This window comes from Streptomyces sp. PU-14G, assembly GCF_041028275.1.
Taxonomy (GTDB): domain Bacteria; phylum Actinomycetota; class Actinomycetes; order Streptomycetales; family Streptomycetaceae; genus Streptomyces.
On sequence record NZ_JASKYT010000008.1, the window covers coordinates 1 to 54,217 of the forward strand.

At 72.5% G+C, this 54,217-nt stretch carries 56 protein-coding genes and 1 pseudogene (1 of these 57 cut by a window edge); 30 read left to right on the top strand and 27 right to left on the bottom strand.

Annotation, left to right across the window (positions count from 1 at the left end; translation table 11 throughout):
• The 3 genes and pseudogenes from AB8Z75_RS01985 to AB8Z75_RS01995 form a co-directional block, all read right to left on the bottom strand.
• A pseudogene (locus tag AB8Z75_RS01985) lies at positions 1-200 on the bottom strand (alkanal monooxygenase); the annotation flags it as partial.
• Positions 197-787 carry an N-acetylmuramoyl-L-alanine amidase gene (locus AB8Z75_RS01990; protein WP_369199574.1) on the bottom strand — a complete coding sequence of 197 codons (591 nt, stop codon included), beginning with the start codon at positions 785-787 and terminating at the stop codon, positions 197-199. The pseudogene AB8Z75_RS01985 and the gene AB8Z75_RS01990, both read right to left, overlap by 4 nt.
• Positions 788-901: 114 nt before the next feature.
• A complete protein-coding gene (locus AB8Z75_RS01995; protein ID WP_369199575.1) occupies positions 902-2,566 on the bottom strand; it encodes a tol-pal system YbgF family protein in 1,665 nt (554 codons plus the stop codon).
• Between the two features lie 278 nt (positions 2,567-2,844).
• On the opposite strand from AB8Z75_RS01995, the gene AB8Z75_RS02000 reads away from it, so the two are divergent.
• The gene (locus tag AB8Z75_RS02000) at positions 2,845-4,203 is read left to right on the top strand and encodes a transcriptional regulator (protein WP_369199576.1); all 1,359 of its coding nucleotides are present in this window, start codon (positions 2,845-2,847) and stop codon (positions 4,201-4,203) included.
• A gap of 86 nt (positions 4,204-4,289) precedes the next feature.
• Positions 4,290-4,820 (top strand): NUDIX hydrolase, encoded by a 531-nt coding sequence (locus AB8Z75_RS02005; RefSeq protein WP_369199577.1) that lies wholly within the window; start codon positions 4,290-4,292, stop codon positions 4,818-4,820.
• Between the two features lie 57 nt (positions 4,821-4,877).
• Here AB8Z75_RS02005 and AB8Z75_RS02010 read toward each other — a convergent pair whose 3' ends face one another.
• Positions 4,878-5,111, bottom strand: coding sequence for a hypothetical protein (locus AB8Z75_RS02010; protein WP_369199578.1), 234 nt, complete (start codon positions 5,109-5,111; stop codon positions 4,878-4,880).
• Between the two features lie 241 nt (positions 5,112-5,352).
• Between AB8Z75_RS02010 and AB8Z75_RS02015 the strand changes: the two genes are divergently transcribed.
• Complete coding sequence (locus AB8Z75_RS02015) at positions 5,353-6,717, top strand: methyltransferase (RefSeq protein WP_369199579.1); 1,365 nt, start codon at positions 5,353-5,355, stop codon at positions 6,715-6,717.
• Position 6,718: 1 nt separating this feature from the next.
• On the opposite strand, the gene AB8Z75_RS02020 is transcribed toward AB8Z75_RS02015, so the two are convergent.
• The gene (locus tag AB8Z75_RS02020) at positions 6,719-7,399 is read right to left on the bottom strand and encodes an N-acetyltransferase (RefSeq protein ID WP_369199628.1); all 681 of its coding nucleotides are present in this window, start codon (positions 7,397-7,399) and stop codon (positions 6,719-6,721) included.
• A gap of 269 nt (positions 7,400-7,668) precedes the next feature.
• Between AB8Z75_RS02020 and AB8Z75_RS02025 the strand changes: the two genes are divergently transcribed.
• Positions 7,669-8,721, top strand: a complete 1,053-nt coding sequence (locus tag AB8Z75_RS02025) for an aldo/keto reductase (RefSeq protein WP_369199580.1) — start codon at positions 7,669-7,671, stop codon at positions 8,719-8,721.
• 63 nt (positions 8,722-8,784) lie between these two features.
• Here AB8Z75_RS02025 and AB8Z75_RS02030 read toward each other — a convergent pair whose 3' ends face one another.
• Positions 8,785-9,891 carry a helix-turn-helix transcriptional regulator gene (locus AB8Z75_RS02030; protein ID WP_369199581.1) on the bottom strand — a complete coding sequence of 369 codons (1,107 nt, stop codon included), beginning with the start codon at positions 9,889-9,891 and terminating at the stop codon, positions 8,785-8,787.
• Complete coding sequence (locus AB8Z75_RS02035; protein ID WP_369199582.1) at positions 9,888-10,853, bottom strand: AraC family transcriptional regulator; 966 nt, start codon at positions 10,851-10,853, stop codon at positions 9,888-9,890. The genes AB8Z75_RS02030 and AB8Z75_RS02035 overlap by 4 nt, the downstream gene beginning before the upstream one ends.
• Positions 10,854-11,108: 255 nt before the next feature.
• Between AB8Z75_RS02035 and AB8Z75_RS02040 the strand changes: the two genes are divergently transcribed.
• Positions 11,109-12,200, top strand: a complete 1,092-nt coding sequence (locus tag AB8Z75_RS02040; RefSeq protein ID WP_369199583.1) for an ANTAR domain-containing protein — start codon at positions 11,109-11,111, stop codon at positions 12,198-12,200.
• A 589-nt stretch (positions 12,201-12,789) separates the two neighbouring features.
• Here the strand turns inward: AB8Z75_RS02040 and AB8Z75_RS02045 are convergent.
• From AB8Z75_RS02045 to sodN, 3 genes are all read right to left on the bottom strand, one after another.
• Entirely contained in the window at positions 12,790-13,170 is a 381-nt protein-coding gene (locus AB8Z75_RS02045) for a hypothetical protein (protein ID WP_369199584.1), read from the bottom strand.
• Positions 13,171-13,274: 104 nt separating this feature from the next.
• Positions 13,275-13,670 (bottom strand): Rid family hydrolase, encoded by a 396-nt coding sequence (locus AB8Z75_RS02050; RefSeq protein ID WP_369199585.1) that lies wholly within the window; start codon positions 13,668-13,670, stop codon positions 13,275-13,277.
• Positions 13,671-14,026: 356 nt separating this feature from the next.
• On the bottom strand, positions 14,027-14,422 hold the full coding sequence (gene sodN, locus AB8Z75_RS02055; protein WP_114023847.1) for a superoxide dismutase, Ni: 396 nt from the start codon (positions 14,420-14,422) through the stop codon (positions 14,027-14,029).
• Between the two features lie 172 nt (positions 14,423-14,594).
• Between sodN and sodX the strand changes: the two genes are divergently transcribed.
• Positions 14,595-15,041, top strand: coding sequence for a nickel-type superoxide dismutase maturation protease (sodX, locus tag AB8Z75_RS02060; protein WP_369199586.1), 447 nt, complete (start codon positions 14,595-14,597; stop codon positions 15,039-15,041).
• On the opposite strand, the gene AB8Z75_RS02065 is transcribed toward sodX, so the two are convergent.
• Positions 15,038-15,694 (bottom strand): ABATE domain-containing protein, encoded by a 657-nt coding sequence (locus AB8Z75_RS02065; RefSeq protein ID WP_369199587.1) that lies wholly within the window; start codon positions 15,692-15,694, stop codon positions 15,038-15,040. The two genes, sodX and AB8Z75_RS02065, sit on opposite strands and share 4 nt — an antisense overlap.
• 85 nt (positions 15,695-15,779) lie before the next feature.
• Between AB8Z75_RS02065 and AB8Z75_RS02070 the strand changes: the two genes are divergently transcribed.
• The gene (locus AB8Z75_RS02070; protein WP_369199588.1) at positions 15,780-16,568 is read left to right on the top strand and encodes a trans-aconitate 2-methyltransferase; all 789 of its coding nucleotides are present in this window, start codon (positions 15,780-15,782) and stop codon (positions 16,566-16,568) included.
• A gap of 257 nt (positions 16,569-16,825) precedes the next feature.
• Here the strand turns inward: AB8Z75_RS02070 and AB8Z75_RS02075 are convergent, their stop codons facing one another.
• Entirely contained in the window at positions 16,826-18,022 is a 1,197-nt protein-coding gene (locus AB8Z75_RS02075; protein ID WP_369199589.1) for an NADP-dependent malic enzyme, read from the bottom strand.
• A gap of 530 nt (positions 18,023-18,552) precedes the next feature.
• Here AB8Z75_RS02075 and AB8Z75_RS02080 point away from each other — a divergent pair.
• The 7 genes from AB8Z75_RS02080 to AB8Z75_RS02110 all read left to right on the top strand — a co-directional run bounded on the left by AB8Z75_RS02080 (position 18,553) and on the right by AB8Z75_RS02110 (position 24,741).
• Positions 18,553-19,512 carry an ABC transporter substrate-binding protein gene (locus tag AB8Z75_RS02080; RefSeq protein WP_369199590.1) on the top strand — a complete coding sequence of 320 codons (960 nt, stop codon included), beginning with the start codon at positions 18,553-18,555 and terminating at the stop codon, positions 19,510-19,512.
• Positions 19,513-19,583: 71 nt separating this feature from the next.
• The gene (locus AB8Z75_RS02085; RefSeq protein ID WP_369199591.1) at positions 19,584-20,537 is read left to right on the top strand and encodes an amino acid ABC transporter permease; all 954 of its coding nucleotides are present in this window, start codon (positions 19,584-19,586) and stop codon (positions 20,535-20,537) included.
• Positions 20,534-21,295: an amino acid ABC transporter ATP-binding protein gene (locus AB8Z75_RS02090; protein ID WP_369199592.1), complete on the top strand. Its 762-nt coding sequence runs from the start codon at positions 20,534-20,536 to the stop codon at positions 21,293-21,295. The genes AB8Z75_RS02085 and AB8Z75_RS02090 overlap by 4 nt, the downstream gene beginning before the upstream one ends.
• A gap of 108 nt (positions 21,296-21,403) precedes the next feature.
• The gene (locus AB8Z75_RS02095; protein WP_369199593.1) at positions 21,404-22,309 is read left to right on the top strand and encodes a TIGR03620 family F420-dependent LLM class oxidoreductase; all 906 of its coding nucleotides are present in this window, start codon (positions 21,404-21,406) and stop codon (positions 22,307-22,309) included.
• A gap of 99 nt (positions 22,310-22,408) precedes the next feature.
• Positions 22,409-23,002, top strand: a complete 594-nt coding sequence (locus AB8Z75_RS02100) for a Uma2 family endonuclease (protein WP_369199594.1) — start codon at positions 22,409-22,411, stop codon at positions 23,000-23,002.
• Between the two features lie 71 nt (positions 23,003-23,073).
• Entirely contained in the window at positions 23,074-24,036 is a 963-nt protein-coding gene (locus AB8Z75_RS02105) for a zinc-binding dehydrogenase (protein WP_369199595.1), read from the top strand.
• Positions 24,037-24,123: 87 nt separating this feature from the next.
• The gene (locus AB8Z75_RS02110; protein ID WP_369199596.1) at positions 24,124-24,741 is read left to right on the top strand and encodes a GNAT family N-acetyltransferase; all 618 of its coding nucleotides are present in this window, start codon (positions 24,124-24,126) and stop codon (positions 24,739-24,741) included.
• 31 nt (positions 24,742-24,772) lie between these two features.
• Here AB8Z75_RS02110 and AB8Z75_RS02115 read toward each other — a convergent pair whose 3' ends face one another.
• Positions 24,773-25,288, bottom strand: a complete 516-nt coding sequence (locus AB8Z75_RS02115) for a DUF6624 domain-containing protein (RefSeq protein ID WP_369199597.1) — start codon at positions 25,286-25,288, stop codon at positions 24,773-24,775.
• 281 nt (positions 25,289-25,569) lie between these two features.
• Between AB8Z75_RS02115 and AB8Z75_RS02120 the strand changes: the two genes are divergently transcribed.
• The 4 genes from AB8Z75_RS02120 to AB8Z75_RS02135 all read left to right on the top strand — a co-directional run bounded on the left by AB8Z75_RS02120 (position 25,570) and on the right by AB8Z75_RS02135 (position 28,989).
• Positions 25,570-26,361 (top strand): 2-keto-4-pentenoate hydratase, encoded by a 792-nt coding sequence (locus AB8Z75_RS02120; RefSeq protein ID WP_369199598.1) that lies wholly within the window; start codon positions 25,570-25,572, stop codon positions 26,359-26,361.
• Between the two features lie 115 nt (positions 26,362-26,476).
• Complete coding sequence (locus tag AB8Z75_RS02125) at positions 26,477-27,436, top strand: acetaldehyde dehydrogenase (acetylating) (protein WP_369199599.1); 960 nt, start codon at positions 26,477-26,479, stop codon at positions 27,434-27,436.
• A 23-nt stretch (positions 27,437-27,459) separates the two neighbouring features.
• The gene (gene dmpG / locus AB8Z75_RS02130; RefSeq protein WP_369199600.1) at positions 27,460-28,497 is read left to right on the top strand and encodes a 4-hydroxy-2-oxovalerate aldolase; all 1,038 of its coding nucleotides are present in this window, start codon (positions 27,460-27,462) and stop codon (positions 28,495-28,497) included.
• Positions 28,498-28,572: 75 nt separating this feature from the next.
• Complete coding sequence (locus tag AB8Z75_RS02135) at positions 28,573-28,989, top strand: YrdB family protein (RefSeq protein WP_369199601.1); 417 nt, start codon at positions 28,573-28,575, stop codon at positions 28,987-28,989.
• 242 nt (positions 28,990-29,231) lie between these two features.
• Here the strand turns inward: AB8Z75_RS02135 and AB8Z75_RS02140 are convergent, their stop codons facing one another.
• Positions 29,232-29,978, bottom strand: coding sequence for an IclR family transcriptional regulator (locus AB8Z75_RS02140; protein WP_369199602.1), 747 nt, complete (start codon positions 29,976-29,978; stop codon positions 29,232-29,234).
• A 220-nt stretch (positions 29,979-30,198) separates the two neighbouring features.
• On the opposite strand from AB8Z75_RS02140, the gene AB8Z75_RS02145 reads away from it, so the two are divergent.
• The gene (locus tag AB8Z75_RS02145) at positions 30,199-31,359 is read left to right on the top strand and encodes a Rieske 2Fe-2S domain-containing protein (protein ID WP_369199603.1); all 1,161 of its coding nucleotides are present in this window, start codon (positions 30,199-30,201) and stop codon (positions 31,357-31,359) included.
• Positions 31,356-31,586, top strand: a complete 231-nt coding sequence (locus AB8Z75_RS02150) for a hypothetical protein (RefSeq protein ID WP_369199604.1) — start codon at positions 31,356-31,358, stop codon at positions 31,584-31,586. The genes AB8Z75_RS02145 and AB8Z75_RS02150 overlap by 4 nt, the downstream gene beginning before the upstream one ends.
• Positions 31,587-31,649: 63 nt before the next feature.
• Here AB8Z75_RS02150 and AB8Z75_RS02155 read toward each other — a convergent pair whose 3' ends face one another.
• Positions 31,650-32,504, bottom strand: coding sequence for a class I SAM-dependent methyltransferase (locus AB8Z75_RS02155; RefSeq protein WP_369199605.1), 855 nt, complete (start codon positions 32,502-32,504; stop codon positions 31,650-31,652).
• Between the two features lie 150 nt (positions 32,505-32,654).
• The gene (locus AB8Z75_RS02160) at positions 32,655-33,257 is read right to left on the bottom strand and encodes a TetR/AcrR family transcriptional regulator (RefSeq protein ID WP_369199606.1); all 603 of its coding nucleotides are present in this window, start codon (positions 33,255-33,257) and stop codon (positions 32,655-32,657) included.
• A gap of 124 nt (positions 33,258-33,381) precedes the next feature.
• Here AB8Z75_RS02160 and AB8Z75_RS02165 point away from each other — a divergent pair, with 124 nt between their 5' ends.
• The gene (locus AB8Z75_RS02165; RefSeq protein WP_369199607.1) at positions 33,382-33,975 is read left to right on the top strand and encodes an NADAR family protein; all 594 of its coding nucleotides are present in this window, start codon (positions 33,382-33,384) and stop codon (positions 33,973-33,975) included.
• On the opposite strand, the gene AB8Z75_RS02170 is transcribed toward AB8Z75_RS02165, so the two are convergent.
• From AB8Z75_RS02170 to AB8Z75_RS02185, 4 genes are read right to left on the bottom strand one after another with little or no spacing between them, the layout of a single operon-like run.
• Positions 33,923-35,044, bottom strand: coding sequence for an NAD(P)H-dependent flavin oxidoreductase (locus AB8Z75_RS02170; protein WP_369199608.1), 1,122 nt, complete (start codon positions 35,042-35,044; stop codon positions 33,923-33,925). The genes AB8Z75_RS02165 and AB8Z75_RS02170 overlap by 53 nt on opposite strands.
• On the bottom strand, positions 35,041-35,796 hold the full coding sequence (locus tag AB8Z75_RS02175; RefSeq protein ID WP_369199609.1) for a CoA-transferase subunit beta: 756 nt from the start codon (positions 35,794-35,796) through the stop codon (positions 35,041-35,043). The genes AB8Z75_RS02170 and AB8Z75_RS02175 overlap by 4 nt, the downstream gene beginning before the upstream one ends.
• Entirely contained in the window at positions 35,793-36,674 is an 882-nt protein-coding gene (locus AB8Z75_RS02180; RefSeq protein WP_369199610.1) for a CoA transferase subunit A, read from the bottom strand. Before AB8Z75_RS02180 ends, AB8Z75_RS02175 begins: the two co-directional genes overlap by 4 nt.
• Entirely contained in the window at positions 36,671-37,441 is a 771-nt protein-coding gene (locus tag AB8Z75_RS02185) for an enoyl-CoA hydratase family protein (protein WP_369199611.1), read from the bottom strand. Before AB8Z75_RS02185 ends, AB8Z75_RS02180 begins: the two co-directional genes overlap by 4 nt.
• Positions 37,442-37,582: 141 nt before the next feature.
• On the opposite strand from AB8Z75_RS02185, the gene AB8Z75_RS02190 reads away from it, so the two are divergent.
• The 3 genes from AB8Z75_RS02190 to AB8Z75_RS02200 all read left to right on the top strand — a co-directional run bounded on the left by AB8Z75_RS02190 (position 37,583) and on the right by AB8Z75_RS02200 (position 40,082).
• On the top strand, positions 37,583-38,341 hold the full coding sequence (locus AB8Z75_RS02190) for an SDR family oxidoreductase (protein WP_369199612.1): 759 nt from the start codon (positions 37,583-37,585) through the stop codon (positions 38,339-38,341).
• 70 nt (positions 38,342-38,411) lie between these two features.
• Positions 38,412-39,344, top strand: coding sequence for an SDR family oxidoreductase (locus tag AB8Z75_RS02195; RefSeq protein WP_369199613.1), 933 nt, complete (start codon positions 38,412-38,414; stop codon positions 39,342-39,344).
• 105 nt (positions 39,345-39,449) lie between these two features.
• A complete protein-coding gene (locus tag AB8Z75_RS02200; RefSeq protein WP_369199614.1) occupies positions 39,450-40,082 on the top strand; it encodes a Uma2 family endonuclease in 633 nt (210 codons plus the stop codon).
• A 35-nt stretch (positions 40,083-40,117) separates the two neighbouring features.
• Here AB8Z75_RS02200 and AB8Z75_RS02205 read toward each other — a convergent pair whose 3' ends face one another.
• The 3 genes from AB8Z75_RS02205 to phnA form a co-directional block, all read right to left on the bottom strand.
• The gene (locus tag AB8Z75_RS02205) at positions 40,118-41,248 is read right to left on the bottom strand and encodes a TIGR03364 family FAD-dependent oxidoreductase (RefSeq protein ID WP_369199615.1); all 1,131 of its coding nucleotides are present in this window, start codon (positions 41,246-41,248) and stop codon (positions 40,118-40,120) included.
• Entirely contained in the window at positions 41,229-42,710 is a 1,482-nt protein-coding gene (locus AB8Z75_RS02210) for an MFS transporter (RefSeq protein WP_369199616.1), read from the bottom strand. The genes AB8Z75_RS02205 and AB8Z75_RS02210 overlap by 20 nt, the downstream gene beginning before the upstream one ends.
• A 74-nt stretch (positions 42,711-42,784) precedes the next feature.
• Positions 42,785-44,044, bottom strand: a complete 1,260-nt coding sequence (phnA, locus tag AB8Z75_RS02215) for a phosphonoacetate hydrolase (RefSeq protein WP_369199617.1) — start codon at positions 44,042-44,044, stop codon at positions 42,785-42,787.
• Positions 44,045-44,251: 207 nt separating this feature from the next.
• Here phnA and AB8Z75_RS02220 point away from each other — a divergent pair, with 207 nt between their 5' ends.
• The 3 genes from AB8Z75_RS02220 (at position 44,252) to AB8Z75_RS02230 (ending at position 47,638) form a co-directional block, all read left to right on the top strand.
• Complete coding sequence (locus tag AB8Z75_RS02220) at positions 44,252-45,202, top strand: LysR family transcriptional regulator (protein ID WP_369199618.1); 951 nt, start codon at positions 44,252-44,254, stop codon at positions 45,200-45,202.
• A gap of 214 nt (positions 45,203-45,416) precedes the next feature.
• Positions 45,417-46,853 (top strand): hypothetical protein, encoded by a 1,437-nt coding sequence (locus AB8Z75_RS02225; protein ID WP_369199619.1) that lies wholly within the window; start codon positions 45,417-45,419, stop codon positions 46,851-46,853.
• Positions 46,854-46,861: 8 nt separating this feature from the next.
• Positions 46,862-47,638, top strand: a complete 777-nt coding sequence (locus AB8Z75_RS02230; RefSeq protein WP_369199620.1) for a 2'-5' RNA ligase family protein — start codon at positions 46,862-46,864, stop codon at positions 47,636-47,638.
• A 186-nt stretch (positions 47,639-47,824) separates the two neighbouring features.
• On the opposite strand, the gene AB8Z75_RS02235 is transcribed toward AB8Z75_RS02230, so the two are convergent.
• From AB8Z75_RS02235 to AB8Z75_RS02250, 4 genes are all read right to left on the bottom strand, one after another.
• Positions 47,825-48,310, bottom strand: coding sequence for an ATP-binding protein (locus AB8Z75_RS02235; protein ID WP_369199621.1), 486 nt, complete (start codon positions 48,308-48,310; stop codon positions 47,825-47,827).
• An 849-nt stretch (positions 48,311-49,159) separates the two neighbouring features.
• On the bottom strand, positions 49,160-50,323 hold the full coding sequence (locus tag AB8Z75_RS02240) for an acetyl-CoA C-acetyltransferase (protein ID WP_369199622.1): 1,164 nt from the start codon (positions 50,321-50,323) through the stop codon (positions 49,160-49,162).
• Between the two features lie 46 nt (positions 50,324-50,369).
• The gene (locus tag AB8Z75_RS02245) at positions 50,370-50,969 is read right to left on the bottom strand and encodes a TetR/AcrR family transcriptional regulator (RefSeq protein WP_369199623.1); all 600 of its coding nucleotides are present in this window, start codon (positions 50,967-50,969) and stop codon (positions 50,370-50,372) included.
• 88 nt (positions 50,970-51,057) lie between these two features.
• Complete coding sequence (locus AB8Z75_RS02250; protein ID WP_369199624.1) at positions 51,058-51,858, bottom strand: SDR family oxidoreductase; 801 nt, start codon at positions 51,856-51,858, stop codon at positions 51,058-51,060.
• Positions 51,859-52,051: 193 nt separating this feature from the next.
• On the opposite strand from AB8Z75_RS02250, the gene AB8Z75_RS02255 reads away from it, so the two are divergent.
• The 3 genes in view from AB8Z75_RS02255 to AB8Z75_RS02265 are tightly spaced (at most 6 nt apart) and all read left to right on the top strand, a layout consistent with a single transcriptional unit that may run on beyond the window.
• Positions 52,052-52,957: an enoyl-CoA hydratase gene (locus AB8Z75_RS02255; protein WP_369199625.1), complete on the top strand. Its 906-nt coding sequence runs from the start codon at positions 52,052-52,054 to the stop codon at positions 52,955-52,957.
• Positions 52,958-52,959: 2 nt separating this feature from the next.
• Positions 52,960-54,120: an acyl-CoA dehydrogenase family protein gene (locus AB8Z75_RS02260; protein WP_369199626.1), complete on the top strand. Its 1,161-nt coding sequence runs from the start codon at positions 52,960-52,962 to the stop codon at positions 54,118-54,120.
• A gap of 6 nt (positions 54,121-54,126) precedes the next feature.
• Positions 54,127-54,217: the start of an acyl-CoA dehydrogenase family protein gene (locus AB8Z75_RS02265; RefSeq protein WP_369199627.1), read on the top strand. 950 nt of this gene lie beyond the right edge of the window; 91 of the gene's 1,041 nt are visible here — the first part of the coding sequence; the start codon lies at positions 54,127-54,129; the stop codon falls past the right edge of the window.

The following is a 54,217-nucleotide window of genomic DNA, read 5'->3' on the forward strand; positions in this document are numbered from 1 at the left end:
GGGGAACCCGCGTCCGCCTGCCTGGCGGGGGAACCCGCGTCCGCCTGCCCGGCGGGGGAACCCGCGTCCGCCCGCCCGGCGGGGGAACCCGCGTCCGCCTGCCCGGCGGGGGAACCCGCGTCCGCCCGCCCGGCGGGGGAACCCGCGTCCGCCTGCCCGGCCGGGGAACCCGCGTCCGCCCGCCCGGCGGCGCGCCTCACCTGAGCCGAGCGGCGATCCGCTCCCGCAGCTCGTCCATGGTGAAACCGCGCGGATCGACCTTCTGGTCCGTCCACTCCAGGTGGCCGATGACCGAGCGGGCGCCCCAGCCGTGGTGGCGGCACAGGGCCGCCGCCGCGCGCGCGATGGCGTCCAGCTGCTCGTCCGGCCAGGGGTCCTTGCCGTCGCCGAGGTTCTCGCACTCGAAACCGTAGAAGTACCGGTTCCCGTCGGTGTTCTGCTGGTTCGGCGCGGGGGTCGCCCGCTCGGCGATGACGGCGCGGAGCACGTCGTCATCGCCGGAGCCCGCGTGGTTGGCCCGGCCGTGGCCGGTCAGATGGACGGTGCCGTCCTTGGTGACGCAGCCGTGGGCGAGGGGCCCTGGCAGCTGCGGCCGTCCGTCGTAGATCAGATCGACCGTCTCGTCGGCACCGCTGGTGACGGTGTGGTGGATCATGATGCCGTGCACCGGGCCCCACGGCCCCTGCCGGTTGCGGTTGTGGTTGCGCCAGTCGCGTACCTCTTCGACCGTCACGCCCTCCTTTTCGAGGGCCTGGACGAAAGCGGCTGCGGTGAGGGGTGTGGCCATCTCGCCCCCGTCTGCTCTCTCACGTCACGGGTGGTGCCGCCGTGCGCCGGTGCGGTGCCGGGCACCGCGGCGCCGACTGTGTCCCTCGGGCTCATACCCCGTATCGGGCCGCTTCTAGCCCGAGCATCCGGTACCGGTCGGTGGGCTCGCCTGTGCGAGGAGCGCGCGCACCCCGGCATCGCGCCCGTACGGACGCAGCAGCCCGGGGATACGCGCCCGCGCGGCCCGCACCCGGCCCGAGCTGACCTGCGCCGACTCCGCCAGGAAGCTGCTCCAGGCGGTGCAGGCCTCCTCCAGGCGGCCTCGCGACAGCAGCAGCTCGGCCAGCTCCGCCTGGCACAGGGCGCGGGAGCGCAGCTCGTCCGCGGGGCGGGCGCGCAGCGAGGCGCGCAGGTCCCGGATCGCGCCGTCGCGGTCGCCCAGCGCGGCCCGCATCTGGCTGGACTGGTAGAGCAGCGCCGCGTGTCGGTACGTGCCCACCGGTTCGCCGCTGGGGCTCTCCAGTCCGGTCGTCAGGTCGGCGGGGGCGCGGGCGAGCTGGCGTTCCGCCCGTCCCATCGCCTCCAGCGCCCGGCGCCGGTCGCCGTCGGCCGCGCCGGCGACGGCCAGCCCCGCGTACAGGAACGCACGCGTCGCCGGGTCGGCGTCGGCAGGCGCCGCCGCGAGCGCCGCTTCGGCGAGCGCGAGGCTGATGCGGGGGTGGCCCAACTGGTGCGCCTGGGAGCTGAGGGCGCGCCGGGCCAGCGCGACGCCGTCCGGGTCGGCGGCCTCCTCGGCGAGCTCGGCCGCGGTGAGGAAGGCGCGTTGGGCCAGTCCGTGCCGCTGCTCGTCGGCGTAGACGCGGGCCAGCAGGAAGCTGAGCCGCGCCGCGCCCGCCTGCATGCCCCGCTGGTGGACCCCTTCTTCCCCGGTGCGCAGCGTGCTCACCAGTCCGGAGAGGAACGCGGCCAGTGAGGTCCTGATGTGGCCGCCGCCGTGCCGGTCGGCCTGGCGGGCGAAGAACCTGGCGTGCTCGTGGACGGAGGCCACCTCGCCCGGCCCGGTGCGGCTCGTGGCGCGGGAGCCGCGTGCGGTGCAGGTGTTGCGTGCGCCGGGCAGCGGGGCGGGAACGGGCGCCCCCGGGGCGTCCTCGGGCACCTCGCCGTGCCGGGGCGAGGGCGAGCGCACCGTTTCGGTCAGCAGCCGCAGTGTGTACGGCGCGGGGGGAGGGCTGTCCGCGCGGGGCGGCGGCACCACAGGTGCCGTCAGCGCGGTGAGTTGGTCGGCGAGGTGGGAGGGCCTGGCGAGGCCGAAGAGGCGGACGTCCACGGGGTGCGCTCTGGCGCTGTCCGGATGCCCGGCGTCACCGGCGCCGCTGGGCGCGAAGGCGTGTGCGGGCGCCGCCGAGTTCCCGGTGGCGGGAGGCCGGCAGGCCGCCCCGGAGGGTGCGGACGCCTCGTCGTCGCCGTCCGCACCGCCGCCCGCGCGCGCTCCCCCTGCCGTGCGCCCGCCCCGCGCGCCGGCGGCACCGGGCCGCATGCCGAGTTCCCCGACGGTGACGCGGCGTCCCAGGCGACGGGAGAGCGCCTCCGCCATCAGGTGCTGCACCCGTGGGTCGGGGCGGCTGCCGCGCAGCCAGTGGGCGACTGAAGTCCTGTCGTACCGAAGGTGGATGCCGACCTCGGCGCCGAGACGAGCCAGCGCACGCGCGAACGCCGCCTGTGTCCACTCGGTCTCCTCCAGCAGGGCGCGCAGCGCCCCGTTGGGAGCGCGGTCGCGGGACCGGGGTCCTGGATGCACCGTGACACGTGCGGGGTCAGAGGGACACATGGCCCCTCCCGAGGACGAGCCGGATGGGGTCGTTCATCGTTCTGCCTCATTTCCGGAATCCGACGATGCTTTTCCGTAGCTCTCCGTGTGCTGTCTGTGCTGTCATGCACGCGGACGTCTTCAGGTAAGCGCACCGCTCGCGGCGTGGGGAGCATGTGCGGGACGCACGGCCGCGTGCTGCTTTCACACCCCGTGTGAAAGCAAGTCCGTTACTCTGCGAAACAACACGTTGGACGACGGAGGGCGGTATGGAGCCCAACAGTCAACTGGACGCACTCCTTGCCCAGTCAGGGATGTCGCGGGCCGGACTCGCGGTGAGAGTCAACCGATTAGGCAACCACGCGGGTATCACCCTGCGTTACGATCACACGGCTGTCGCGCGCTGGCTCAAGGGGCAGCGGCCACGCGGCAGGGTCCCCGAGTTGATCTGCGAGGTTCTCGGCCGCCAACTCGGCAGAACCCTCACCCTCAGTGACATCGGAATGGACGTCGCCGCGGCAGGACGCGCCCTCGGCGCCCCGGCAGGACCCGAAACGCCCGGACTCGGCCGGTTCGTGGAACGCGCCGCCTCCCTATGGCGCTCCGACCAGGTACACGGCGACTGGCCAGGGCCCTCCCTGCTGACCGGAGCCGCGGCCGTCGCACCGGTGTGGGAATGGGAGAACCCGCCCGACGACCTCGACGTCTCCCGCACCACCGGCGGCCCGGAGGTCACCGGCGAGGACGTCACCGTGCTGCACGCCGCCCGCGGCCACTACGAGCACCTGTACCGCAACGCCGGGGGCGTCGCCACCAGGTCACGCGTCGTCGGCTTCCTCAACGGCGAGGTCGCACCCCTCCTGCGCGGCAGCTATGACGACGCGACAGGGCGACGGCTCTACCGGGCCGCCGGATCGCTCGCCGCCATCAGCGGCATCTGCGCCTACGACGCCGACGCGCAGGGCCTGGCACAGCGCTACTTCCACCAGGCGCTGCGGCTGGGCAAGGCCTCGGGCGACCGGCTCTTCGGCGGCTACGTCGTCGCCCTCCTGGTCAACCAGGCCCTCTTCCTCTCCGACACCCGGCACGCCCTCGCCTGCGCCGAGGCCGTACTGCGCTCTCTGGGCCCGCGCATCAGCCCCGCGCTCGCCACGGATCTGTACGCGATGCAGGCCGGCGCCTACGCACGCCTCGGCGACCGGCGCGGCGCCCACACCTGCATGCGCAGTGCCGAGACCTACTCCCAGCGCATCCGGCCCGCGGAGGAACCCGAGGAGACCGGCTACGTCCAACCGGGCCTGGTCGAGGTGCGGCTGGCCGAGGCGCTGCTCCTCCTGGGAGAGCTGTCCGCCGCCGCCGGCTACGCCCAGGAGGCCGCGCGTGCGCCCGCGCACGCCCGCGGCCGAGTCAACCGGCTCGCCACCCTCACCGACGTGGCCCTGCACGCCGGGGAGCCGGAGCGCGCGGCAGCCACCGCGGCCCAGATGGTGGACACCGCGCAGGGCATCGAGTCGCAGCGCCTGCGCGGGCGCATGCGCAGGGTCAGGAAGCGCCTGGCACAGCACCCCGGGACCTCGGCGGCCGAGGCCGCGAAGCTCATCGAGGACTCGCTGAGCGTGCCGTTCTGAGACCGGGCGCGCCGAGCGCCCCTGTCAGTGGGAGCGCGCGCCATGCTGGGATGTGCCCAACCTCCGTCGGGAAGGGGGCACGTCACGTGCGATGGAAGAACCTGGGTGAACACACTGTGTACGAGAACCAGTGGCTTCGGGTGAATCTGGCGGATGTCGAACTGCCCGACGGGCGCCACCTGGATCACTACCTGATCCGACTGCGCCCCGTCGCCATGGCCACCGCCGTCAACGAGCGCAACGAGGTGCTGCTGCTGTGGCGGCACCGCTTCATCACGGACAGTTGGGGGTGGGAACTGGCGGCGGGCGTCGTCGAGGACGGCGAGGACCTCGTGCAGGCCGCCGCCCGCGAGATGGTGGAGGAGACGGGCTGGCGCCCCGGGACGCTGCGCCACCTGATGACCGTCGAACCGTCCAACGGGCTGACCGACGCCCGGCACCACATCTACTGGTCGTCCGGCGCCGAGTACCTCGGCCCGCCCGAGGACGACTTCGAGTCCGAGAAGCGGGAGTGGGTCCCGCTCAAGGAGGTACCCGAACTGATCGCCGCGGGCGAGGTGCCCGCGGCGAACACGGCGGCCGCACTGCTGATGCTCTACCGCGTGCGCTTCGGGTGAGCCGCCGGGCGGGCCGACCTGGCGCCGTCCTGGCGCGGGACCCGGGCCCCGCGGGCGTCAGCTCTTGAGGAAGCCGTCGCCGTTCTGCGCGATGTGCTCCTGGACGGCGGCGAGGGCCTGCTGGACCTCCTGGGCCGAGCCCGTGCCGCGCTGCTCCGCGTAGTAAGCCGCTCCGAGACGGCGCAGCAGGTCGTTGCCCGTGCGCTGGGCCTGGACCTCTTCCATCTTCTCCTTGCCCTGCGCGAGCCCCCGCTGGGCCTGCTCCTTGGCGCGGTCGAGAAAGCCTGCCATGGTCGTGCCTCCGTGGTGTGCGGCGTGCCGGTCCGGTGCGTCCGGTATCCCGCTCAACGTATGCCGTGATCGGCGGGTTCCCCGAGGCGTCGGACGAGGCGCCGGGTGCCGGGGCGGCATTTCACACGATCGCGTGACTGCCCGGCGGCCTCCCCGGCGTCGCCGGCAAGGACGGCGCGGGGCGGGACTGTCGGTGGGCGCAGCGCCGGGGCTGTCGGTGGGCGCGGCTAGGGTTTGCCCGGTGAACGCACGAAGCGAGGCCGGCGCGGAAAGCCGGACCGAGGCCGTCGGCTGCGGCGCCGAGGCTGTCGGCTGCGGCGCCGAGGCCGTCGGCTGGGACGAGGACGGGGCGTGGCGCACGGCCGCGTGGCGCTCCGGAAGCGGGGCCCGGGCGCCGCGCCGGGTGGCCGCGGCCGACGACCGGATGGCTGCCGACCTCGCCTACAAACTCGTGTGCGAGGGCACCGCGCTGCTGTGGCGCGGCGATTACCACGGCGCCCGCCAGCTGCTGGCCGCGCTCGGCCGCCGGGTGGATCGCAAGCCGCCCAAACAGGGGGCCACGCCCCGCGAGAGCTTCCACCTCTACCGCCAGGCCCGCAGCCGCCGCGCCCGCGTCCTGGGCATGCTGCTGGTCCCCTTGGAGACGGCAGCCGACGGGTCCTGGGCCGTGCCGCTGCGCCGGGCACCGCGGGTGGGGGAGGCGTGCGTCGAGGCGTACGGCCCTGCGCCCGGCCCCGCCGGAGAGCTGACACTGGTGTCGCTCCGCGAACTCCAGGGCGTGCTCGGGGCGCACGAGTGGCGGCGCAAGGGGGTGCCGATCGAGGCGCTGGGCGGCGCGCGGATCCACCCGCGTCACGGCGTCTTCTCACCGGTCCGCGGCGAGTACGTCGACCTGGTCGCCCGTGCCCCGCTGCCCCGCGCCGGGGGCGCCGGATCCGGGCCGCAGACCGGCGTCCGCGGGAGCGTGGCGCCGCGGGGCGACGACCCGGGCGGTCTCACCGCGTTCGACGTCGGGACGGGTACGGGCGTCCTCGCCGCCGTGCTGGCCCGGCGCGGTGTCGGCCGGGTGACGGCCACGGACGTGGGCGAACAGGCGCTGGCCTGCGCGCGGGAGAACGTGGCGCGGCTGGGCGCCGGCGAGACGGTGGAGGTCGTGCGCGCCGACCTCTTCCCGCCGGACCGGGCGGGGTGCGCGGACCTCGTCGTGTGCAACCCGCCGTGGCTGCCCGCCAAACCCACCTCCGTGCTGGAGCAGGCGGTCTACGACCCCGACAGCCGCATGCTGCGCGGTTTCCTCACCGGTCTCGGCGGGCGGCTCGCCCCGGGGGGTGAGGGCTGGCTGATCCTCTCCGACCTGGCCGAACACCTCGGGCTGCGCCCTCGCGAGCAGCTGCTGGAGTGGATCACGGACGCCGGGCTCCGGGTCGCGGGACGGCTGGAGGCCCGGCCCGAGCACGCCCGCGCGACCGACCCGGCAGCACCCTTGCACGCGGCCCGCGCGGCGGAGACGACGGTGCTGTGGCGGCTGCGCCACGCCACGGACCGACCCGCGGGCGCGCCCGCCCCGCCGCCCGGGCCTGTCCGCCCGGAACCCGGCGGGGGCTGACCTACAGGGTGTGGCGCACCCACACGTTGGGTTCGACGTAGACCGCGTGGTCGTGGGCGAGGTCGCAGTGGACGGGCACCAGGGCGCCGGGGACCTCGACGTCGCCGTCCCGGTCGAAGGGCAGCCCGGTCCACTCCCGCCAGCGGGCGAGTGAGGCGCTCACCGTCATGGAGGCGGACGCCACCGACTCCACGGTGCCGCCCGCCCGGACGTGGACGCGCAGCCACGGGTCGGTCGGCAGCCCGTCGGCGCGCCGCTCCCGGACGTACGCGGCCATGGGCAGGCGCGGCCGGAGGTGCTTGGCGGTCGGCCGTACCGGAGCCAGCAGTGCCGGGAGGCCCTGCCGGGCGGCCGTCTGCCGGAGCGCGGCCAGCATCCGGTAGGAGAGCCCCCGGCCGAGGTGGCCGGTGTCGATGGTGATCTCCAGGGCGCTCGCCGCGGTCACGGGGCGTCCCGTCCACCGGTCGGTGAAGGCCCAGCGCAGGACGCGGCTCCAGCCGCCGTCGGGCGTCTCCTCCCTGCCGTCCACGTCGGCGGCGAACGGCACGCTGAAACCGCGGGCGATGACGCGGTCGCCCGCGGTGGCCACCACGCAGGAGGCGGGGAAGAGTTCGGGGACCCAGGTCAGGAGTGTGCTGGCGGCCGGGTCGTTTCCGACGAACTCGGGCCAGTCCTCGTCCATCTCGTACAGCCGCCCGGTCAGTTCGGGGCGCTCCGCGAGCGTGCTGATGACGACGCGGCCGACGGCGTCGGGACTGGAGGGCGCGTCGGGGCCGGGTGCCGCACCGGAGTGGGGGCCGGACGGGCTGGGATCGAGGCTCATGGCCGTGCAGCCTGTCAGCCCCGCCCCGCGCGGACCAGCGGTTTTCCGGGAGTCTTGCCCAACTGGGGCCGGGTGGAGGACGGTTGCCCGGACAACTGGGCGATCATGGCGGAGCGAGGGAGAGACCTGTGGAGTACCGACGGCTGGGGGCTTCCGGGCTGCACGTGCCCGAACTGACACTGGGCACCGGCTCCTTCGGGGCGAGCGGCCCCCTCTTCGGGGCCATGGGCACCACCGGTGCCGACGAGGCTCGCCGCCTGGTGGACATCTGCCTGGACCACGGCGTGACCATGTTCGACACCGCCGACGCCTACTCGGCGGGCGCCAGCGAGGAGGTGCTGGGCGCCGCGGTGAAGGGCCGCAGGGACCGGGTGCTGATCTCCACCAAGATCGGTGGCGCGCTGGGGGAGGGCCCCGGCGAAAGGGGCAGCGGACGCTCCAGGCTGCTGCGCGGGGTGGACGAAGCGCTGCGGCGGCTGGGCACCGACCACATCGACCTGCTCCAGCTGCACGCCTTCGACGCGGGCACGCCGGTGGCCGAGGTGCTCGCCACCCTGGACCAGCTGGTCCGCTCGGGGAAGGTCCGGTACGTGGGGGCCTCCAACTTCCCCGGTTGGCAGCTGATGAAGTCCCTCGCCGTCGCCGACCTGCACGGCTACCCGCGCTACGTCTCCCACCAGGTCTACTACTCGCTCATCGGCCGCGACTACGAGTACGAGCTGATGCCGCTGGGCCTCGACCAGGGCGTGGCGGGGATGGCCTGGAGCCCGCTGGGCTGGGGCCGGCTGACGGGCAGGATCCGGCGGGGCGCACCCCTGCCGGAGCGCAGCAGGCTGCACGAGACCGCCCGGTTCGGACCACCGGTCGAGGACGAGGCGCTCTTCCGGGTGGTGGACGCGCTCGACGAGGTCGCCGAGGAGACCGGCCGCACGGTCGCCCAGGTCGCGCTCAACTGGCTGCTGCGCCGCCCCACCGTGGCCAGCGTCGTGCTCGGCGCCCGCGACGAGGAACAACTGCGCCAGAACCTGGGCGCCGTGGGCTGGCGCCTCACCCCCGAGCAGGTCGCCAGACTGGACGGCGCGAGCGCTCGGCACGCCCCGTACCCGCACTGGCTGGCCCAGCGTCAGGACGCCTTCGCCCGCCTCGCCCCGCCCGCCGTGGACCTGACKCCTCCGCGGTGACGCACCGGGCCCGTGGCCTCCCGTGTGGCGGAGGCGGGCGGGCCGGGGCGGGACCGCGGGCACTCAGGCGTGCAGCACCTCCCGAGGCGAACGTCCGTAGGCCGCGCGGCATGCCGCGGCGAAGCGGCCGGGGTGGCCGAAACCCCACCGGTGGGCGACGGCCGTCACGGTCTCACCGCGCGCCGGGTCGGCCGCGGTCAGCTCCTGATAGGCGCGCTCCAGCCGCAGGCGGCGCAGGTGAGCGCTCGGGCTGGTGTCCAGCCGGGTGCGGAAGGCGCGCTGGAGGGTGCGGGGCGTCGTGCGGGCCTGCCGGGCCACTTCCGTGAGGCCGAGGGGTTCGTGCGCGTGCGCCTCCATGAAGGCGACGGCACGCCGGACGACCGCCTCGGAACCCGTCGGGTCGGTGGCCGCGCCCGGCGCGGCGTCGCGGGTCACCGCGGTGTTGGGGAACGTCGTCAGCAGCGCGGCACCCAGGGACCGTGCCGCGCTGTCGAGCACGAACGGCTCGAAGGCGGACCGGGCACCGGGCAGCACCTGCGCGGTCACCAGGTCGAGCACGCCCGAGCAGTAGCGCGCCGCGTCGGGCGACAGGGGCCCGCACCCGGTGAACCGCACGCCCGCGGCGCCAGGAGCGTCGGTGCCGGGAGCGTCGGTGCCGGGAGCGGCGGCGCCGGGAGCGGCGGCGCCGGGAGCGCCGGGCGCCTCGGGGCCCGCGGCGCCGCCCGCGACGCTCGCCAGCACGGCCGGGTCGAGGCTGACCAACTGGAGGCTGACGTTCTCCCAGGCGACCGTGTAGGGCGCCTCGGGCCGCGCCACGAGGAAGATGTCACCCCGCGTGGCGCGCACCGTCTCACCACCGGTGCGTCGCTCGATGTGCCCGTCCAGCACCCGCGCCAGCAGCAGGCGTCCCAGCGGTTGCGAGACGTGTTCGACAGCCATGGTGTGCTGCAGCACGGCCACCGACAGCGGGCCCGCCTCCTCGTAGGTGTGTCTCATCCGGAAGCCGTCCCGGCTGCCCTTGATGTACATGGCGTTCTCGACGTAGGCGCGCCGCAGGAAGGCGTGTGCGCGTTCCGGATCGGTGGTCGAGAACTCCCGCGCGGCGGTGCGGGCGTACTCGGGCGGCATGACGTTCTCCTTCGGCCCGTCGCGTCGCGGGGTGCGGCTCATGTGCGCAGGGTCTGGCTGGGGGCGACCCCGTATCTGGCACGGTAACGGCCCGCGAACCTGCCCGCCTTGGCGAACCCCCAGCGTGCGGCCACCCCCGCGACCGTCACGCCGGAGTCCGGGTCGGCCGCTCTCAGCTCCCGGTGCGCGGCCTCCAGCCTGATCCCGCGCAGATAGTCGGTCGGAGTCGTCTCGCAGTGCCGCGCGAAAGCGTGCTGCAGGGCGCGGGGGCTGGTGCCGGCCGCCCGCGCGATGTCCTGCACCCCGATGGGACGCGCCGCGTTGGCGTCGATGTAGTCCATGGCGCGGCGCAGCGCGGCGGGCGCGGGACGGCCCGGCGCCGGCAGCCTGGACCGCTCCGCGGCGCTGCGCGGGAAGGTCGCCAGCGCGGCCGTCGCCAGCAGCCGCGTCGCCTCGGCCAGTACCAGCGGGCTGCCCACGGCCTCCGGGTTGGCCAGCACGTCGTGGTGGACGTGGCGCACGACCGCCTGCCAGTAGCGGGCCCGCTCGGGCGAGACGGGGCGGCTCAGCGCGAACCGGCCCCGCGCCGCACCGGTGCCCTCGCTCTCCGCCGCGATCTGCTCGACCTCCCGCAGCCCGATGCGGACAATGCCGAGCCGCACGTTGTCCCACTTCACCCGCGTCGGCGCGTACGGGTCGCACAGCTGCAGGTCGCCGGGGCCCGAGCGCAGCTCGGCCCGCCCGGCCGCCATCTCGAGCCTGCCGCCGAGCACCTGGACGACGTACACGCAGCGGTGCGGCTCCGTCTCCGCGTCCAGCACCATGGACTGCGCGATCCGCTCCACGCCGACCGCGCCCGCCTGGGTGAGCGAGGCGTTGAAGCGGAACCGCTCCCGGTCGCCCGACAGCCGCGGTGTGTGGTCCACGTAGGCCTGCCGCAGGAAGTGCTCCGCCTCCTGCGGATCGGCGGTCTTGAGCCTGACGCGGCGCACCGGGTCGTGCATGACACCCGTACCTCCTCGCTCGGGCCGCGGGCCGGAACTTCGATGCTAGGCCCGTACGGTCGGCCCCCGCAGCCCACATCGCGAAGCGGATAGCCACCAAGCGACATCGGGGCCCGATGACGCTTGCGCCACGAACGGGGGCGCGCTGTTCTGAGCCGTGCCGTTCGCGCGCTGTTCCCCTCCCGGCCCGTGCGGAAGGCCGAGAAGCGCCGGGAGCGGACGGGCGCGAGGAAGCGGAACAGGACCGGAGTGAGGATGTCTGTGCCGAGGTCCAGCGCGACGGCCGCGCACGAGGCGGTCCCGGGTGCGCCGACGCCCCCTCCGCGGCCGTACGCCGACGCCGCCGTGCGCGAACGCGAGCTGGCGGTCGCCCTGCTGGAGCTGGCCGGCGCACGGACGCCCGGCGCCGACACGCCACGGGCCCCGGCCGTGGACACGCAGGACAGCCCACCCGACACCCCACCGGACACCGCGCACGAGCGCCACGCGCGAGGCGCGCCGGACGCCGCGCACGAGGTCCTTCCGCAAGGCGCGTCGGACGCCGCGTACGAGCGCCCTTCGCCAGGCGGACCGGATGCCGCGCGTCAGAGTGCGCCCGGCGGTTGCCACCCGCTGCCGGCCGGGCTGGCGGTCCGCGCGGGCCACCGACTGGCGAGCGACGGCCGACGGGGCGAGACCGCCGCGCTCCTCGCGGATGCCGCGGCACTCGCCCTGCCATCCGGCCCGCCGTTCGGCCCGGCATCCGGCACGGCGCCCCACGGCCACAGCGGTGCCCACGCCGCCGTACTCCGGCAGGCGGAGCACGAACTGGGGGAGGGCCCCGCCACCGACACACTGCGCACCGGGGCTCCGGTCCCGTGGCTGCTGCTGGACGGCGCAGGCACCGCACGGTGGCCGCGCTACGGCCCCGTGGCGCGCGAGGCGGGCATGCGAGCGGTGCTCGCCGTCCCCCTCCCGGGTGAGGGCGTCGGATGCGGGCCCGACCACCGCAGCGCGACCGACCAGCCTCCAGAACCAGCGGGTGTGCTCGTCGTGCACCTGTGCGACGAAGAACCGCTCGACGCGGCGACCCACGCGGCGCTCGGCTCGCTCGCCGAGGCGTGCGCCCTCGGCCTGGCGCACCAGGCGGCGCTGCGCCGCGCCGACGAGCTCCAGCAGGCGCTCAGCAGCCGGATCGTCATCGAGCAGGCCAAGGGGATGCTCGCCGAGCGGCGGCACAGCACCCCCGAAGAGGCGTTCCGCACGCTGCGCGCCTATGCCCGCTCCCGTCGGCGGGCCCTCCATCAGGTGGCCCGCGACCTGGTCGAGGACCGGCTCGCCGGCCCGCCCTTCGACCCGAGCCGCTGACCCGGACGGCCTCCCCACCGGCACGGCCCGGGGCGCGAGGGGGGATCGCGCGGTGCCCCGGGCCGCTCGGGCCCGCCGCCGATAGGCGCGGCGGCGGGCCCCCGCACCAGCGGGGAATCGCCGTCCAAGCCCCCGTGGTGCGCCCGGCGGACGCGCCGCCGGAAGTCCCATCATCCTCTCTGAGGACAGGGTTCCGAGCGACTTCGGCCAAATGGGCCGGAGTTGTTTCCGGGACACGCGCAGACCGCACTACGTCCACCACGTCCCCGAGCGGGGGCGGGCGCGGGGTCCGCCACGTCCCGAGGCGGCGGCCGGATGCGGTCATGCGGCCGTGCGGCCTGCGGGCCGCACGGGCAGGCGGGCCCCGTGGGGAAGAGGGCGGTTCAGCCCGTCTTCTCTTCCGGCCCTCGGCCACCTCGGCCACCTCGGCCACCTCGGCGACCTGCGACGTTGCGTGCCGCGGGCTGATGCGTCCGGTTCACCGCGCGGACCTCGGCTTCCGTGGCCTGGGCAGGCAACGACACCGCGATCCCGAGCGTGTCTGCTCCCCTCGCGGACTGCGAAGGCAACCGCTGACGGCGATCGTGGGTCAGCACTCGTCCACGTTGTTGGGGGACAGCTCACCGTCGTCGGTCAGGATCGAGGTGTTTGTGTCGATGTACCCCGCGCCACCATCAAAGTCGATCTTGTAAGTGTCGCCGTAACCCATGCCGTTCGCGTCCACTTGGCCGCGCTTGACGCACTTGACGGTCACCTTCGACAGCGTGGTCAGCGTGCCGATCGGTTTGCGGCCTCGGGGGTCTGCGGACGACCAGACAGTCACGTCGTCGTAGTCCATGATCTTTCCTTTGGTTCCGCAACCGGCCAGTGTCACTGCCGATATCGCGGTGACCAGTGCTGTCGCCGCCAAGCGCTTGGTGGAAACCATGGCCCATCCCCCGTGTGAGGCGCGGATTTCGCTGCGGGTCATCGAACTACCCTTGACCGTGCCCCGACAAGTGCCGAACTGGCCACCGTCCGCGAGACTTCGCGGGTCCGGGTGGCCGGGGCACCTGTGGCCCGGCCCTCCGTGGCCTACTGGGCGGCGAGTCCTTCGATCTCGATGAGCATGCGCGGGTCGGACAGGGCCCTGACCTCGGCCAGCAGGCTGGTCGGACGGCAATCCGCCTCGGCCAGTACGTCGAGCACGGCGTCGTAATTGGCAGTCACCGCGCCGATGTCGACGGTGAAGATTCTGATCTGGACGAGATCGCTGAGGGCGAAACCGGCCTTGTGCAGCGTGTCGCCCAGGCGCTGGAACGTCACCCGGATCTGGCCGCGGATGTCGCCCACGGCGGCGATGCCTCCCGAGTCGTCCCGCGCTTCGTGTCCGGCGACGGCGAGCCAGCGCTGCGGCTGCTCGATCACCACGGCCCTGTTGTAGGCCAACTTGTCACCGAAGTGACGCGGGTCGATGTCCTCACGGTCCATGCCTCCACTGTGCCCCGGCGAACGCCTCGGTGCCGCGTACCTCGGCGCAGGGCCAGCAGATGGTCGACACGAAGCCCGTCCTGCCCGTCTCGCTCGCCCTGCCCGCCCCGGCCGGCTGTCCGGCTGCCGCGGTGGTGCTGCTGGCTTGAGCTGTGCTCCGGGCCGGTGAGCTGCTCGGTTCGCCGTCTCGGCCGCGCGCCCGCCGTCCTCACGCTGCGGCTCTGGGCGCGCCTGTGGCCAGGGGAAAACGACCGCACCCGGTCCGTCGCGGACTCCGTGGCGGGAGTCCGGCGGACCGGGTGCGGATCGTCGGACACTGCGGTAGAAGACCGCAGGCCGGATGTCTCAGAAGGGGGTCAGCCCTTCTTGGTCTCCCAGAAGATCTTGTCGATCTGGGCGATGTAGTCCAGCGCCTTCTGCCCGGTGGCCGGGTCGGTGGAGCCCTTGGCCGTGCTGAGCGCCTTGAGGGTGTCGTTCACCAGCTGGTGGAGCTCCGGGTACTTCTCGAAGTGCGGGGGCTTGAAGTAGTCGCTCCACAGCACCGAGACGTGGTGCTTGGCCAGCTCCGCGCGCTCCTCCTTGATGACGGTGGCGCGGGCCCGGAAGTGCGGGTCGTCGTTGGCCTGGTACTTCTCCTGAATGGCCTTCACGGACTCGGCCTCGATCCGAGCCTGCGCGGGGTCGTAGACGCCGCACGGCAGGTCACAATGGGCGCTGACCCGCACCTTCGGTGCGAACAGTCGGGAGAGCATAAAAGCCATCCTTCCTCGTGATCGTCTTCTCACGTGCGAGATTACTCCGTGTGGGAAGCCTTTTCGCGTGTGCCCCCACGGGCTTAGGACAAAAGTCCAGTCGCAGACTGGATCTGCTGGAGTAATCGGGCCGGGCACGGTGGCGCGGCCGGGACGACCGGAGGCGGAGAAGATGCCGGAGGGTACGCCACAGCGCGGGCCGTTGAAGAGGATCGGTCTCGCGGAGGTCTACAACCCTTCGATGCGTCCGACGCTGCGGCCCGGTGACCACCTGGTGGTCACCTACGGTGCGCCCGTGCGCCCCGGGGATGTCGTCGTGCTCCGCCACCCCTTCCAGCACGACCTGCTCATCGTCAAGCGCGCGGTCGAGCGGCGCTCGGGGGGCTGGTGGGTCAGGGGCGACAACCCGCTGGTGCGGAACGACAGCCGCGAGTTCGGCGCGGTGCCGGACGACCTCGTGATCGCACGGGCCTGGCTACGGCTGCGGCCTCCGCGCGGCGCGGCGCACTCGCCCGTGGCGGTGGCGCGCTGGCTCTTCTCCGCGGTACGGCCGGTGACCGGCCCCCTGCGGCCGCGCCCGCCCGTCGCGCGGGCAGATGCCCCGGCGGTGCCGGACTAGCCGGCCGCGTCGGCCGTGCCGGTCGTGCCGGTCGTTCCGGCAGCGCCGGTCGTGTTCTCCGGGCTCTCCGGGCTCTGCGGGCTCTCCGGGCTGCTCTCGCGCCGCTTGCGCGCCCGGTAGGCGGCCACGTTGGCGCGGGTCGCGCAGCGGTCCGAGCAGTAGCGGCGGGAGCGGTTGGTGGAGGTGTCGAGGTAGGCGTTGCGGCAGGGGGTGGCCTGACAGATGCCCAGTCGGTCCACACCCAGATCGGTGAGGTGGAAGGCCAGCCCCATGCAGGCCGTGGCCGCGTAGGCGGCGGTCGCGTTCGCGGGCTGCTCGGCCAGGTGCATGTGCCAGCGAGGGCGCCCCTCGCTGTCCAGGTCGCCGTGGCCGGAGATCTGCGGACTCGTCGGGAACTCCATCAGCAGGGCGTTGAGGAGGTCGACGGCGCGCACTTCGTCGCCCTCGGAGGCGGCGGCGAAGACGGCGCGCAGCCGGGTGCGGACGGCGCGCAGTCTGCCCACGTCGGCGTCGGTGGCGCGCCGCCACATGGCGCTGTTCGACTCGAAGAGCTCACGCACCGCGTCGACGGAGGTGAGGGTGTCCTCGCCGCGCTCCGGCTGCTCACTGTTGACCAGCCGCACGGCCAAATCCGAGTAATAGTTGAGTTCCACTTGTGATCCTTACGGCGGACGTTCTATGGTCGGTAACAGCTGAATCCACTACGAGGGTATTACGACAGAGGACAGAGGGGGCGTCATGGCGACCCACGCACTGCCCGAGGCGGACTGGCAGGCCTGGCAGCACAGTTGGGACCGGCAGCAGGAGGAGTACCTGCCCGACCGCGAGGAGCGGTTCCGGGTCATGCTGGAGATGACCGAGGCCCTGGTCGGCCCCGCACCGAAGGTGCTCGACCTGGCCTGCGGTACGGGCAGTATCTCGGACCGGCTGCTCCAGCGGATGCCGCAGGCCTCGACCGTGGGCATCGACCGCGACCCCGCGCTGCTCACCATCGCCCGCGGCACCTTCGCCGAGGACCCGCGGGCCCGGTTCCTGACGGTCGACCTGAGCGACCCCGACTGGACCGGCGCGCTGACCGACGAGGGCCCCTTCGACGCCGTACTGACCGCGACGGCGCTCCACTGGATGCGCACCGAACCGCTACGTACCCTCTACGGGCAACTCGCGGGACTGGTGCGGGAGGGCGGCGTCTTCATGAACGCCGACCACATGCCGGACGAGTCGACGCCGCGGATCAACGCCGCCGTCCACACCTACGAGGAGGCGCGGCGGCGGCAGCGCGCGGGTGAGGGCCGGCTCGACTGGGGCGGCTGGTGGGCGGCGCTGGCCGAGGACCCGGCACTGGGAAAGGTCGCCGCCGAGCGGTTCGCCCTGTTCGGGAACCCGGCCGAGGTGCGGCACGACCACAACAGCGAGGAGTTCCAGGACGCGGGGTGGCACGCGGCCGGCCTGCGCGAGGCCGGCTTCGCGGAGGCCCGTGCGGTGTGGGCTTCGCCCACGGACGCGCTGGTGCTCGGGTTGCGCTGAGGGGGTGGCCCGGTCCCGCCCCTTCCCGTTTCCCGGGGGCCCCTCCGCCCGGAGCCCCCTGCTCCGCAACCGCCGGAGGGGCTGGAAGGCCTCTCACAAGCCGGTGAACGGAACTTCTCAAGCGCAGAGGGAGGGCGGAAGGCTCCTCCGTCGCCGGAGGAGCTGGAAGCCTGCTCGAAGGCGCTCAAGTGCCGGGCGGACGCGATCGGTCCGCCCGGCACTTGAGGGGGACGGGGGCGGAGCCCCCGTGAGAGGGGTCAGCGGCGGGCGACGCCCTCCGCACGGGCAGCCGCCGCCACCGCCGAGGTGACCGCGGGGGCGACACGCTCGTCGAAGGGGGAGGGGATCACCCGGTCGGGGCTCAGCTCGTCGGCCACGACGGCGGCCAGCGCCTCGGCCGCGGCGAGCTTCATGCCTTCCGTGATGTCCGTCGCGCGGACCTGCAGCGCTCCGGCGAAGATGCCGGGGAAGGCGAGGACGTTGTTGATCTGGTTCGGGTAGTCGCTGCGCCCCGTGGCGACCACGGACGCGTACTTGCGGGCGACGTCCGGGTGGACCTCCGGGTTGGGGTTGGCCATGGCGAAGACGAACGCGTCCTCGGCCATGGCGGCGACCGCCTCCTCGGGCACCGTGCCGCCGCTGACGCCGATGAACACGTCGGCGCCGGCCAGTGCGTTCTCCAGGGAGCCGGTGAGCCCGGCCTTGTTGGTGAAGCCGGCCAGTTCGCGCTTGACCGCGGTGAGGTCCTCGCGGTCGGCGGAGACGACGCCCTTGCGGTCGCAGACCGCCACGTCGCCGATGCCCGCCTCGATGAGGATCTTCGCGATGGCGACCCCTGCGGCGCCGGCGCCGGAGATGACGGCGCGCAGCTGGCCCAGCGCGCGGCCACTGAGCTTCGCGGCGTTGCGCAGCGCCGCGAGGGTGACGATGGCCGTGCCGTGCTGGTCGTCGTGGAAGACGGGGATGTCCAGCTTCTCCTTGAGGCGGGTCTCGATCTCGAAGCAGCGCGGTGCCGCGATGTCCTCGAGGTTGACGCCGCCGAACGAGGGTGCGAGCCGGACGACCGTGTCGACGATCTCGTCGGTGTCCTGGGTGTCGAGCGCGATCGGCACCGCTTCCACGCCGCCGAACTGCTTGAAGAGGATGGCTTTGCCCTCCATGACCGGGAGGGAGGCCTTCGGGCCGATGTCGCCCAGCCCGAGCACGGCGCTGCCGTCGGTCACCACCGCGACGACCTGTGACTTCCAGGTGTAGTCGTCGACGAGCTCGGGCTGTTCGGCGATGGCGCTGCAGACCTTCGCGACGCCCGGCGTGTAGGCGAGGGACAGGTCGTCCGCGTCGCGCACGGGCACCGTCGCCTGCACGGCCATCTTGCCGCCCCGGTGCAGGGCGAAGGCCGGGTCGATGACGTCCGGCTCCAGCCCGTCCTTCTGGTTGACGATCTCCGCTGCCACTGTGTTGAACCCCTTATTCGTATCTGGTGAGGGTGACCGCTCCCTGCGGTGAGGAACGGGCGGGCACCGCGTCCGCTTCCCGGGCGAGCGGATGGCCGCGGCCCGGAGGGAGGTACGGACGCCGGGCGCGCCGCACACGCGCCCTGGTCCCCGGGTGAGGGGTGTAATCGACCTTTCTACCCGACGACCGCCGTTGCGGACGACTCACTTCCAGCCGCACCGGTGACCATCCCGCCGCGATCCGGGGCGAAACCCCGGATTGCGGACAGGCTGTCCACGGAGTGAGACGGGGAGGGGCGGGTGCGGCGGTGCGGGGTTGTTCAACCGCCTCTACGGCCTCCGGGTGCGCCCTGTAATCGGATTCGCTTCTCCGTTATCCGATTTTGACCTCGGCGGCGTCCTGCACCCGCATGTCCGGATGGCAAGATGCCCCCCATCCGTTCATCCGTTCACGCGTCGGACACGGTCGCGACATCCGAAGGTGTGTGCCCGACCCACGGCTGCTCCCTCACCGCCAGGAGGACCCGCCCATGACCGCAAGCAGGCCCGTCACCGCAGGCACGACCGTGCGCGGGGCCGCGCGGCGCGCCCGGCTCGTGCCCGTCGCCCTCGCGGTCAGCGGTGCCCTGCTGCTCGCCGGCTGCGGGGACCAGACCGACGGCGCGCAAAGCGGCGGCTCCTCGGGCGGCAAGGCCGAGTTGAGTGGCAAGCTGCCGGAGAAGATCCGCAACGCCGGGGTCATCAAGGTCGGCACCGACGCCGCGTACAAGCCGATGGAGTACAAGGAAGGCGCCGACATCGTCGGGCTCGACGTGGACATCGCCGAGGCGATGGGCGAGAAGCTCGGCGTCCGCTTCCAGTTCACCAACGGCACCTTCGACGGGCTCATCACCTCCATGCAGACCGGCCGCTTCGACATGATCATGTCGGCGATGACGGACACCAAGGACCGCCAGGAGGGCCTCGACGACGACGGCAAGAAGGCGGGCAAGGGCGTCGACTTCGTCGACTACCTCTCCGCCGGCTCCTCGATCCTCGTCCGCAAGGGCAACCCCGAGAAGATCGACTCGGTGGACCAGATGTGCGGCAGGAAGGTGGCCACCCAGCGCGGCACCACCTCGCACGAGATCCTCAAGGCGCAGACCAAGAAGTGCGTCGAGGACGGCGAGAAGAAGATCGACATCGAGGCCTACAACACCGACGACGAGGCCCGCGTGCGGCTGAAGACCGGGGGCGTCGTCGCCGACATCTCCGACTTCCCCGTCGCCGCCAACGCCGCCAAGTCCAGCAGCGACTTCGAGGTCGTCGGCGAGCAGATGCAGTCGGCCCCCTACGGCATCGCCGTCAGCAAGGACAACCGGAAGCTGCGGGACGCGCTCAAGGCCGCCATGAACGCGATCATCGAGGACGGCAGCTACCAGCGGGCGCTGGAGAAGTGGGGCGTCCAGGACGGCGGCGTGAAGAAGGTCACCGTCAACGCCGGTACCTGAGCCGGGCCACGATGCACAGCCACGACAGGGCCGATGAGATACCCCGCGCAGGACGCTGAAAGGCAAGCCCCGTGAAAACTCCCACCGACACGACCCCCTCCGGCGGACTGCCCCCGTCGAAGGGCGCCCCGGAGGCCATCAAGGCCATACCCATCCGGCACTGGGGAAGGTACGTCTCCGCTGTAGTCGTCCTCGGCCTGCTGGCGCTATTGGCCAATGCCGTGGCCGGAGCGGACCTGCAGTGGTCGGCCATCCCGGACTTCTTCTTCGACGGCCAGATCCTCGCGGGCGTCAAGAACACCATCGTGATCAGCGTGCTGGCCATGATCATGGGCTTGGTGCTCGGCGTCATCCTCGCGGTCATGCGGATGTCGAAGAACCCGGTGACTTCCTCGGTGGCTTGGGGTTACATCTGGTTTTTCCGCGGCACACCCGTCTACGTGCAGCTGCTGCTGTGGTTCAACCTCGCCCTGATCTTCCCGATCCTTAACATCATGCCGATCTACAAGGACGAGATGACCGACGTCATGACTCCGTTCATGGCGGCGCTTCTCGGCCTCGGGCTCAACGAGGCCGCCTACATGGCGGAGATCTGCCGGGCCGGCATCCAGTCGGTGGACGAGGGCCAGACGGAGGCTTCCCATGCGCTCGGCATGACCGATTCCCAGAACATGCGCCGTATCGTGCTGCCGCAGGCGATGCGGGTGATCGTACCGCCGTCCGGCAATGAGTTCATCAACTTGCTGAAAACCTCCGCGTTGTGCGAAGTGGTCATGTACGAGGAGACCCTGCGCAAAGCCCGCAACATCGGCAACAACTCCGGAGCGGTCGTCGAGCTGCTGATCGTGGCCACCATCTGGTTCCTGATCATCACGACCGTCTTCAGCATCGGGCAGTACTACCTGGAGCGGCGCTTCGCCAAGGGAGCCTCGCGACAGCTGCCGCTCACGCCATGGCAAAAGGTGCGGCGGAATCTGTTCACCTGGCATCGTCGGCCCGCGCGCTCCGGAGGCATCACGTCATGACACTCATGGTCAAGGCCGAGGCCGTCCACAAGTCCTTCGGGCCCGTCCACGTCCTCCAGGGCATCGACCTGGAAGTGCGGACCGGCGAGGTCTTCTGCATCGTCGGCCCCTCAGGATCGGGCAAGTCCACCTTCCTGCGGTGCATCAACCACCTGGAGAAGATCAACGCGGGCCGGCTGTACGTCGACGGCACGCTCGTCGGGTACCGCGAGAAGGGCGGCAAGCTCTACGAGTTGCGCGACCGCGAGGTCGCCGCGCAGCGGCGCGACATCGGGATGGTCTTCCAGCGCTTCAACCTCTTCCCGCACATGACGGCGGTGGAGAACGTGATGGAGGCGCCCGTCCAGGTCAAGCGCGTGCCCAAGGCCGAGGCGCGCAAGCGGGCCGAGGACCTGCTGGACCGGGTGGGCCTCGCCGACAAGCGCGAGAACTATCCCGCCCAGCTGTCGGGCGGCCAGCAGCAGCGGGTCGCCATCGCGCGGGCCCTGGCCATGGACCCCAAGCTGATGCTCTTCGACGAGCCGACCTCCGCGCTCGACCCCGAGCTGGTGGGCGAGGTCCTCGACGTGATGAAGGCACTGGCCAGGGACGGCATGACGATGGTCGTGGTCACCCACGAGATGGGCTTCGCCCGTGAGGTCGGCGACTCGCTCGTCTTCATGGACGGCGGCGTGGTCGTCGAGTCCGGCGACCCGCGCGAGGTGCTGGGCAACCCGCGGCACGAGCGCACCAAGTCGTTCCTGTCCAAGGTGCTGTGACCGCGGCTCGGCGCTGTTCGGCCTTCCTGCCGAAGGTGCTGTAGCCGCGCCGGTCCTGGTGGCCGTCGTTCCTGGAATAGCGGGCGCCGATGTGATGCTGTGGGCGCCATGGCATACAACGCGCATCTGGGCAGGATCGGCATCTGGGCGAGCGCGCTGCGCACGGACGACGCCGCCCGCAGGCCGCAGGTGGAGGAGGCCGCCGCCGAGCTGGAGGAGCTGGGGTACGGCACGCTCTGGCTCGGCGGCAGCCCCTCGCCCGACATGGCCTACCGGCTGCTGGCGGCCACCTCGCGGGTGACGGTGGGCACCAGCATCCTCAGCATCTGGCAGCACGCCGCGCCCGAGGTCGCCGCGCGCCACGCGCAGTTGACGGACGAGTTCGGCGGGCGGTTCCTGCTGGGCCTGGGCGTCAGCCACGACGAGGCCAAGAGCGGCGCCACGCTGGACCACCCGCTGGTCCACCGCCCCTACTCGGCGATGCGCTCCTACCTCGACGTGCTCGACAACGCGCCGCGCGCCGTGCCCGCCCCGCAGCGTGCGCTGGCGGCGCTCGGCCCGAAGATGCTGAAGCTGGCCGCCGACCGCTCGCTGGGGGCGCTGCCCTACCTCGTGACGGTCGAGCACACGTCCGAGGCCCGCTCGATCCTGGGTGCCGAGCCGCTGCTCGCGCCCGAGCTGAAGGTCGTCCTCCAGCCCCGTGGCGCCGACCGCGCCGAGGCCCGCGGCACCGCGCGCGACTACCTCTCCCACTACCTGGCCCTGGCCAACTACCGCAACAGCCTCCTGCGCCTGGGCTTCGCCGAGTCCGACTTCGACGGCGGCGGCAGCGACCGCCTGGTCGACGCCGTCTTCGCCATCGGCGACGCCGACGCTGTCCGGGCCCGCGTGGACGAGTTCTTCGCCGCCGGCGCCGATCACATGGCCCTCCAGGTCGTCACCGCCAACACGGGAACCGACCTGCCCCGCCAGGAATGGCGCACCCTCGCGGAGACCCTGCCGCTCCAGGGCTGACGCCCCTGATGTCACCCGTATGGGTGTACGCAAGGGTGGTTCTGTACGACAAACCGCCCGCGTCGCCAAGACTGTCTTCCCGAGGAAGGGAGGTGCACCATGACGGTTATGGCCGAGCGGGACGCGCAGCCGCGCGTGGAACAGATGCAGGTGGAGGAGTTCGAGGCGATCGCCTCGTCCTCGCCCGAGACCGTTACGTTGGAGTTCCTCGACGGACGGATCGGGGTCAAGAAGGTGCCGGACGGAAATCACGACGAGATCGTCAGGTGGCTGCTGACGAGGTGTATGCAACACCGCCCAGAACTGTTTCTGTACCCCGAGCGGGGCTTGGTCGTCGAAGCGTACCGCCGGGGTCGTGTCCGGCCGGATGGGGTTCTGGCGCCGGCAGACCACTTCTTGGGGCAAGGCGAGTGGGCCGACGCCGCAGGGGTTCTCATGACGGTGGAGGTCACCTCGTACGACCATGACACCGACAGCCGTGACCGCATGGAGAAGCCCGCCGCGTACGCCGCGGTGGGGATCCCTGTCTACCTTCTCATCGACCGGGACGCGTGCACCGTCACGGTGCACAGTGGCCCGGAAAACGGCCGGTACCGGGACACCCACACCGTTCCCTTCGGCGAGCGGGTCGCCCTCCCCGACCCGGTCGGCTTCGCTCTTGAGACCGGCGCGTTCAAGAGCTACGTGCGCTGAGCGCGTGAGATGGATCGCTTGCGCCCCGCGCGCGCTGTCCCGCGCGCGACAGCGCGCGTAGCGTCGGCGGCATGTTTGCTGCTTACGCCGCGCGTATCGACAAGGAAGACCCGCTGGCCGGGCTGGAGCTGGGGGAGAGGCCGGAGCCGAAGGTGCCGCCCGGGTGGACGGCCGTGGCCGTGAAGGCGGCCTCCCTCAACCACCACGACCTGTGGTCGCTGCGCGGCGTGGGGCTCGGCGAGGAGGCGCTGCCGATGATCCTCGGCTGCGACGCGGCGGGGATCGACGACGACGGCAACGAGGTCGTGCTGCACTCCGTGATCGGGCAGACCGGGCATGGCGTCGGCCCGCGGGAGCCCCGCTCGATCCTCACGGAGCGCTACCAGGGCACGTTCGCCGAGCGGGTGGCCGTCCCACAGTGGAACGTGCTGCCGAAGCCGAAGGAGCTGTCGTTCGAGGAGGCCGCCTGCCTGCCGACGGCGTGGCTGACGGCGTACCGGATGCTGTTCACGAACGCCGGGGTGCGCCCCGGCGACTCCGTACTGGTGCAGGGCGCGGGCGGTGGTGTCGCCACCGCCGCGCTCGTGCTGGGGGCAGCCGCCGGGCTGCGGATGTTCGCCACGAGCAGGGACGAGGCCAAGCGGCAGCGCGCCCTGGATCTGGGCGCCGAGGCCGCGGTGGAGCCGGGTGCGCGGTTGCCGCACCGGATGGACGCCGTGCTGGAGACGGTGGGCGCGGCGACCTGGTCGCACTCGGTCAAGTCGCTGCGTCCGGGCGGCACCCTGGTCATCTCCGGGGCCACCAGTGGGCCCAACCCGCCGGCCGCGGAGCTGAACAGGATCTTCTTCCTGGAGCTGAAGGTGGTCGGCTCGACCATGGGCAGCAAGGAGGAGTTGGCCTCCCTGCTCAGCTTCTGCGCGGCCAAGGGCATCCGTCCCGTCGTCGACTCCGCCCTTCCGCTCGACCGGGCCCGTGAGGGTTTCCAGAAGATGGCGGGCGGTGAGCTGTTCGGCAAGGTCGTGCTGACGGTCTGATTCCGCTGACGGTCGGCCCGCCGTGCGGCATACTCGCCTCTCGAACTGGCGTACACGTCCGGCGTGTTGAGGAAGTGGGGAAGCGGGATGGAGTCCGACGCGGTGCGCACGCGTACCGGCCCTGCCGTCCGTGCGGTCGGCGAGGCCGACCTCGGCGCCGCGCGTGCGCTGCTGCACGCGGCCTTCCGTACGGACCCGGTCAGCCGGTGGATCTTTCCGGAGGAGGAACGCAGGGAGGAGCGGCACCCCGAGCTGTTCGGCACCTTCCTGGCCGGCGCCCACGCGCACGGGACGGCCGAGGTGACGGACGACGGGGAGGCCCTCGCCCTGTGGTTCGACGTACGCGGCGGGGCTCAGCGCGGCGGCGACGAGCTGGCCGACGCGCTGGGCCGCGTCGACCCCGGCAACGCGCGCCTCGCGGCGATGGGCGAGCTCACCGAAGCGGGACACCCCCACGAGGACCACGCCTACCTGCAGGCCATCGCCGTCACACCGGACCGCCAAGGCCTGGGTATCGGCAGCGCGCTGCTGCGGCACCGGCTCGCGGCGTGCGACCGGCAGGGCCTGCCCGCCTACCTGGAGGCGTCCTCGCCGCGCAGCCGGGCGCTGTACGAACGGCACGGATTCGCCGTACGGGGTGCGGGCATCCAACTGCCGTTCGACGGGCCGGTGATGTGGCCGATGTGGCGCGAGCCGGGCCGGTGACCGCGCGACCCGGCTCCGTGTCCCCTCCCGGCTACTTTTCCGGCAGGTACTGCGCCACGTACTCCGCGAACGGCGGAATGCCCACGTCGCGGCGGTAGGCGTCCATCTTCTCCGGGTCCTCCACCGGCCACAGGACCGGTTCCCCGGTGTCGGACACGCCCTGGATCTGGGTGCCGTAGCGCTGGGGCAGGCCCGCGTTGACGTGCAGCCGGTCGCTGAGGAAGGCCTGGCGGGCAGGCCCCTCGGGACCAGCCGTACCGTCCTCGACCGCCGCTTCCAGCAGCCGCAGGGCCAGCCGCTGCACATCGATCTGACGGTCGGCGTGCTGGGCGACCAGCCAGGCGCCGAGCGTTCCCTCTTCTCCCACCTCCTCGGCGGTCGGCCAGTGACCGTGCTGCTCCAGCAGGACGCGCAGCCGGTCGCCGTGCCGGGCGGTCAGCCGCCGCCAGGCGAGCTGTTCTGCCAGGTCGGCGCTGTTGCCCTGGGGCGCGGCGGCGTTGTCCGCCGCCTTCATCGTGACGAGTTCGTGCGCGAGTTCGGCATGCATGCCCTCACCCTAGGAGCGGTTTCCGTGCCGAATCTCGTCCTGCGAGACGGTGACGAAGGCGCCGACACGCGGCCATAATGGAAGACACGACGAGCCGCTGCGCCCGAAGACATCCCCCCTGGCGCCCTACCCGCTCGCCCCATCCCCCCGGCCCCGCCCGGCTCGGCCTGCGTGCCGTGCCCGCGGCCCGTCCCGCTCAACGGGAGCTTCGGCACCGGCCGTGCTCGCCCCTGCCTACGGTCCGAGAGCCGGTCGGACCGACGGAGGGGACGGGAGAGCACATGCTGGACGAGGCCGAGCGCCGTAAGGCCGCCGACGCGCTGGGCGCGGCTGAGCGGGAGCGCACCCCGCTGCCGCCCCTGCGCGTCACCTGGCCCGGGATCGACACCGACGACGCGTACGCCGTCCAGCTCCTCGGCATCCACGACCGGTGCGTGGCGGGCGCCCGCGTCGTCGGCCACAAGGTGGGGCTCTCCTCGCCCGTGATGCAGCGGATGATGGGCGTCGACGAGCCCGACTACGGACACCTGCTCGACGACATGGAGTTGAGTGAGCACACCCCCGTCGAGGTGGCGCGCTACTGCGCGCCCCGCATCGAGGTGGAGCTCGCCTTCGTGCTGGGCGCCGATCTGCCCTCCCAGGAGTGCACCGTCGAGGACGTGCTGCGCGCCACCGAGGCGTTCGCACCGGCCATCGAACTGATCGACAGCCGGATACAGGACTGGGACATCCGCATCGCCGACACCGTCGCCGACAACGCCTCCTCCGCCGGCTTCGTACTGGGCCGTGGCCGGGTACGCCCCGCCGACGTGGACCGGTGCGCCGTGTCCGCCGAGCTGTACGGGGCCGACGGCGCGCGACTCGCCGCCGGGCGGGCCGACGCGGTGCTGGGGGACCCGGCGCGGGCGGTCGCCTGGCTCGCGCGGAAGATCGCCGGGTTCGGGGTGCGGCTGCGCGCCGGGGACGTGGTACTGCCCGGCTCCTGCACACGGGCCGTCGACGTACGGGGCGGGGCGACCTACCGGGCCGCGTTCGGCGCGGGACTCGGCGAGGTGGCCCTCACCTTCGCGTAACGACCTTCGCGTAACGAGAGGCCCTGGTCGCCAGCCTCGCCACGCCCCTGTGCCGCCCCCGGCCTGCGGAACGGCCGGGGCGCCGCAACCACGAGAGACGGGAGAGCCACCCCTCATGCCAACCGAAGTGCCGCGCAAGGCGCGGGCCGCGATCGTCGGGCCCGGGAACATCGGTACGGACCTGCTGTACAAACTCCTGCGCTCCGCACAGGTGCAGCCCCGCTGGATGGTGGGCGTCGACCCGACCAGCGAGGGACTCCGGCGGGCCGCGGAACTGGGTCTGGAGACCAGCCACGAGGGCGTGGACTGGTTGCTGGAGCGGCCCGAGACGCCCGATCTGGTCTTCGAGGCGACCAGCGCGGCGGTGCACCGCGCGAACGCGCCCCGCTACGCCGAGCGCGGCATCCCCTGCGTCGACCTGACCCCGGCGAAGCTGGGCCCGGCCGTCGTCCCGGCGGTGAACCTGGACGACAACCTGGACGCGCCGAACGTCAACCTGATCACGTGCGGTGGTCAGGCCACCATCCCCATGGTGGCCGCCGTCTCCCGCGTCGTTCCCGTCCCCTACGCGGAGATCGTCGCCTCCGTGGCGTCGCCGTCCGCGGGACCCGGCACCCGGGCCAACATCGACGAGTTCACCCGCACCACCCGCTGGGGCATCGAACACATCGGCGGCGCCGAACGCGGCAAGGCCATCATCATCCTCAATCCGGCCGAGCCGCCGATGCTGATGCGGGACACGGTCTACTGCCAGATCCCCGACCGGGCGGCCGAGGACGAGGACACCCGGCAGGCGCTCGTGGCCTCCGTCCGTGAGATGGCCGCCTCCGTCGCCACCTACGTGCCCGGCTATCAGCTGCGCGGCGAACCGCAGTTCGAGGCGGCGACCCCCACGGCACCCGCCCGCGTCGCGGTCCTCCTCGAAGTCGCCGGCGCCGGCGACTTTCTCCCGCCGTACGCCGGGAACCTCGACATCATGACCGCCGCGGCGACCCGCGTGGGGGAGGGGTTCGCCGCGCGGATCACGGCACGCACCGGCCCCGGCGCGCCGCAGCCGTCGTCGACCACCGCCTGACCGCCCGAAGGGGAGCACCCACCATGACAACGCCGGCCGCACTCGACATCCGGGTCACCGACTCCTCCCTGCGCGACGGCTCGCACGCCAAGCAGCACCGTTTCACCGCCGACCACGTCCGCTCCATCGTCGCCGCCCTGGACGACGCGGGCGTGCCCGTGATCGAGGTGACACACGGGGACGGGCTGGGCGGATCCTCGTTCAACTACGGATTCAGCCACACCCCGGAGCAGGAACTGATCGCCCAGGCGGTCAAGACGGCGACCCGGGCGCGCATCGCCTTCCTCATGCTGCCGGGGCTCGGCGTCAAGGACGACATCCGGGCGGCCTGCGACAACGGCGCCGAGATCTGCCGGATCGCCACGCACTGCACCGAGGCGGACATCGCCGACCAGCACTTCGGGCTGGCCCGCGAGATCGGCCTGGAGACCGTCGGCTTCCTGATGATGGCGCACAGCCGGCCGCCGCAGGTGCTGGCGGCCCAGGCGCGGCGCATGGCGGATGCCGGCTGCCAGTGCGTGTACGTGGTCGACTCCGCCGGCGCCCTCGTCCTGGAGGAGGTCACGGAGCGGGTGGCCGCGATGGTCGCGGAACTCGGCGACGACGCGCAGGTCGGCTTCCACGGGCACGAGAACCTGGGCCTGGGCGTGGCCAACTCGGTGCTCGCCGTCCGCGCGGGTGCCCGGCAGATCGACGGTTCCACACGGCGGTTCGGAGCGGGCGCGGGCAACACCCCGGTGGAGGCGTTCACCGCGGTCGCCGAACGCCTCGGCATCCGTACCGGCATCGACGTCCTCAAGATCGCCGACGCGGCCGAGGACGTGGTGCTGCCCGTCATGGACGAGGAGTGCAAGCTGGGCCGCCTGGAGCTGATGATGGGCCACGCGGGCGTCTACTCCAGCTTCCTCAAGCACGCCGACCGCTGGGCCCGCCGCTACGGCGTCTCCGGTGCGGAGATCCTGCTGCGCGCGGGGGAGCGCAAGCTCGTGGGCGGCCAGGAGGACCAACTCATCGACATCGCCAGGGAACTGGCCGCCGAGCGCGCCAACGCCCCGGTGTGAGCCGTAATATGCGCCCTCCCGGCCGAGGCGAGCCGCTGCTCGCGAGGTCGCCCGTGCGACGGTCGAGAGGACACCATGCGCACAACGCCCGGCTCCCCCACCCCACTCGAGCCCCCGCACGTGCTGGACGAGCGGCGCTGGTACGTCGCCAACGAAGTCCTGGCGTTCCTTCTCGAGCTGGCCGCTCTGGCGTGTCTGGGCTGGTGGGGGTCAACCGCCGCTGACGGCACGGCTCTGCGCGTCCTGCTGGGGGCGGGATTGCCCCTGGTGGCGATCGTGCTGTGGTCGCTCTTCGCCGCGCCGAAGGCGCGCCTGCGGCCCCGGCTGCCCTTGGTGCTCGCCGTCAAGGCGCTGGTACTGGGCGGTGGAGCGGTCGCGCTGTACGGAGTCGGGCACCCGGTCGCTGCCGTCGCCATGGCGGTCGTCGTCGTGGTGAACACCGCGGTGGCCGAGACGTTCCGCCGCCGGCCGACCACCTCGCCCACCGGGTAGGTGGCCGCCGGTTGGCGGCAGGTGGGCAGGAAGGCCGACCCCTGGGCCGGGTCCCGGAGGGGGAACGCCTCGCCGGCTGTATTGGCGCCCCCCGTCGAAGACGGTGGCGGATCTGGTCGGCAGGAGGGCGGCTGCGGACAGCGCTGCCGGACTCCGGTTCCCCGGGCCCGCGGTTGGGCCGCCCGCGCTCCGAACAGGGGCGCAGGGCTCGACCGTGGTGCGGGCCAGGCTCGCCGGCCCGGTCAGCCGACGCGGCTCGCCGACGTGCGCCAGATGTGGGCCGCCGCCTGGCGCACCAGGGAGGGCAGTCCGGACGCGGACCGTACGCGCTGGGCGGGGCCGCACACGGAGACCGCGGCCAGCGCTGGGGCGTTCTCGCCCGCGCCGACCACGGGGGCGGCGACGCACGCGACGCCGCGCACGGCCTCCTCGCGGTCGTGGGCGACGCCGCGTTCCCGGATCTGGGCCAGCTCCGCGTGCAGCCGCTGGGGCAGTCCGGCCGCTGTGGCGCGGGGCGCGTGGGCGAGCAGCGCCTTGCCCACTCCGGTGCGCGCGGCGGGCAGCCGGCCGCCGATCCGGGAGGGCAGGAGGGTGCCGAAGCGGTTGCCGACCTTGTCGAGGTAGACGACGTCCGCGGCGCCTTCGTCGAGGATCGCCAGGTGCGCCACCAGCCCCGTCGACTGGTGCAGTTGGTGCAGGTGGGGTGCCGCGGCCTCGCGTACCCGGTCCTGGTGGATGACCAGGGCGCCCAGCTCCATGATCCGCATGCCGAGCCGGTAGGTGTGCGCGTCGCGCCGCAGGTACTTCACCTCGGCCAGGTGTTCCAGGATGCGGTGCGCGGAGGACCGGGGGAGCCCGGTGCGGCGCACGACTTGGGCGAGGGTCAGTCCGTCGGCGCTCTCGAAGGCGTCCAGGATCGTCACGACCCGGTCGATCATCGAGACCGGTGTGGACGCTGCGACGGCGTGCTCCGGGGCGGTGACGCTCATGGGACCTCCTAGCGGCGCTCGCGAGACACCCGTGTCTCGTTGCCGGGAGGCTACGCGCGGTCCTCGGCGCGCGGGAAGAGGGTTGCACTGCCTAATCGAAATACCTCGGGGCGCGGTGACCGCCGCCCCCGCGCCCTCCCGGTGAGCGGGACCGTCCCCTGTGTGCGGCCCGCGCACCGCCCGAGACTCGGCCCACCGGCACTCAGGTGGAGGCGAGACGATGAGCGTGCGCAGCGGCACGGATCAGGGACCACGGACCATCGAGGCGGGCGCGCCGCCCACCCGGTACGCGCGGGGCTGGCACTGCCTCGGCCTCGCCGACGGCTTCAAGGACGGCAGGCCCCACGAGATCGAGGCGTTCGGCACCAAGCTCGTCGTCTTCCAGGCGGAGAGCACCGGGCAACTGCACGTCCTCAACGCCTTCTGCCCCCACATGGGCGGCAACCTCGCCGACGGCACCGTCAAGGGTGACGCGCTCGCCTGCCCCTTCCACGACTGGCGGTGGGGCGGCGACGGCAGGTGCGCCGGCATCCCGTACGCGCACCGGGTACCGCGCCGGGCCCGCACCCGCGCCTGGCGCACGCTGGAGGAGAACAAGCAGCTGTTCGTCTGGCACGACCCGCAGGGCGCGTCACCCCCCGAGGGGGTGACGATCCCGCGCATCGAGGGGGCGTTCAGCGGCGAGTGGAGCGACTGGACCTGGCACACGCTGCGCATCGACGGCGCCAACTGCCGCGAGATCGTGGACAACGTGGTCGACATGGCCCACTTCTTCTACGTCCACAACTCCTTCCCCACCTACTTCAAGAACGTCTTCGAGGGGCACGTCGCCACCCAGTACATGACCAGCGACCCGCGCGAGGACATGACCGCCGCCGACACCCTCTCCGCGCAGGGCAGGCTGCGCTCCGAAGCCTCGTACCACGGGCCTTCCTACATGATCGACCACCTGTGGACGGAGGTCGGCGGCGCGACCGTCGAGACGGTGCTGATCAACTGCCACTACCCGGTGACGCCCGACGCGTTCGTGCTCCAGTACGGGGCCATCGTCAAGAAGCTCCCCGGCATGAGCGACGAAGAGGCCGCGCAGGCCGCGGCCCAGGCGTCCGAAGGGCTGGCCGCCGGCTTCGAGGAGGACGTCGCCATCTGGCGGAACAAGACCCGCATCGACAACCCCCTGCTGTGCGACCAGGACGGCCCCGTCTACCAGCTCCGCCGCTGGTACGAGCAGTTCTATGTGGACACCGACGAGGTCCGCTCCGAGATGACCGACCGCTTCGAGTTCGAGATCGACACCGAGCGGGCCGTGGCCGTCTGGCGCGCCGAGGTCGAGGCCAACCTGGCGAGCCGCCGGGGCGCGGCCACCGCAGGGGAGAAGTGACCGCGCCCGTGCTGGAGCCCGTGACCTGCCGGACCTGCTCCACCCAGGTGCTGGTCGAGAAGCGCAGCCTCCCGCACACCACCGTGCAGTGGACCTGCTCGACCACCCGCTGCCCCGAACTGGCCGGGCGCGGGCCCGCCGGTGTCGCGGTCTGCACCCGGCTCCGCGCCTCGATCGAAGGTGCGGTCAGGGAGGGGCGCCTGAGGGTGACCGGCGACGACGAGTGACCCGGCGCGCGGCGGGGCCGTCGACCGCGGAAGCCGAAGGACGGCCCCCGCCCGCGCGCCCCGTCACACCGCGGTGGAGCCCTCCGCGGGCGGCACCGGCGCCGCGGGGGCGGCCTGGAAGTGGCGCGCGGGGGCCGGCGCGGGCTCCGCGCTCACGCGGATCTTGGACTGGCCGTGGCCGCGCAGTTCCCAGTCGTCCATGAAGCGGGCGCGCAGCCCGTGGTCGTTGGCCAGGGCGGTGAGGGTCTCGGTGCGGTAGTAGAAGTCCTCGCGCAGTACGTGGTGCTCGCTGCCCAGGGTGCGGTCGAAGGTGAAGTCGAAGAACCCGCCGGGCGCCAGCACGCGTCCGACGTGTGCCAGGCACTCGTCGATGATCTCCAGCGGGGAGTGCGAGAAGACGCTGTGCGCGTGCACGACGTCGAAGTGGGCGTCCGGGAGGAAGTCCAGGGTCAGGTCCTGGGTGAGGGTGAGGTGGGGCAGCTTGGCCTGGAGTCCCTCGGCGGCGAGGGTGCGTTTCGCGGCGACGAGCACGTCGGGGGAGATGTCGATGCCGTAGTAGTGGCCCGGCTCCAGGTAGTCGATGAAGCGCCGGCCCGCGCGGAGGTTGCCGCAGCCGATGTCGAGCATCCGGTGTCCGGGCTCCAGCCCGTGGGCGCGCAGGTAGTCGAACTGGAGCTCGCCCAGTTGCAGCCAGGCCTCGTGGGTGGGGCTGCCCACGGCGGCCTCCGGGCTGCGCCGGGTGTCGGAGGCCATGACGGCCCGGTAGTAACTGACGTGGTCGCGGTGGAGGAAAGCCAGCCAGCGGTCACGCCCGGCGCGCTTGAGGTGGGCCGGGACGCGGTGCGGGTGCGTCAAGGCGTAGCGGGCCTTGTGGGAGAGTGCGGTGCGGTCGGCTTGGAGGTTCTTCCTGCTGGCCATGCGTACTCCGTCTCCGTCCCGGGCCGCCCTGGGCGGGGCCGCGGGGAGCGGCTGCGCGGGTCGGCGGTGGCTGGCGCCGTACGCACGCGCGGTGCGCTCGTACGACGAACGTACTGACCGCCAGTCTCGGCAACGGCGGACGCGCGCGGGTCAGCGGACTGGGCCGGTCGGACCCATCGGGTCACCCGGCCGTGCGACGCACGCGCCGTCGAGGTAGAGCCGCGTCACCGACTCCGCCGCCTCGTCGAGCGAGTCCCCGATCAGCTGCGGATACAGCAGCGCGCCCTGAACGAGCACCCCGTGCAGCGCCCCGAGGCGTTGCGCGCTCAGGTCGGTGCGGAAGGTGCCTTCCCGCTGCCCGCGCCGCGCCAGTTCGACCAGCGGCCCGGACACCGCCAGCTCGCGCTCGCTCGGCCCTTCGGCAGGCCCTGAGGCCACCAGCGTCCAGTACGCGCGCCCCACCCCGAGCAGGGCGCGGGTGGTGCGCACCACGGTGGCGCGCAGCTCCCCGCCCTCGTGCAGCGCCGCCCGCACGGCGCGTACCCCCTCGTCGGCGGAGAACTGGGACAGCTCCGTCAGCAGCGCCTCACGGGTGGCGAAGTGCCGGTAGACGGTGGCCCGGCCCACTCCGGCGGCCCGCGCGATGTCCGCCATGCCGGCGCCCGTTCCCCGCTCGCGCAGCGCCGCCGCGGCTCCGCGCAGGATGACCCGCCGCTGACGCACAGCCTGGGAGGACTCTTCCGCACCGCTCACGCCAGGCACCCTACGCGGCCGTCGCCCGGCGAAAAGCGCTGGGCCGTACGGGTGGAATCCTGAGAGGCTGCGGTGAGCGGGGGCGGGGGAGAGCGGTGAGCGGGAGCGGGGAAGAGGAGTCGGGATGAGCCGAGCGGCGGACGGCACGGCGGCGCGTGACGTCGAGGAGCTGTGCCGGGTGGCGCGGGCGGGCCGCCGGGTGAAGTACCTCTTCTTCTGGGGACACAGGCCGCCCGCCTCGGGCGGCATCGGGCCCGGCTGCCTGAGCCAGTGGTGGCCGGCCCGCTTCCGGGTCGACGGCGTGGAGTACCCGGGCGCCGAGCACTACATGATGGCCGCGAAGGCGCGCCTGTTCGGTGACGAGGAGACCCGGCGCCGGGTGATCGAGGCCCCGCACCCGGGCGCCGCCAAGGCCCTGGGCCGCCAGGTCCGCGGCTTCGACCAGGAGACCTGGGCCCGGGAGCGGTACGGCATCGTCGTCGCCGCGAACACCGCGAAGTTCGGCCAGGACCCGCGCCTGGCCGCGTTCCTGGCGGGCACGGCGGGCCGGGTGCTGGTCGAGGCCAGCCCCGTGGACCGGGTCTGGGGCATCGGCCTGGCGGCCGACGACGCGCGTGCCACGGACCCCGCGCGCTGGCGCGGTGACAACCTGCTCGGCTTCGCCCTCATGGAGACCCGGGCAGCGCTGGCCCCGGTGCGGCAGCCGGCCGGGGGCTGACCCGCGAGGCCAGCTCGGTCAGCTGCCGGGCCGCCTGCGCGACCGTCGTCTCCACCACCTCCGCGACGCTCGGCAGGTCGTCGATCAGCCCGGCGACCTGCCCGGCCGCCATCACCCCCGCGTCGGTGCGGCCCTCCACCATGGCGGCCTTCAGCAGCATCGGGGTGTTGGCGGCCAGCAGCGTCTGGGAGAGGGTCAGGTCCTTGCCGTGGCGCAGCGCCCGGCCGTCGCGGAGCATCGCCGCCCACGTCAGGCCCGAGTCCTTCTTGAAGGCGGCGGCGTGCCGCAGCGCCCGCAGCAGGGAGGCCGCCCGGCCCGACGACTCCAGCGCGGCGACCATCTCGCTGCGCAGCATCCGGTGCGGCAGCCCGTCGACCTTCGTGGTGACGGTGACGTCGGTGACCTTCGCCGCCAGATACCGGGCCTTGACCGCGTCGGGCACCGTCGACTCGCGGGTCAGCAGGAAGCGGGTGCCCATGGCCGCGCCGGCCGCGCCGTAACACAGCGCCGCGGCCAGCCCCCGCCCGTCGCGGAAGCCGCCCGCGCCGATGACCGGCAGGTCCACGGCGTCGACCACCTGCGGCAGCAGCACCGAGGTGGCGACCTGCCCGGTGTGCCCGCCGCCCTCGCCGCCCTGCACCAGCACCGCGTCCGCACCCCACGCGGCGACCTTCTCCGCGTGCCGGACCGCGCCGACGGACGGGATGACGACCACCCCGGCGTCCTTGAGCGTGGCGATCAGCTCCCGCGAGGGGGCGAGCGCGAACGAGGCCACGCGCACCCCCTCCTCGATGAGCAGCCGCACCCGCTCGGCCGCGTCCCCGGCGTCGGCGCGCAGGTTGACGCCGAACGGCGCCGCCGTGCGGGACCTGACCTCGCGCACCGCCTCCCGCAGCCGCGGCAGCGTCATCGTCGCGGACGCCAGGATGCCCAGCGCGCCTGCCTCGGCCGTCGCCGCGACCAGCCGCGGCCCGGCCACCCAGCCCATGCCGGTCTGCACCAGCGGATGGCGCACCCCCACGAGCGAGGTCAGCGGAGTGGTGAGCGGACCCGCGGGGCCCGCGGTCATGCGCGCACCTCCCGGTCGCGGGCGGCGCGCGGATCCAGCACCTCGCGGATCAGCCGCAGCTCCTCGCCGCTCGGCTCCCGGGTGGTGGGCACCTCCTCGGGAACCTCCAGCGCGAACCCCGTCCGCTCCTGTACGTGCGCCGCCTCGACACCCGGATGGACGCTCGCCAGCCGCATCCGGTGGTCCGCCGTGGCGAAGTCGAGCACCGCCAGGTCGGTGACGACGCGCCGCAGCCCGTGGAAGCGGGCGGCCGAGGGCCCCGCCTCGGCCGCCCGGTCGAAGCCCACACCGCTGACCATGTCCACCCGCTCGACGAAGACCCGCGCCGAGTGCCGCGGCACCCAGTAGGAGACCGGGTGGTTGACGGTGTTGGACGGCGCCCCGCGCGCGCCGAGCAGCTGCCGCTCCGGCCGCTCCCACGGGCCGATGCAGGAGATGTTCTGGTTGCCGTACCTGTCGAGCTGGCTGGCGCCCATCATCATGTGGCGCTTGCCGCGCGCCGCGAGGGAGAGGTGCTTGCGGTACGGCAGCCAGCCCTCGACGTGCGTGGGGTCGCCCGGGTCGGCCAGCAGCATGGCCTCCGAGTCGGTCAGCAGCAGCGCGGGGCTGAAGGTCAGCCGCGCCAGGCGGGCGCCGAGCGCCGGGACGGTGCCGGCCGTGGCGGCCAGCACCTCCCCGTCGCCCCGCCAGGCCTCGGCGCAGGCGACGACGCAGATCTCGGCACGGGTGGCGGCGGTGGCGGTGCGGGTCACTGGCTGGTGTCCTTCCGCTGGGAACCGGTCTCTTCCGCGAGCGCGTCGACCGCCCGGTGGTAGTCGTCCTCGTCTCCGGCGAGGAAGCGCTCCTCGAACGCCCGCCACTCCTCCGGGTCCCGGGCCGCTCGCACGTACGCGCCCTGGAACGCCTCGTCGCGCCCGTAGTCGGGGGCGCAGCCGGTGAAGTGCGCGCCGCGCGGCGTGTGCAGTACGCCGGTGACGTTCTGCCGCTGCACCAGCAGCGACTGCGGCGGCCCCTCGAACCGCTCCACGATCCGCTCGCAGGACAGGTACGTGCGCTCGGCGGCCTCGGTGAACAGGTCGTCGAAGAACGGGTCGGGGCCGAGGAACTGCCCGTTGCCGCGCACGTCGGCGCGGTTGACGTGGACGAGCGCCACGTCCATCCGCAGCGCCGGCGCCGCCAGCAGCTCCTCGCCGTCCTCGTACGGCGAGGTGACCGTGCGCAGCCGGGGGTTGTGGCGCGGCACGTCGGAGCCGAGGCCGCCGCGCACCGGCATGAACGGCAGCCGGTGCGCGGCGGCCGTCAGCCCCCACAGGAACATCGACTCGTCCCACTCCTCGAAGGCGAAGGCCCCCGCCTCGCGGGCCGCCCGGAAGTGCGGCTCCAGCGGAACCGAGTCCAGCGTCACGAACGGCGCGACCAGCTTGCCGATCCGCCCTGCCGCCGCCAGCAGCCCCACGTCGGGCCCGCCGCAGGAGATGACGGTCAGGTCCTTCACGTCCGTCCGCAGCAGCGCCCGCACCAGCGCCATCGGTTTGCGCCGCGAGCCCCAGCCGCCGATGCCGACGGTCATGCCGGACTCGATCCCGGCGGCGAACTCCTCGGTCGTCAGTCGTTTGTCGAGGTCACTCACGTCGTTCGCCCTCCCTGCGCGGTACGCGCGTCGACGAAGGAGTCGCGGTGCCGGTCGGCGACACCGCTCAGGTTGGCCTCGAAGGTGAAGCCCTGTTCGTAGCGGTAGCTGCGGCGCACGTCCACGGGGTCGATCCCGTTGAGGGCTTCCTTGGCCAGGCGCAGCAGATAGCCGTCCTTGCCCGCGATCTCCGCCGCCAGCCCCAGCGCCGCATCCGGCAGCGTGTCCGCGCTCTCGGCCAGCTCCCAGACCGCTCCGTGGCGGTGGAGTTCGCGGGCGGTGAGGGTGCGACCCGTGTAGTAGAGGGTGCGCATCAGGTGGGGCGGCAGCATGCGGGACAGGTGGGTGGCCGCGCCCAGGGCTCCCCGGTCGAGCTCGGGGAGCCCGAAGGTGGCGTCCTCGCTCGCCACGATCGCGTCGGCGTTGCCCACCAGGCCGATGCCGCCGCCGAGGCAGTGGCCGTGGACGGCCGCGACGACGGGCACCTCGCACTCGTAGACCGCCGCGAACGCGGCGGCGCAGCCCCGGTTGGCCCCGATGAGGGCCTCGTGCCCCGCGGTGCGCTGCATCTCCTTGATGTCGACTCCGGCGTTGAATCCGCGGCCCCTGGCGGACAGCACCACGGCGCGTACGGCCTGGTCGCGGCCCGCCGCGGTGACGGCTTCGGCCAGGTCGTACCAGCCGCGCACCGGGAGGGCGTTGACGGGTGGATGGTCGACGGTCACCACGGCGACGCCGTCGCGTGGTGTGGAGGTGGAGACAGTCATGGACGGATCAGCTACCTTTCCACCTAACGTTTGTTTGGTGAGAAGCTAGCAGTGTGCCGGTGCGCTGCGGAAGAGAGGAAGCCGTTTCGGGACCTGGGCGAGCCCGCCGCAGGCCTGCCGGCACCAACCCGAGGGAGCACCATGACCGTTGCCGTCGTCACCGGCGGAACCCGCGGAGTGGGCGCGGGCATCGCCCGAGCCTTCCTGCGCACCGGCGCCGAGGTCGTCATCTGCGGCCGCCGCCCGCCCCCGGCCCCGCTCACCGCGGCGGGCCGCGCAGCCCGCTACCTCCCCCTCGACGTCCGCGACCCGCACGCCGCGCGGGAATTCTGCGCCCAAGTGGCCCGCGACCACGGATCCCTCGACGTCCTGGTCAACAACGCGGGCGGCACCCCCTACCGCCCCCTGTCCGAGGGCTCGGCTGACCACCACGCACGCGTGATCGAGCTCAACCTGCTGGCCCCGCTCCACCTCTCCCGTGCCGCCCACGCCGTGATGCGCGAACAGGCGGGCGGTGGAGCCGTCGTGATGGTGGGCAGCGTCAGCGGCGAGCGCCCCTCGCCCGGCACGGCCGCGTACGGGGCGGCCAAGGCGGGCCTGGAGAACCTGGCGCGGTCGATGGCGATGGAGTGGGCTCAAGAGCGGATCCGGGTCAACACGGTCGTACTCGGCATGGCCCGCACCGAGCGCACCGCACTGCACTACGGGGACGAGGCCGGGGTCGCGGCCGTCGGCGCCACGGTGCCGATGGGACGGCTCGCCGAGCCCGACGAGGTGGGGGACGCCTGCGTCTTCCTGGCCTCGGACGCCGCCCGCTACATCTCCGGAGCCTCGCTCGCGGTCCACGGCGGCGGCGAGCGCCCCGCCTTCCTGCACGTGGCGAACGCCAACAAGACCTGAGCCGCCCACCGCCACTCCCCGAAGCCCGACCCCTGCCCGCAGCCGTACTCCACCACCCCCAGGAGGACACATGTCCGCACAGCACGCGTCCGCTCCCCGCCCGGCCGAGGGCCGGGTCGTCGTCGTCACCGGCGCGGGGCGGGGCCTCGGCAGGGCGCACGCGCTCGCGTTCGCCCGCGCCGGCGCACGGGTCGTCGTCAACGACCTCGGCGTCGCCCTGGACGGCGCCGCCGGCGCGGAGACACCCGCCGAACAGGTGGCGGCGGAAATCCGGGCGCAGGGCGGCGAAGCCGCCGTCAGCACGGACGACGTCGCCGACAGCGCGGGCGCCGCCGGCCTCGTCCGCACGGCGCTGGACCACTTCGGCCGCCTCGACACCCTCGTCAACAACGCCGGTTTCCTGCGGGACCGGATGCTGGTCAACCTCGACGAGGACGACTGGGACGCGGTCGTGCGCGTCCACCTCAAGGGACACTTCCTGCCGATGAAACACGCGGCGGCGCACTGGCGTACCGAGGCGAAAGCGGGCCGCACGCCCGAGGCCCGCGTCGTGAACACCTCCTCGGGCGCGGGCCTGCTGGGCGCGGTGGGGCAGGGCAACTACGCGGCGGCCAAGGCGGGGATCGCCGCGCTGACCCTCGTCGCGGCGGCGGAGTTCGGCCGCTACGGCGTCCAGGTCAACGCCGTCGCACCGGCCGCCCGCACCCGCATGACCGAGCAGGCGTTCGCCGAGGACATGGCAGCGCCCACCGACGGCGGCTTCGACGCGATGGCCCCGGAGAACGTCTCCCCCCTCGTCGTCTATCTGGGCTCGGCCGCCTCCGCCGGTGTCACAGGACGCGTCTTCGAGGCCGAGGGCGGTCGCATCACCGTCATGGACGGCTGGCGCCGCACCGCACACACCGACAAGTCGGCCCGCTGGGACGCGGCGGAACTGGACGCTCCGATCCGCCAGCTCCTGGGCGAGGCCCCCACCCCCGAACCGGTCTACGGTGCGCGGTGAGGGTGCGCGAGCGGGCGTGACCCGTTCGGACGAACGGCTCCCGCGTTCATATGCGTAGTGGCTGGCTACGCTGGCATCGTCGCTCCGTGACGAAGGAGGTCTGCCGTGGCGGTAACGGTCCCTGAGTGCGAACCTGACGTGGTGGCTCACGACGACGACAGCGCGGTACCCGACGAGAGCCTGGTGTACGGACCAGGCCCGTCGGTGGAGGACGCCTTCGACGCGATGAGCGCGGCAGCCCCCAAGGGGTGGCGCGTGGAGTTGATCGAAGGGGAGATCCATCTCGTGCCACCTGCGCATGGCAACCATGAAGAAGTCGTGTCGGAGATCGGGGAGCAGGTCGTGTCGCGAAGGCGGGAGGCGAGCCTGCGCACGTACTTCGGCATCGGCCTCACGCTCCCCGGCGACACACCTGAGGGCCGCGTCGAGCCGGACCTCGTCCTCGCCCCCAAGGGCAGCTTCGACGACGACGTCCGCTGGCACGACCCCGCGCCCGTCCTCCTCGTCGGGGAGGTCACCTCCCCGTCCACGGCGGCCAAGGACAGGGGGCCGAAGGCGCGCGGGTTCGCCCGTGCGGGCATCCCGTGCTACCTGCTCATCGACCGCGAGGCGGAGGAGGTCCGCGTGCACACGGACCCCGAGGGGGAGAAGTACACGCAGATCGCCATCGTGCCGCTCGGCAAGACGATCGCTCTCCCCGATCCTCTCGGATTCGACCTGGACACCGCCGAGTTCTGAGCCCGGACCGTCCCCCCTGGCGCAGCGGGGGCCGGTCAGCCGACGACCTCCTCCGCGAGCCCGAACGAGAGGGTCATCCCCGCTCCGCCGACGCCGTTGACCACGGTCACCCCCGGTTCGGGCGTGACGACGAGTTCCGTGCGGCCGTCCCGCAACGACGGGTAGTAGCCCTCCCACCGTTCGGTCACCTCGGTGGAGGGCACGTCGGCGAAGCGGGCCAGGTAGCGCAGCACCGCCTCGTTGACCGACTCGTCCTGGAACGGGTCGTGGGTCATCGCGTAGGCGTGGGAGTCGCCCACGGTCAACCGCCCGTCCGCGGTCTGCGACAGCAGGACGTGGATGCCGTGCCCCCGCTCGAAGGGCAGTTCGGCGTCGAGTCGTTCCGCCAACTGCCGCCTGGCGGCCAGGCCGTCGAAGGCCGCGTAGTGCAGCAGGGTCAGCCCGCCGCACAGCATCGGGCCGAGCTGCCAGCCTCCGGGCTGTACGCCGGTGCGCATCATCTGGAGTTTGCAGCGGACCAGCCCGCTGTCGGCGAAGACGTCCGGATACAGGGTGGCGAAGTCGTTGCCGCTGCACACGTACACCCGGTCGGCCCGCCAGGTGCCGCCCGTCGTGGTCAGGTGCGGCATGTCGATGCCGCGTACGGTCTCGCCGAACCGCACGTGAACGCCGTACTCCCCGGCCAGGTGGGAGGCGACCGCGGGGATGGCGCCGCGCGGATCGACGTTCACCTCGGTGGGGCTCCACAGCGCGGCGCGCAGCCCGTCCCGGCGCACGGCGGGGCCGCGGTGGGCCGCCTCGGAGGCCGTCAGCAGCCGGGCGCCGCGCTCCCCGGCGGCGGGCGCGGCGGCCAGGAACTCCTCCAGCACGGCCACTTCGTCGTCGTGGTGCGCCAGGTGCAGCGATCCGGCCTCCACCGCCCACAGCCCCGTCTTGGCGGCGATCTCCAGCCACACCTCGCGGCTGCGCAGGGCCCGTTCGTAGATCGCGCCGCGCTGCTGGCCGATGGCCCAGATCATGCCGAAGTTGCGTATGGAGGCGCCGGTGGCGAACGCGTCGCGCTCGAAGAGGACGACGCGGTCCCCGCGCCGCGCCGCGGCCAGCGCGTGGGCCAGGCCGACGATCCCGCCGCCGACGACGGCGGTGTCAACGCTTTTGGCTGTCATGGGTGTTCCCTTCCCCGAGGGCGCGTGGGCGCCGGTTCCAGTGCGGAAGCAGGAGCAGTCCCGCGAGCAGTGCGGCGCCCGCGAAGCCGTAGAAGAGCGCGTCGCCGGACAGGAAGCCGGGCAGCAGGCCGCCGAGCACCGCGCCGACGGAGCCGCAGCCGTTGACCAGCCCGGCTGCCGTGCCCGCGCCGCTCTCGGAGCCGAAGTCGACGGCGGCCACGCAGGAGATGAGCGCGTCTGCCGCGTACAGGGCCAGCCCGATGACCGCCAGCACGGCGATCATCACGCCGGGGCTGCCGGTGGCGGTCAGCGGCATGAACAGGGCCATCGCCGCCGTCAGCAGGGCGAGTGCGAGCACGCAGGGCGGCACCCGGCGGGAGCGGAAGAGGGTGTCGGAGAGCCAGCCGCTGAGGATCGGGGCGACGACCCCGGTGACGCCGAAGGCGACGGGGATCAGCGTCGCACCGACCTTGTCGATCTCCGGCAGCCGTCTGGAGACGAGGACGGGGCCCCACAGCAGGATCGCGTAGCGGGCGGGTTTCAGCAGGAAGTAGGCGGCGCCCAGGGTCGGCACCATCTTCTCGCGCAGCGTCTCCCGGTAGAGGGCGGCCACGTCACGGCGTGCCGCGCTCGGCGCCGCGGCCTGCCCGTTCGGTGCCTGCTCTCTCCCGCCCGGCTGGTCCGGCCTGCCCGGCTGGCCCGGCCCGTCCGGCTCACCTGGCTCCGGCCCGTCCGGCTCCGGCCCGTCCGTCGGCGGTGGAAGACCCACGTCCTGCGGCCGGTCCCGCTGGAAGACCAGGAACAGCGCGAGCACCACCGTGAGCGTGGCGGAGCCGGCGAAGAACGCGGCACGCCAGGTGTCGAAGACCGAGTACGCCCACCAGCCGAGGAACGGGGGTGCGACCAGCCCGCCGAACGCGTAGTTGGTGCTCCACACCCCCAGCACCCGGCCGCGCTCGGAGACGGTGAAGAAGTTGCTCATGTTCTTGCACAGCGGTGCCCACCCGGCGGACTGGGCCAGGCCCTGCACCACCATCGCGGCGCCGAACGCCAGCAGGGTGCCGCTGAGCCCCATCGTCACCGAGGCCAGTACGGCCCCCACCATGCCGCCCGCCACCACCACGCGCGGGCCGAACCTGTCCGCCCACATGCCCCAGGTGAACTGGCCGACCGCGTACGCCACCAGGTAGACCGCGTCCACCACGCCCAGGACGCGTTCGGTCAGTACCCCGCCCACCAGCGGGTCGTCGAGGATGCCGAGTTTGGCGACGGAGAACGCCTGGCGTACGAAGTAGAAGCCCGCGTAGGCGAGCCAGGTGATGGCGAAGATCTGCCGGCGCCAGCGGGTGGCCCGGCGCCAGGGCTGGGTGCGGCGCACCGCCTCCCTGGTGCTCAGCGGTCGCTCGGTCGGTGTGTGTGCGGTTGTCCCGTGCTCTCTGTCCGGTGGTGCGAGGTCGGCCATGGCGGGTCCTGTCCTCGGCGGGAGGGGGAGAGATGAGGGTGTGAGAAGCGAGGAGGCTGGGCAGCGGGCGGGGCTCAGCGCGCGGCGAGCGCCGTACCGATCCAGAAGCTGTCGAAGTTGCGCAGCCTGTGGCCCTCGGGCAGGTCGTCGACCGGGGCGTTGACCAGGAGCGGCACCCGCTGTTCGGTCAGCCCGCCGTGCGAGCGCAGCGGTTCGGCGAAGCCGGAGATGTCGTGCCGCTCGGGGGTGGTGCCGAGCGTCGTGTTGCGCTCGGCGATGACGACGAGTTCGCCGATCCGGTCACCGGGCAGTTCGAAGCGGACGCACGCCTCCTCGCGGGTGAGCACCTCGGCGACGCCCGGCAGCCCGCGCACCTCGTCTCCGAGCGCGGGCAGGTCGGCCCCGGGCGGCAGGTGGACGGTCGCGTAGGAGCCGAGGGCGCCGTGGTGCACGGTGTAGGGGTCGGTGATCGGGAGCACCACCCGGGCGGCACCGGCGCCGAGCCGGCTGTCGAGGACGTCCTGGAGGAAGACGACCTGGGCCGCGCCGGCGCCGTCGGTCTTGGCGTTCATGCCGTGGTCGGCGGTGACGACCAGAACGGCACCCAGCGCGTCGATCTGCTCGAAGTAGCCGTCGAGCATCGCGTAGAAGTCGTTCGCGACCGGCGAGCCCGGGGCGTGCTTGTGCTGGATGTAGTCGGTGAGCGACAGGTACGTCAGCTGCGGGCGGTCGGACTCCAGCACGGCCACCCCCGCGGCCATCACCAGCTCGCTCAGCTCGGCGCTGTAGACGGAGGGCTGGGCCATGCCGGTGCGCTCCAGCACCTTGCCGATGCCGTGCTCCGCCTCCGTCGTCTCGCTCGCCTTCTCGGCGGAGAAGCAGATACCGCCGCGCAGTCCGCGCCCCAGCAGCCGGCGCAGTTTGTCCTTCGCGGTGACGACGGTGACCAGGGCGCCCGCCTGCGAGAACCGCTCGAAGAGCGTCTCGGCGCGCAGCAGGCCGGGGTCGTTCATCATGACCTCACAGCCGGTGTCGGGGTCGTAGAAGTAGTTGCCGCAGATGCCGTGCACCGAGGGCGGGGCGCCGGTGGCGATGGACAGGTTGTTGGGGTTGGTGAACGACGGCATGGTGCAGTCGGCCCGCAGGTCGGCCCCGCGCTCCAGCATCCGCTCCAGGAAGGGCATGCGGCCGTCGGCGACGGCCCGCTCGTGGTAGGCGGCCTCGCTTCCGTCCACGCACACCACGACAACGGGCCGGTTCGGCCAGGCGTAGCCGCGGCCGTTGATCTCCAGCCGCTCGGGCCGGCCGGGCTGCTCGCAGACAGCTGCGCTCATTGGCGTCTCCACCCCTGTGTCGGTCGGGCGCGGCGGTTTCGTGCCGCGCTGCCGTCATGGGTAGCACCGGCCGCGCGGCCGTCAGAACCACCGGAAGCGCTATACGGCCCATAACCATGCGCATCCCGTCCGGACCCCTCACAGGCAGCGGTTTTCCGGGGTAGGCTCGCCGCGCACGCCGGTCGGGCGGTCGTCATGGGGAGCGCCGTGGAACTCAACCTCCACCGTCTGTGGATCTTCATGAAGGTCGTCGAGCACCAGGGGTTCTCGGCCGCGGCGCGAGAGCTGTACATGAGCCAGCCCTCCGTCTCCAATCAGGTCCGCCGCCTGGAGCAGTCCCTGCACGTGCCGCTGATCGACCGCTCGGGGCTGCACGCCACCCCCACCGCCGAGGGCGAGGTGCTGGCCGCCTACGGCGAGCGGGTCTTCCTGCTCGCCCAGGAGGCCGTGGCGGCGGTCCGGCAGGTGAGCGGGCTGGTCACCGGACGGCTGCTGGTGGGCGGCTCCACCACGGTCGGCACCTATCTGCTGCCCGCGCTGCTGGCCCGCTACCGTGCCGTGCATCCCGGAATCGAGGCCGACATCTACGTCGGCAACAACGAGGCGGTCCAGGAGCGGCTGTTGAGCGGCCAGATCGGTGTCGCGGTGGTCGCGGGCCTGCCGCACGCCGCGCAACTGCGTGCGGAGGCGGTGCTGGGGGAGCGGCTCGTGCTGATCGCCCCGCCCGGGCATCCGCTCGTCGGGACCGACAGCCCGGTCACTCCCGAGGCGCTGGCCGAGGAGCGTTTCCTGCTGCGTGAGCCGGGCTCCCAGACCAGGGAGCTCCAGGAGCAGGTGCTGGCGGAGTGGGGGCTCGCCCGGGCGCCACGCGGTGACGTCTGGGGCCCTGAGGCGGTCAAGCAGTGTGTAGCCGCGGGGCTGGGCCTCGCGTTGATCTCCGAGCACGCGGTGGACGGCGACGTGCGGGCGGGCACGCTCTCCGTGCTTCCGGTGCACCCCCGGCCACAGGCACGGCCCATCAGCCTCGTACGCCGCAGAGACCGCCTGCTCTCCCCGGCCGAACGCGCCTTCGTCGCCCTACTCCGAGCCCAACACGACTGGCCGCACGGAGAGGACCCGGAGTGCGCGCGCCGAAGGGGCACAAGCAGGCCACCGTAGAACCTGCCTGCACCTGAGGTACTGGCTACCGAGATCGTTGAGGATCTTCAAGCCGCGATGGAGGAGTTCGCCGCTATCGCGGAGATTTTGCAGCGAACAAGAACCGAGCGAGGGGTACAGAGAAAACAGAGAAAGTGGCGGACAAGTAGCAAGAGAGCGCATAGCCTCAGAGCGTTGCTGGCGGCGCCGATCTATGCTCACCCAGCCTTCTACGATGTACTGGCGCGATCGTTCGGCGGCGTTGGCGGAGACGTGGGCGGCAGGGGAGTTTGTGCCGATGCAGATGACGCTCTTTCGTCAGCTCGTCCATGAGCGTGGTTGGACGACGGTGGAGACCTTCGCCGTGCACTTCGCCAGAGCCGCTCGGGAGCTCGCGGAACAGTCGGAGGAACCCCGGTTGGCGAGCGTCAGCGTCGCACGTCGCAGCTTCGACCGCTGGGTGGCCGGGAACCTGAAGACGATGCCGCAGCGGGACACCCGGAGAGTCCTGGAACATCTGTTCCAGACCCCCGCTGCGCGGCTTTTCGCTCCACTCGGCGACCCGTCGGCGGACTCCTCCATCCGGCCCCAGGAATCCGTTGATCCGCCGGCGCCCATGGCCCCGCCATCAGCCCCTTTTCATCAAGGCTTCGACTCTCCGTTCGAGATTGTCACCCAAGCTCAAAACTTAGCCCGCTCCAACACCGACAGCGCGCTCCTGACCCAGGTACAGGCTTCACTCGAGAGCATCGTCGGCCGGTACGAAGCTCTCGGACCTCAACACTTGGTCGGAGAGACCCGGCTATTGCGAACCATGCTGCACACCTTGCTGGGCGGGCAGCAGCCGCCCCGAATGCGGGCCGAACTGTTCGCGTTGGCAGGACGTGCCTCGGGCCTCTTGGCCTACATGGCGGTCAACGCCGGCGCGGGATTGCAGGTGGCGGAGGCATACTGCGGAGAAACCGAGACTCTTGCGCGAGAAATCGGGGATACCCGCCTGCAGATGTGGGCTGCCGGCACGCGGTCGCTCGGCTTGTACTACCACCGGCACTATGCGGACGCGGACGCCGCGGCGGCAGCGGGTTTTGCTCTGGCTCCCCACAGCGGGCAGGCCGTCCGCCTGCTTGCCAACGGGCGGGCGCGTGCCCAAGCGCGCTTGGGGGACAGAAGCGGGGCGGAGAAGTCGATCGGGCGAGCGCTGGAGCTCTCCGACCGTCAGCCCTCGCTTCCTGCGGGTCTTACTCCCTGCATCGCTTTCACTGAGTACAGCCCAGCCCGCACACTGGCCAACGTGATCACTGCCCGGCTCTCCCTCAACGACACACGCGACGTGTTGTCCTGCGCCGAGGAGATCGAGGGTCTGGTCGAGCAGTCGGATTCCGAATGGAGTCGTGCGCTGGTGCGTCTCGATGTCGCCACAGCGCTCCTCCAACAGGAGCGGCCCGAAGTAGAGCACTCCATGGCTCTCGGCCGCAGCGCTCTGCGGGCAGGCACTACCGCGCCGATCAAATCGGTGTGGCAGCGTGCGAACGAGCTGTACGAACGCGCCCAACCCTGGCACACCGAATCCGCGGTAGGGGACTATGCCGATGAACTGCGGGCGTGGCGCTCGAAGCCCCAAGCTGAGCTGGTGGTTTCCGGGCCAGGCGGGGCGTCCGTGCCAGAGAGGTGAGGAGACACGTGGCAACACTGTTGGAGGCCGACCCAAGGGCATTCCCTTCCAGCCCGCCGGCCGATCTTGACGACCATGAGCTGATCGTCAAGAACGACTGGTACGCCTTCGCTGCCTTGGAGCGAATGACCGACCACTGGGCCCGCCCTGGTTGGTCCGATGGCCGCCGGGCGTACTACTGGATGCTCACGTTCTCCGACTGCCCGCGCTTGCTCAGTCATGCCCAGCGCTGCCAGAACGAACTGGCTGATCTGGGCATGGACCCAGTGCCAGACGATGGCCTGCACGTGACCATGGTGCGGATAGGGGACACCTCACAGGTCACCAACGACCAACTCCACCGTCTCACCGACTTGGCGGCACGGCTTCCCCTCGCAGCGTTTCGCTTTCGCGCGACTCCCCTTGCTGGCTCCCGGGGTGCGATCCGCTACTCGCTCTCACCCTGGGGTCCGCTGATACGCCTGCACGCAGTCCTGAGTGCGATCGGCCGCCAGACGGGCGTTCCCGGAGGGAAACCCACCGCCGCCTTCCGACCACACCTCGGTATCCAGTACAACAACCGCGACCGACCCGCAGCGCCTGTGATCGCCAGTGTTGCGCACTTGCGTACGCTCCCGCCCGTGCATCTCGACATCACCTCGGTCGACCTCGTTGAACTGCGCCGGGCGAGGGGAGAGCAGCGAGCCTACCGATGGGATGTGCAGCGGAGGATCCCGTTGGGCCACCACCACAGCCCTGCCGGTGAGGGAGGCGTCGTGCCCTTCCTGTCGGCGGGGGAGCAGTAGGCCTGGGGCTGATTCGCCCGTGCCCAGCCTTCTGACGATCGCGCGGACAGCGTGCGGATACCGGGCCGATGGCCGTCCCGCCGCTGTCCGGATGGCGGGGGCTACCGGAGGTGAGAGACTCGTGACCGAGTCCCTTGGCCTCACGCAAGCGCAACCGGCAACTCCGCAGGCCGTTGCGGTCCGTGGTCACGCGACCCTACTGGGCAAGACGAATACGGCAATCACGGCTTTGCCGATCTCGACTCGCTTGACCCTCCAGGCTGTGGCGCAGTGCGCGACGATGAGCAGACCCTGGCCGGTCTCGGGCAGCGATTCCACGTCGATGCCGTCGAGCCCGAGCTTGTCCTGACCGACGAGCGGGGCGGATTGCGCTGAGGGGATGACCGTTGTGTCAGTTCCCCGATCGGTGACCTCGATCACGGCCCCGTGCTCGTAGACGCCGAGGGCGAGAGACACTGCGCCTCCGGCATGGCGAACAGCGTTACCCACGATTTCGTCAGTGACCAGAACGGCGTCGTCGACCCGGCCCTCCTCGGCCCGGCCGTTCAGCGCTTCCCGTACTGCTCGCCGGGCCAACGATCCGGGTGCGGCGAGGTGGCTGAGGTTGAACTGACGAGTGTCGACCAGCCTCCCCAGGACCGGCTCCTCGATCAGCTTGGTTGTCGGAGTCATTGCTCGCATCCCCATGTCGGTACGCCTGTGGCGCGGGTCGTGAGATCGACCCGGCTGCCACTGTCCCCGGATCACCGGTGGCACCGGTACGCCAGAGCGCCGCCGCATCGAGGCCATCTCCGGGAGTTGGCATGCGACAGCACGGCCCCTCACCAACCGCCTCCCCACGGTCCTGGCCCCGGCCGGGGCCGTGTTGCTCCTCCCGCAGACGAGTCGCTGTTCCGCGATGAAAGTGGCTCCGCATTGAAGTGGCCCAGATATGGCTGCGCTTTGGCGTACCGGTGCCGTCGGGTCGCGGCCATGGTTGGGATCGGCCAGGGGGCTGATGCGGCTCCGCGCGGCGCGTAGCCGCCCTCAAGGGGGACGTCCTGGCTAGCGTCGCAGCCGACCGATGGGCCAACAGGCCCGCTCGGTCGCCCAGTTGCCACCGAACGAACTGAAGGTACCTCTTCCATGACCGATGTGACCGTGGACCCCGACGAGGCCGCACAGCTCCGCGCCAAGATCATCGACCAGCTGCGGGCCGAAGACTGGACGGTCCGGGGTCGCTGGTCTGGTGATGTGTTCGGGTGAGTGAACTCACGCCGTGTACAAGTGCCTTATCGGGCGAGCAGTGGTCGTTGTCCGGGCCTGTGATCACTGCGTGGAGCCGTCGCCGCGCCGCTCCTCGGGGAGGGATCACCGGGATCGCCGAGCGCGCCGCAGCGATGGCACCGGGCGTTGACCAGCCCGTCAGCGTGCGCACCGGGGGGCGCCCCCGCAGGGGCGTGCGGGACTGCGCTACCGGCCTCAACGAACCCGCGGCCGAACAGCAGCCCCAGCGACCCCGGGCCGCTGAGCCCCGAAGGGCTACACCCGTTCGACGATCGTCACGTTCGCCTGCCCACCGCCCTCACACATGGTCTGGAGCCCGTACCGCCCGCCGCTGCGCTCCAACTCGTGGAGCAGCGTGGTCATCAGCTTGGTACCGGTGGCACCCAACGGGTGCCCCAGCGCGATGGCGCCGCCGTTGACGTTGACCTTCTCGGGGTCGCAGCCGGTGTCCCTGAGCCAGGCCAGCACCACGGAGGCGAACGCCTCGTTGATTTCGACGAGGTCGATGTCGTCGAGGGTCATGCCGGCCCGCTTGAGGGCGTGCGCGGTCGCCGGGATGGGCGCCGAGAGCATGCGGATGGGGTCCTCGCCGCGCGCCGAGAGGTGGTGCACGCGGGCGCGCGGGGTCAGGCCGTGGACGCGCACGGCCTCTTCGGAGGCGAGCAGCACGGCGGAGGAGGCGTCGGAGATCTGCGAGGAGACGGCCGCGGTGAGCCGTCCGCCCTCCACCAGCGGGTCGAGGGAGGCCATCTTCTCCAGGGTGGTGCCGCGCCGGGGGCCCTCGTCGGCCGCGTGGTCGCCCCACGCCGCGGTCTCCCGCTCGAAGTATCCCTGATCGAGCGCGCGGACGGCGCGCTGGTGCGAGCGCAGGGCCCAGCGTTCCATCTCCTCGCGGCTGATGTCCCACTGCCGGGCGATCATCTCGGCGCCGTGGAACTGGTTGACGGGTGCGTCGCCGTAGCGGGCCCGCCAGCCGGTGGAGCCGTGGTAGGGGCCTTCGGTGAGGCCGAGGGGGTCGCCGGCCTGGCGTGAGGCGTAGGCGATGGGGATCTGCGACATGTTCTGCACGCCGCCGGCCACCACCAGGTCCGCGGTGCCCGACATGACGGCCTGGGCGGCGAAGTGCAGGGCCTGCTGGGAGGAGCCGCACTGCCGGTCGACGGTGACGCCGGGCACCGACTCGGGCAGTCCCGCGGCCAGCCAGGCGGTGCGGGCGATGTCCCCGGCCTGCGGTCCGACGGTGTCGAGGCAGCCGAGGACGACGTCCTCGACGGCTTCCGGGTCCACGCCTGCCCGCTCGACCAGCGCGCGCAGCGTGTGCGCGGCCAGGTCCGCCGGGTGGACGCCGGCGAGCGCGCCGCCGCGCTTGCCGACGGGGGTCCTGACCGCTTCGACTATGTAGGCCTCGCCGCGGGACATCCCGTTCACACTCCTCGCTTGGGTGGGGCCACCGGGCACGTGCGCCTCAGGTGGCGATTCCGTCGAGCACCATCGACGTGTACTGTTCGGCGATCTCGGCTGCGCTCTTGCGTCCTTCGGGCCGGAACCAGACGGCGGCCACCCAGACGGTGTCGCGGACGAACCGGTAGGCGACGGGCACGTCGAGGCCGGCCCGGAAGCTGCCGTCGGCCACGCCGCGCTCCAGCGTGCGGGTCCACAGTTTCTGGAACCGTTCCTGGGAGTCGGCCAGGTAGCGGAACCGCTCCTGGGAGGCGAGCCGGCGTGCTTCCTTCTGGTAGATGACGACGGCGGGGCGGTGCCGCTCCATCTGCCGGAACGACTCGGTGACCAGCCCTTCGAACGTGGCGCGGGGTGACGCGCCGGTCTCCTCGATCCGCTGGTAGCCCTCCCACAGGTCGGTCAGGAAGGCGCTGAGGATCTCGTCCGCCATCGACTCCTTGGAGTCGAAGTGGTAGTAGAGGCTGCCCGCGAGCATCCCGGCGCGGTCCGCGATGGTGCGGACGGTCGTGGCGTTGTAGCCCAGCTCCGCGAACACCTCGGCCGCGGTCGCCAGCAGTTCGGCCCGGCGCCCGGCGCCCTGGGGGGTCTTCTTCGGCGTCACCATGCGTCCATTGTCCGTCGGGCGGCGTACGCGCTGGTCATGCCCGCCGCTGCCCTCACGGCTCTCACAAGCCTCACAGCTTTCACGGGCCTCACGGGTGCCGGCTGCTGACCGCGACGGCCTCGCCTGTCATGTACGAGGAGTAGTCGCTGGCCAGGAAGACGATCACGTTGGCGACCTCCCAGGGTTCCGCGTACCGGCCGAACGCCTCCTGGGAGGTCAGCTCGGTCAGGAGTTCGGGGGTGGTGACCTTCACCAGGTTCTCGTGCAGGGCAAGGGAGGGCGAGACGGCGTTGATCCGTACGCCGAGTTCGGCGGCCTCCAGCGCGGCGCAGCGGGTCAGCGCCATGACGCCGGCCTTGGCCGCCGCGTAGTGCGCCTGCCCGCGCTGGGCGCGCCAGCCGACGACCGAGGCGTTGTTGACGATCACTCCGCCGCCGGGCTGGTCGCGCATCGCGCGCAGGGCCGCGCGGGTGCAGCGGAAGGTGCCGTTCAAGGTGACGTCCAGGACGCGGGACCACTGCTCGTCGGTCATCTCCACGACCTCGGCGGTGCCGCCGAGCCCCGCGTTGTTGACGAGCACGTCGACGCGGCCGTGGTGGGTGGTGCAGGCGTCCAGGAGGGCGTGCACCTCGTCCTCGTCGGTGACGTCGCAGCGCACGGCGTGCACCCGCTCGGGCCCGAACTCCGCCGCCAGTGCCCGCGCGCTCTCGCCGAGGCGGCGTTCGTGGGTGTCGCCGAGGACGACGCCTTCGGCGCCTTCCTCCAGGACGCGGCGGGCCGTCGCCCCGCCGATCCCGCTCCCGGCGGCGGCGGTGACGACGACGGAGCGGCCGGCCAGCAGCCCGTGCGGGGCTGGGCAGGCGGGCGGGGTGCTGCTCGCTCGGATCACGCGGGGCCCCTTCTCGGTTCGCGGTCCACTTCTCGGTTCGCGGTCTTCCGCGGCTTCTCGGTTCGCGGTCTCGCTCGGCCGGCTCCGCCGCCTGGAGGGTCTCGACGTGCCGTCGGGGCCAAGCTAATCTACCAAACACTTGTTAGGGAAGCCCTCGCCGAGGAGAGCACGCGAGCACCGAGGAGAGCAGCCCATGCCCGACGACACCCCGACCAGCCCCGGCGCGGCCGACGTCGTGACCTACGAGCGCGTCGGCGCGCTCGCCCGCGTCACCCTCAACCGTCCCGCCTACCGCAACGCGCAGAACTCCGCGATGACCTACGCACTCGACGCGGCCTTCCAGCGCGCCGCCGACGACGACGAGGTCCACGCGCTCGTCCTCGCCGGCGCGGGCAAGCACTTCAGCGCCGGACACGACATCGGCACCCCCGAACGCGACGCCCACCTGACCTTCCCCCGCAAAGCGGGCCTGTGGTGGGATCACGTCGGCAAGGAGGGCGCCGACGCGCGGTACGCCCGCGAGTCCGAGGTCTACCTGGGCATGTGCCGCCGCTGGCGCGAGCTGCCCAAACCCGTCGTCTGCGCCGTGCAGGGCGCCTGCGTGGCCGGCGGCCTGATGCTCGCCTGGGTGTGCGACCTGATCGTGGCCAGCGAGGACGCCTTCTTCGCCGACCCGGTCGTGCGCATGGGCATCCCCGGCGTCGAGTACTTCGCCCACCCCTGGGTGATGGGGCCGCGCCTCGCCAAGGAGTTCCTCTACACGGGCGAGCGGATGAGCGCGCGGCGCGCGTACGAGATCGGGATGGTCAACCGCGTCGTCCCGCGCGCCGACCTCGCCGCCGAAGCCGACGCGCTGGCCGCCCGCATCGCCGAGATGCCGCGCTTCGGACTCGCCCTCACCAAGCGCGCCGTCAACCAGGCCGAAGACCTGATGGGCTTGCACAGCGGGCTCGACTCCGTCTTCGGACTGCACCACGTGGCGCACGCGCACAACGCCGAGACCGGGGCCGACTCGCTCGGCGGCATGGACGCGCGCGCGATGCGGGACGCCTCGCGGCGCGAGGCCGCGCCCCCGGCCGACGCACCCGAGGGAGCCTGACCATGGATCTGGACCTCACCCGGGCCGAGGAGGCGTTCAGGGCCGAGGCGCGGGCCTGGCTCGCCGCTCACGTGCCCGCCGAGCCGCTGCCCTCCATGGAGACGGCCGAGGGCTTCGCCGCCCACCGCGACTGGGAACGCCTGCTGTACGACGGCGGCTGGTCCGTCGTCTCCTGGCCCCGCGCCTTCGGTGGCCGCGAGGCGAGCCTGACCGAGTGGCTGCTCTTCGAGGAGGAGTACTACGCGGCCGGCGCTCCCGGGCGCGTCAGCCAGAACGGCATCAACCTCCTGGCCCCCACCCTCTTCGCCCACGGCACCGAGGAACAACTGGCCCGCATCCTGCCCGCGATGGCCTCGGGCGAGACGATCTGGGCCCAGGCCTGGTCGGAACCGGAAGCGGGATCGGATCTGGCCTCGCTGCGCTCCCGTGCCGAGCGCACGGACCGCGACGGCGGCGGCTGGCTGCTGAGCGGCCAGAAGACCTGGTCGTCGCGGGCCGCGTTCGCCGACCGCGCCTTCGGACTCTTCCGCACGGAACCGCAGGCGGAGCGGCACCGGGGGCTGAGCTACCTGATGTTCCCGCTGGACGCGGAGGGCGTCACCGTGCGGCCCATCGGGCGGCTGGACGGCAAGCCCGCCTTCGCGGAGATCTTCCTCGACCGCGTGTTCGTGCCCGACGCGGACGTCATCGGTGAGGCCGGAGCGGGATGGCGCGCCGCCATGTCGACCGCGGGCAACGAGCGCGGACTCACCCTGCGCTCACCCGGGCGGTTCACGGCCGCCGCCGCACGCCTGCGGGAACTGTGGCGGCAGCACGCCGACCCGGCAGACACCGCGCGCGCCGGGCAGGTGGCCGACGTGTGGATCAAGGCCCGCGCCTACCAACTGGCCGGCTGCGCGGCGGCGTCCGCGCCCGAGGACCCGCGGGCAGCGATCCCCTCCTCCATGAACAAGCTGTTCTGGTCCGAACTGGACATCGAACTCCACGACACCGCCCTGGACCTGCTCGGGCCCGGCACCGCCGAGATCACCGAGGGGCTGGAGGAGTCCGCCTGGCTGGACGGCTGGACCTTCGCACAGGCGGGCCCGGTCTACGCCGGGACCAACGAGATCCAGCGCGACATCGTCGCCGAGCGCGTGCTCGGCCTGCCGAGGGGACGCTGAACAGCCATGCGCCTGCTGCCCGACCAGGACCAGCTCGCCTACGCCGAGACCGTGCGCCGTCTCCTCACCGACGCCGCGCCGCCCCAGGCCGCCCGGG

Excerpts from the sequence above, each read along its gene's own strand:
- AB8Z75_RS02245 (WP_369199623.1), bottom strand. The coding sequence starts at position 50,969 with ATGGTGACGCCGAAGAAGACCCCCCAGGGCGCCGGGCGCCGGGCCGAA.
- AB8Z75_RS02035 (WP_369199582.1), bottom strand. The coding sequence starts at position 10,853 with ATGCACGACCCGGTGCGCCGCGTCAGGCTCAAGACCGCCGATCCGCAG.
- AB8Z75_RS02165 (WP_369199607.1), top strand. The coding sequence starts at position 33,382 with ATGAGCCGAGCGGCGGACGGCACGGCGGCGCGTGACGTCGAGGAGCTG.
- AB8Z75_RS02145 (WP_369199603.1), top strand. The coding sequence starts at position 30,199 with ATGAGCGTGCGCAGCGGCACGGATCAGGGACCACGGACCATCGAGGCG.
- AB8Z75_RS02210 (WP_369199616.1), bottom strand. The coding sequence starts at position 42,710 with ATGGCCGACCTCGCACCACCGGACAGAGAGCACGGGACAACCGCACAC.
- AB8Z75_RS02045 (WP_369199584.1), bottom strand. The coding sequence starts at position 13,170 with ATGACCCGCAGCGAAATCCGCGCCTCACACGGGGGATGGGCCATGGTT.
- AB8Z75_RS02080 (WP_369199590.1), top strand. The coding sequence starts at position 18,553 with ATGACCGCAAGCAGGCCCGTCACCGCAGGCACGACCGTGCGCGGGGCC.
- AB8Z75_RS02135 (WP_369199601.1), top strand. The coding sequence starts at position 28,573 with ATGCGCACAACGCCCGGCTCCCCCACCCCACTCGAGCCCCCGCACGTG.
- AB8Z75_RS02185 (WP_369199611.1), bottom strand. The coding sequence starts at position 37,441 with ATGACTGTCTCCACCTCCACACCACGCGACGGCGTCGCCGTGGTGACC.
- AB8Z75_RS02260 (WP_369199626.1), top strand. The coding sequence starts at position 52,960 with ATGGATCTGGACCTCACCCGGGCCGAGGAGGCGTTCAGGGCCGAGGCG.
- AB8Z75_RS02195 (WP_369199613.1), top strand. The coding sequence starts at position 38,412 with ATGTCCGCACAGCACGCGTCCGCTCCCCGCCCGGCCGAGGGCCGGGTC.
- AB8Z75_RS02225 (WP_369199619.1), top strand. The coding sequence starts at position 45,417 with ATGTACTGGCGCGATCGTTCGGCGGCGTTGGCGGAGACGTGGGCGGCA.
- AB8Z75_RS02240 (WP_369199622.1), bottom strand. The coding sequence starts at position 50,323 with ATGTCCCGCGGCGAGGCCTACATAGTCGAAGCGGTCAGGACCCCCGTC.
- AB8Z75_RS02030 (WP_369199581.1), bottom strand. The coding sequence starts at position 9,891 with ATGAGCCGCACCCCGCGACGCGACGGGCCGAAGGAGAACGTCATGCCG.
- AB8Z75_RS02090 (WP_369199592.1), top strand. The coding sequence starts at position 20,534 with ATGACACTCATGGTCAAGGCCGAGGCCGTCCACAAGTCCTTCGGGCCC.
- AB8Z75_RS02190 (WP_369199612.1), top strand. The coding sequence starts at position 37,583 with ATGACCGTTGCCGTCGTCACCGGCGGAACCCGCGGAGTGGGCGCGGGC.
- AB8Z75_RS02125 (WP_369199599.1), top strand. The coding sequence starts at position 26,477 with ATGCCAACCGAAGTGCCGCGCAAGGCGCGGGCCGCGATCGTCGGGCCC.
- AB8Z75_RS02040 (WP_369199583.1), top strand. The coding sequence starts at position 11,109 with ATGTCTGTGCCGAGGTCCAGCGCGACGGCCGCGCACGAGGCGGTCCCG.
- AB8Z75_RS02050 (WP_369199585.1), bottom strand. The coding sequence starts at position 13,670 with ATGGACCGTGAGGACATCGACCCGCGTCACTTCGGTGACAAGTTGGCC.
- AB8Z75_RS02120 (WP_369199598.1), top strand. The coding sequence starts at position 25,570 with ATGCTGGACGAGGCCGAGCGCCGTAAGGCCGCCGACGCGCTGGGCGCG.
- dmpG (WP_369199600.1), top strand. The coding sequence starts at position 27,460 with ATGACAACGCCGGCCGCACTCGACATCCGGGTCACCGACTCCTCCCTG.
- AB8Z75_RS02105 (WP_369199595.1), top strand. The coding sequence starts at position 23,074 with ATGTTTGCTGCTTACGCCGCGCGTATCGACAAGGAAGACCCGCTGGCC.
- phnA (WP_369199617.1), bottom strand. The coding sequence starts at position 44,044 with ATGAGCGCAGCTGTCTGCGAGCAGCCCGGCCGGCCCGAGCGGCTGGAG.
- AB8Z75_RS02020 (WP_369199628.1), bottom strand. The coding sequence starts at position 7,399 with ATGGACGAGGACTGGCCCGAGTTCGTCGGAAACGACCCGGCCGCCAGC.
- AB8Z75_RS02095 (WP_369199593.1), top strand. The coding sequence starts at position 21,404 with ATGGCATACAACGCGCATCTGGGCAGGATCGGCATCTGGGCGAGCGCG.
- sodN (WP_114023847.1), bottom strand. The coding sequence starts at position 14,422 with ATGCTCTCCCGACTGTTCGCACCGAAGGTGCGGGTCAGCGCCCATTGT.
- AB8Z75_RS02100 (WP_369199594.1), top strand. The coding sequence starts at position 22,409 with ATGACGGTTATGGCCGAGCGGGACGCGCAGCCGCGCGTGGAACAGATG.
- AB8Z75_RS02255 (WP_369199625.1), top strand. The coding sequence starts at position 52,052 with ATGCCCGACGACACCCCGACCAGCCCCGGCGCGGCCGACGTCGTGACC.
- AB8Z75_RS02070 (WP_369199588.1), top strand. The coding sequence starts at position 15,780 with ATGGCGACCCACGCACTGCCCGAGGCGGACTGGCAGGCCTGGCAGCAC.
- sodX (WP_369199586.1), top strand. The coding sequence starts at position 14,595 with ATGCCGGAGGGTACGCCACAGCGCGGGCCGTTGAAGAGGATCGGTCTC.
- AB8Z75_RS02140 (WP_369199602.1), bottom strand. The coding sequence starts at position 29,978 with ATGAGCGTCACCGCCCCGGAGCACGCCGTCGCAGCGTCCACACCGGTC.
- AB8Z75_RS02010 (WP_369199578.1), bottom strand. The coding sequence starts at position 5,111 with ATGGCAGGCTTTCTCGACCGCGCCAAGGAGCAGGCCCAGCGGGGGCTC.
- AB8Z75_RS02110 (WP_369199596.1), top strand. The coding sequence starts at position 24,124 with ATGGAGTCCGACGCGGTGCGCACGCGTACCGGCCCTGCCGTCCGTGCG.
- AB8Z75_RS02170 (WP_369199608.1), bottom strand. The coding sequence starts at position 35,044 with ATGACCGCGGGCCCCGCGGGTCCGCTCACCACTCCGCTGACCTCGCTC.
- AB8Z75_RS02155 (WP_369199605.1), bottom strand. The coding sequence starts at position 32,504 with ATGGCCAGCAGGAAGAACCTCCAAGCCGACCGCACCGCACTCTCCCAC.
- AB8Z75_RS01990 (WP_369199574.1), bottom strand. The coding sequence starts at position 787 with ATGGCCACACCCCTCACCGCAGCCGCTTTCGTCCAGGCCCTCGAAAAG.
- AB8Z75_RS02115 (WP_369199597.1), bottom strand. The coding sequence starts at position 25,288 with ATGCATGCCGAACTCGCGCACGAACTCGTCACGATGAAGGCGGCGGAC.
- AB8Z75_RS02235 (WP_369199621.1), bottom strand. The coding sequence starts at position 48,310 with ATGACTCCGACAACCAAGCTGATCGAGGAGCCGGTCCTGGGGAGGCTG.
- AB8Z75_RS02000 (WP_369199576.1), top strand. The coding sequence starts at position 2,845 with ATGGAGCCCAACAGTCAACTGGACGCACTCCTTGCCCAGTCAGGGATG.
- AB8Z75_RS02205 (WP_369199615.1), bottom strand. The coding sequence starts at position 41,248 with ATGACAGCCAAAAGCGTTGACACCGCCGTCGTCGGCGGCGGGATCGTC.